This is a genomic window from Legionella moravica DSM 19234, assembly GCF_000423305.1.
Lineage (GTDB): Bacteria > Pseudomonadota > Gammaproteobacteria > Legionellales > Legionellaceae > Legionella > Legionella moravica.
The window spans coordinates 57,672-115,342 of the sequence record NZ_AUHS01000014.1 but is presented as its reverse complement, the minus strand read 5'-3'; the positions used below and the strand labels follow the sequence as shown (position 1 = coordinate 115,342).

Below are 57,671 nucleotides of genomic sequence, written 5' to 3'. Positions count from 1 at the left end.
ATTTTTAGCTGCAATTACGTCACAATTACCTATGGTTATCGATGCTTCAGCATTACGATTGCTCTCAGAGCATCCTCAAGTGGATGATAACTGGGTGTTAACCCCTCACCCGGGTGAGGCGGGAAGCTTGCTTTCCTGTTCATCAAGAGAAATTCAAGAGGACAGATATCAGTCAGCAATGGCAATACAACAGCAATATGGTGGTGTTGTTGTATTAAAGGGAACGGGTACCGTAATCCAGTCTGCTGAAGGACATCGTTTTGTTTGTCCCAAGGGAAATCCTGGCATGGCAACGGCAGGAATGGGAGATGTGTTAAGCGGTATTATTGCTGGTCTGTGTGCTCAAGGATTGTCTCTCATTGATGCCGCAAAGCTGGGGGTGTGGATTCATGCTGACGCAGGAGATCAGTGCACGAAAAGCAGGGGAGAGGCCGGTGTGCTGGCAAGTGATTTGCTCAATGTTCTTCCCAATATTTTGAATTGTATCAAGCCATTATGAATAAAGAAAACGATAAAATGATGATTCTGGATTTGCCAGATGAACAGGCAAGCTTGCGTTTTGCAAATCAGCTGGCTTCATGTTTGGCCCCACCTTTAATCCTTTGTTTCAGTGGGGAAATTGGTACTGGCAAGACAACTATTATTCGCGAAATGCTAAAAAGTATGGGAGTACAGTCAGCAATAAAAAGCCCTACTTTTTCATTGGTCGAAAGTTATCTGTGCGATGATGTACCCGTGCATCATTTTGATCTGTACCGCATTCATCATGAAGATGAATTGGAGTATTTGGGATTTCGCGATTATTTCTCCAGGGACAGTGTGTGTTGCATCGAATGGGCAGAACATGCTGGAAATGCATTGCCTCAAGATGATATTCGTTTTAAATTAAGTATTAAAGGGGCTGGTCGCGAAATGCAAATTAGTGCATCGAGCGTAGCTGGCAAAAGAATTTTAGCTTGCCTGGCAGGTGAATAATGAAAATGCGTGCATGGGTTTTGTGTTGGATATTGTGCATAAGCTCTGGTTCTGTTTGTGCCGCAGAATTGAACCATATTACGCTGTCTCCGCAATCGGGAAAAACATCATTGTTTATCTCATTGAATGGGCCCTTTACCCATCGAGTATTTACCTTAACAAATCCCAATCGGGTTGTGTTGGATCTGAATTCCACCAGCCTGAAGTTTAATCTGAAACAACTTGGATTAAACAATTCATTGATTAAACAGATCCGTAGTGGACTTTCTAACACTCAGACTTTAAGGCTGGTTTTTGATGTGAATCAAGCAGTTCAAGCCCGGTCGGCTCCCTGGGACAATAAAGGGCTTCGTATTGATTTAGTGGCTTCAGGCACTGTTCCTGTTGCAGAACAGTCTATAACCAATAAGCCTCTTCAACCTGTAGCGATACCCACAAACGTGAAAGCGGCGACATCAGGCTCAACCAACCCTCCGGTTGTGAGCTCCAATCAACCGGCCATAATGCATTCGCAACCCATAAAAGTACCGCATAGCCCATCTAATAAATACCTGAGGGATGTTGTGGTGGTTCTTGATGCCGGGCATGGAGGTAAAGATCCTGGAGCACGAGGTCCTGGTCGAAGTAAAGAGAAAGATGTTGTTTTGGCAATTACGCTCAAATTAAAACAATTAATCGATAGACAACAAGGAATGAGGGCAGTATTGACCCGTTCTGGTGATTATTATGTAGGGCTTAGACAGCGCTTGGATATTGCTCGAAAGTATAATGGTGATGTGTTTGTATCCATCCATGCTGATGCATTTAATAATCCCCACTCTAACGGTGCTTCAGTATTTGCATTATCTCAAAGAGGAGCAACCAGTGAGGCCGCTCGATGGTTGGCTGAGAAAGAGAACTATTCTGAGCTGGGTGGGGTTAACCTTGGTGAGTTGGATGATTCAAATGGCGTTGTCCGGTCTGTATTAATTGATTTGTCTCAAACAGCAACAATTAACTCTGGTCTGCAAATGGGGAGCAAGGTATTAAATCAGTTGGATAATTTTACCAATCTGCATAACAATAAAGTAGAACAGGCTGGTTTTGTTGTCTTGAAATCGACCGATATTCCTTCCATTTTGGTAGAAACAGGATTTATTTCAAATCCAAGGGAAGAACGTAATCTGACCAGTTCAGCCTATCAATCTCGCTTGAGTCAGGCGATCTTTCAAGGGATTAAAAGTTATTTTTGGGAAAATCCACCTCACGGCACTCGAATAGAAGCAATGACGTCAACCCATTATCACATTGTCCGATCCGGAGATACTTTACCAGGTATTGCTTCTCGTTATCATGTAACGATTGAGGCACTGCAAGCAATGAACGGTATTTCAGGAAAATCAGCCCTTAGGCCAGGACAAAAATTGGTGATTCCTTCCGCATGGGTATGAGAATACATCAATTACCGACGGTAATTGCCAATCAGATCGCTGCTGGAGAGGTTATTGAACGACCGGCTTCGGTGGTTAAAGAATTGTTGGAGAATTCTTTAGATGCTGGTGCCAACAGCATCACTGTAGAAATTGGCTATGGTGGCTTGAATCAAATTAAAATCAGCGATAATGGCTCGGGTATTGTTGCAGAGGATTTGCCTTTAGCTGTTGCTGCACATGCGACGAGCAAAATCTCAAAGCTTGATGATCTCTACGCCATAAACAGTATGGGGTTCAGAGGAGAGGCTCTGGCCAGTATATCTTCGGTAGCTAAAGTCACTATCAGTTCCAGACCGGCTCATCAGGAGCAGGCCATGATGTTGCGAATTCAAGGTAATGACAGTACTGTTTCTCCGTGCGCGCGAAATGTTGGAACTACAATCGATGTCGTTGATTTGTTTTTTAATGCTCCCGTACGAAAAAAATTTTTGAAAGGGGAAAAACTGGAGTTCCAGGCCATAGAAATGGTGGTTAAGCGGTTTGCATTAAGTGCCCCGGCTATTGCCATTACTTTGAAACATAACAACAAACCAGTGTTATCTTTACCTGCAGCATTAAATGAACAGTCAAAATTAGCTCGTATGACAAAAATATTTGGCTCTGCGTTCATGAAAGATGCTTTTTATCTGAATGTCGAAGTGGCTGGAATGAGCCTTCAGGGCTGGTTAAGCGGCCCCGCATACCAACGCAGCCAGAGTGACAGACAATGGGTTTATATTAATCAACGCATGGTGAAAGATAAATTAATTAACCATGCACTAAAGCAGGCTTATGATGGATTTTTGCATCCAGGCCGATTCCCTGCGTGTTTGTTGTATTTTGCTCTTGATAGTGCTGAAGTCGATGTGAATGTCCATCCAACAAAACATGAGGTTCGATTTCAACAACCTCGTTTGATTCATGATTTCTTTGTTTCCCAGCTGAGTAAAGCGATGGGGGTATCCAGTGTAACCAGTCATGTAGATTATGAGCACAGTACCAATTCGAATTTAGATCTTGTATCCAATCTTCATGAGCCGGCTTCCTATATATCTAATCCGGAAAGAAGCACGAACGTACCTGATTTATCGTCAGTTCGCCAATACCATTCCGAGCCTTATTTCAAGTTGGCTCGAACGAATAAAAGGTCAGGGTCGGAATCTTCACCTGAATGTGATGCCTCCTGGGTGATTTTAAACAAACAATATACCTTGGTCTTATTAAATCAGCAGCCTTATATTGTCGATATCGCCGTGTTGTATCAAAAATGGATCCAAAGTCAGTTAAGGTATGCACCCACACCGCTAGAGTGCAGGCCATTATTAGTGCCGGTTACCTATTTGTTACCGAAACAATTAGGCTTGGATATCGAAAAAATAAAATATAATTTAACTCAATTAGGTATTCAGATGGAACTGCTCAATGATCACAGCATAGTGATCCGGACGGTACCTATTAAATTACCTTATTTAAATCTGAGTCAGTTCATTCAGTCCCTTTTTGAGATGGGTGAGATGGACTTTAATTCACTGCTTGAACTTTTAAGCAAGAGTCAGAGTTTTGATCCAAATTACTTTAGCCAGGAAGAGCGAATGGTGTTAAATAATGAGTTGCTTCATTCTAAAGAGTTGGAAAAAGAGTATCATGGCGCCTTTAAAGCCTTAACTATTGAAGATTGTCGGATGTTGTTGCATGTCTAATTTGATTTTTTGTTTGATGGGACCAACTGCTTCAGGAAAAACGGGTTTAGCCTGTGAACTGGTACAGCATCTCCCATTTGAAATTATTAGTGTTGATTCGGCCATGATTTATAGAGAGATGAATATTGGTACCGCGAAACCTTCACGCCAGGAATTGCAACTTGCGCCTCATCATTTAATCGATATCAAAGATCCTGTTGAATCGTATTCTGCAGCCCAGTTTTGTAGCGATGCAACCCTACTATGCCAGTCAATTATCAAACAAGGAAAAATACCGCTGCTCGTAGGTGGGACCATGATGTATTTCAATGCGCTCCAAAAAGGGTTATCACAACTGCCCGAAGCCGACGAATCTCTGCGAAAGCAATTAGAAGAGGAGGCAGCAACTAAAGGTTGGGGCGCTCTTCATCAAAAATTGCAGGAAATTGATCCTGAAACTGCCGGCCGTATTCATGCTCATGATGCCCAACGAATCCAACGGGCTTTGGAAGTGTATTATGTGTCGGGGATTCCTTTGTCCCGCTTTCTTGCTGAAGAGAAGATGCAGACACCATTTCGTTTTGTTAATTTTGTCCTGTTTCCTGAACAAAGAGCCTGGTTGCATGAGCGAATTGCTGTGCGTTTTAGACAAATGCTGCAAGATGGGTTGGTTCAGGAAGTACAACAACTACAAAGCCGTTGGCAGCTGGATCCCAATTTGCCATCAATGCGTTGTGTTGGTTATCGGCAAGCTCTTGAGTATCTGCAAGGTGACGTTGATTATCCGACTCTGTGTGATAAAGGTATCGCAGCAACCAGACAATTAGCGAAACGACAACTGACCTGGCTTAGACATTGGGATAATGTTCTTCGTTATGATCCTCAAAATAAGACTTTTAATGATGAGATTCTGGCGAAAACAAGTGAAATATTAGATAATGAGCATTCTTAATTTATTCCATGCCGCAAGGGAACAACATGTCAAAATCAACTAAAGAACCGGCAAGTGCTAAAAAAAATTATGTCGTCCATAGAAATGAGTTACCGCTGAGTTGTCCAACGGACGAAATGGAGTTATGGAATGCTCATCCTAAAGTGTATTTGCCGATTGAGAAAACTGGGGTAGAGGTTTGTCCGTATTGCGGATCCCGGTTTGTGTTACAAAATGATTAAATCCATTTGTGTTGTCAGGCTCTCTGCTTTAGGAGATGTACTGATGCTGGTTCCATTAATCAGAACGTTGCAAACCAGTTTTCCTGAAGCTCAGTTAACCTGGATCATTTCCCGGCTAGCCTATGATTTGGTAGAAGGAATGGATGGTATCGAGTTTATTGTGATTAATAAACCGAAATCAATAACGGATTATTGGCAATTTAAAAAACAGTTGAGTGGGCGCCAATTTGACATCTTATTAGCTCCACAGGCTAGTCTGCGAACTAATTTACTTTATCCATTAATCAAAGCAAAGCGTAAAATTGGCTACGATCCTCATCGTGCCAATGATGCACATGGGTTATTTGTGAAAGAACGAATCGCTCCAGGACAGGAACATACTCTGGAGGGGTTTTTAAAGTTCGCCGAACCTTTAGGTGTTAAAGAACCCGTCATTCGTTGGGATTTACCTGTATCTTCCGCCGACTATGAGTGGGCACAAAACCATTTACCACAAAAAGATCCTCTGTTGGTTGTGAACCCAGCAGCCAGTAAACCAGAGCGAAGTTGGCCAGTTGATCGGTATATTGCTGTTTTGCAACAGGCCATGGAGCGATGGGATGCGCAAATCGTTTTGACTGGCGGCCCTGGAGAATACGATCGATTGCTGGCTGATCAGATACTTCAAGTGATTCCTGCGACTGATTTAGTTGGAAAAACCAAACCCAAGCAATTGCTGGCAGTTATCAGTTCGGCAAAGGCAGTACTTTGCCCTGATACCGGGCCTTCACATATGTCTGCCGCTGTAAATACACCTGTTGTTGCCTTGCACGCAGTGACCAATCCCTTAATTTCAGGGCCTTATACATTTCAGCATTTGGTTGTTAATCGATATCCACAGGCAGTGGAAACCGTTTTGGGACGCTCCCTGGCTCAAAACGTCTGGGGAACACAAGTGCATGGGGAAGAGGCCATGAAACTTATTTCAGTAGATGACGTGATGGAGCAATTAGCTCGGATTTTTTAAGCGCTCTACAGGCCAGGGTTACTTGTTTCTTTTATATGATTTTTCAGGAGCTTAGGATGCAGCTTTCTAATGATCAATGTGATTTTTTTTTCACCAATGGTTATTTGGTTATTCAGGATTTTTTTACAAAAGAAGTATGTGATATTTTGCGGGATAGAATAAAGACCCTCATTCAGATTAATCAGGATGACATTCCGAAAACAGTGTTTTCAACTTTAACCAACGAACATGCGAAACAACAGTATTTTTTAGATTCCGGGGATAAAATCCATTATTTTTTTGAAGCCGAGGCTTTTGACGAGCAGGGAGTACAAACCCGCCCATTTGAGCAATCAATAAATAAGATCGGCCATGCCCTGCATGAGTTGGATCCGGTTTTTAGACAGCATTCCCGTGATGATCGGATAAAAAATATCGCTCATCAACTTGGTTTGAAGACAATTGGGTTGGTCCAATCCATGTACATTTTCAAGCAACCAGGTATAGGTGCAGAAGTGCTTTGCCATCAAGACAGCACTTATATTTATGGTCAGGACAGTGATGCTCTTGGATTCTGGTTTGCTCTTGAAGAGGCTACTTTGGAAAACGGATGTCTTGAAATTATTCCAAGTCCTGATAATACTCCCTTAAAGCAGCGAATGTTTCGTCAGGGCAATGAGATCTATTTTGAAGAGTATGATACAACGCCCTGGCCTGAAGATCGCAGTGTACCCTTGCCTGTTGAAAAAGGAACGTTGATTGTATTGCATGGGCGAGTACCTCATAAAAGTAAGGCGAATTTATCGGCTCGTTCAAGGCATGCCTATACTTTGCATCTGGTTGATTTAACATTGCCTTACCCGGATAAAAATTGGTTGCAATGGCCTGATGGAATTCCAACTTTATAGCATTTGCGGGCGACACTTCATGAATCTTGCCTGAAGACTTTGTTATAAGAAGCGTGATTTTGACTGAATCGGTACTTTCATGCTCCTCATAACTCAATACGTTAAGCCGACGTTGTGTTGCTTTAATTGAGGTTCGCTGATTTTTTCAGTAAATCTTTATTTTTTTCACAATACAACATAGTGCTTCCAATAACGGCTGCAGGCATGATCAGGATATTCATTATGGGTATAAAACTGACTAAATTGATGCCTGTCCCAAAGCCTAGCGAACGCATTTTATTGTTTTTTATATTGTGTTTCAGGTCAGTAAAACTCACTAAATTGTTATCCATAGGGAAATCTTGATATTGCACACTGAGCATCCATGCGGTGAACACAAACCATATAAAAGGATAAATTGGTTGAATGAAGGGCACGAAAAATAAAAGACAGACGATTAAAAAGCGCAGTATATAGTATTTTAAAAATTGCCCTTGACGTTTTATGCTGCGAAGTACCATTTCAATAAAAGGCTGGGAGGGGGGCTGGCTGCTATAAAGAACAACTTGGGCTTTTTCCGCTAATAACCCATTAAAGGGAGCCGCGATGACGTTAAATACCACAGAAAACATAGAGAAAAACAGTAAGAAAAAACTGATTATAAAGATGATAAAAAATACCCCGCTGAGAACACTTAACCAGGAGGGTAACTTATCCAGATAGTACGATGTGATAGTGAACACATAATGATAAGTAAAATAAAATAATCCTGTAAACAAAATAAAATTTAATGTCATTGGAAGGATAATAAATCGCTTCAGTCCAGGAGACAGAAGATGTCGAAAACCCTTAAATAAATAAAGCATGCCATGCAAAAAATGATTCATTGTGACTCCTGATCTTTGGGAGCATTCTAAAGGACTCCTCTTTAAAAGAATACCAGGGGGCGCTGATTTAACATACTCCCATGCTTTTCTTGAGTCATACGGCTAAGAGAAGCCTTAGTGCAAAATACTGCTATCTGAACTACACTAAACAATATAATTTTTTCAAGGATGGTTAAAATGGCTTCTACAAAATCTAAAGTTGAAACTAAAAATCAAAATCCCAATAGTTCTCATGTTGCTGCAGCCGCAGAAGAATTACTGAATGAAGGGAAAAAGTTTGCTCATGAAGTCTATCATGAAGGCATCAATAAAGTATCAGATGCTGAAGAGGCCGTTAAAGAATACTCTGATAAACTGGTACAGAAGATTCAAGAAAAGCCTCTTACCTCGGTTCTAGTCGCTGCGGGTGTCGGTATGTTATTGGCAGCATTTTTAAGAAAATGATCAAAGTATTGGAACATTTGGAAGGTTATATTTCTGAATACATCAATTTGGGCAAGACTTTTTTATCGTTAGTAAAGTATGAAGCGCGTCTGGCAGGTCAGAGCATCTTTCCATTAGTCTTGAATATTTGTATGTTGTTCGTCATCCTCCTGTCAGTTTGGCTCACTACCCTGATTGTTTCTGGATATTACTTATATCGATTACTGGAAAGCCTTCCTTTATCCTGTGCGGTACTGTTGATTGTTAATGCCATGTTCCTGGCTGTTTTAATGAGGTACTTAAGTATTAATTTAAAAAATATGAGTTTTGTAAATACACGGGAATTTCTAGCGGATAAAGAGCCAAAAAAACATGAACTCACGGAAAAAAACGAAATTAGAGATAATGTTGATAACAAAGAAATTAAACAATCATCAACATCAACTACACATTCATAACGCTTATTTAAAAAACGTCATTAATCAGTATGGTGTTTATGTTGCCGTTCTTTTGAGCCCCACCGTTTTTTTGGCAATAAAATATCGTAAATCGGGGCGTTTTTTAAGCATGTTTCTTAATGCACTGGCGATAACGGCGCCTCGCGTTCTGGTAAAAAATTCAGGAAAAGAGAACACCGTACCTTTAATTTTATTTCAAACTTTGCTAAGCGCAGGATTTACATTCTTAATGAATAAGATAAAGCGATGATGTGATTCTGGTGTTATTTTTAGAAGCGGTTTAAGACAAGATTGTTTTTCCCTTTATTTAACTCAATAGTCAGATGACCCAATGCCGAGGGTATAAAACACTGTGCCAATCCCTTTGCGGCAGGTTTAGTTAAACACATTCCAAGGCACACGGAAGGCCTATATAATTCAACTCACGGAGCACATTGCAAAGCGGATTGGTTTTGAGCTTGCTCTTGCATTTTATTGCCCTTTGAATCAGAACCAGTGAATAAACCCCATGAATAGCCTGAATTAGAGTCTGTTAATTTGGTCTCACTAGAACCAGGTTTTTTATCATCCACATTAGATGCTGTGGTCTGATGAGTTGGTGCATGCTTGTTTATCACTTGATGAGATGAGCTGAATTGCTCTTTCGGGTGTTCGGTTTCCTGAAGTTGTTTTACCGGTTCCTCTTTAAAGCGATAGACATTGAGCAGAATGAGACTGGCTTGAATTGCCATTAAGGCGACTCCCACGGCAGGGTTCAGAGTGATTCCTATGGCTACCAATAAACCTCCGGCGATCAGTACCGCAGCAATATTATAGCCCAGGCTAAAAAGCAAATTTTCTTTAATATTAGCAACCGTTTGTTGAGAAACAGCAAAGGTACTGATTATTGGCAATAAAGTTCCTTTTTGAATTACCGCGCCGGCATGTTGTTGGGTTAATTCATCACTATCCTGAGACAGTACGGCAATGCCCAAATCACTTGCCGCTATGGCTTGAGCATCATTGGCCGCATCTCCTACCATCGCTACTTTATGTCCTTTGAGCTGTAAGCTTTTAATGTAAGCGGGTTTGGATTTATCCCCCTGTTCCAAAGTGGTGGCCACAGCGTTTGCATGGATATTGGTGACCCCTAAGGCTTTGGCATAGCGTAATGCCGTTTGTTCATCAGCCCCGGTACATAGATGTAGTTCCTTGCCCATGTTGGACAGTGCTTTGATTGTTTTAAAGGCATCCTTACGGAGAGGATCTGTAATAATAATATATCCAATCAGATTGTTTTCTTCAGCAAGAAATACAAGGCTATCTCCCGCCTCCAGATTGAGGTTTGCTTCGATGGTTGCCGTTGCAATACCCATTTCATTCATTAGTGATGGACTGCCTATGGTGTAATCCTTGCCATTGATACAACCAAAGATACCTGAATGATGGGTGTCATTAGGTTTGGTAATTGTCAATTTGCTTGAACTGTTTTTGCTGCAGTAACTGTGTATGGATTTACCTACGGGATGAGTTGAACTGTCTTCCAAAGCAGCGCATAGAGCTAAAAAATGATCGCGGGAGATAGTGGCGTTACTCATCACGGAATATTGTTTTACAACGGGAACTCCTGTAGTCAGAGTACCATTAAGATCAAATACTACGGTATCGATTTGCTCTGCTTCCTGCAGGATTTTGGAGTTTTTAAAGTGTACTCCATGTTCTGCTGCTTTATGAATACCTGTTTTTACTGCCAAAGGGATAATTAAGCCCAAGGTACAAGGGCAGGCTGAAACCAGGACCGATATAGCACATTGTATTGCTATTGCCGCAGGGAAGAAAACTCCGATAATTATTCCGGATGTAATAGCCAGGGCGATGACCGTAGGAATAAAATAGGCAAGAAGTTGCCCTGTTTTTATTTCAAGAGGAGCTTTTTCATTGATGGACTGGTCAATACCCGCATCAAGACGGGCAAGAAAGGACTGGTGGGCAGGTTTCAATACACGAATTTTTAAAGCAGGAGCATTCTCCGCGAGCCGCATCCCTGCATGGACTTTTTCTTCTGAACGAAAATGTCTGGGTAAAATCGCCCCGGTGATGATGGTGGTATAGATACTGCTTTCATTCACACAATGGCCGTCCAGCGGGATAATTTCTCCCGGAAGGATTAAAATGTGGTCATCAGTCTTAACCTGATTTAAATCGATTTCTTGTGTACCGTCAGGCAAAGACAGTCTGACGTGATTTGGAACCCTGTCCTGAAAACGTACCGAACTGATTTTTTCCTTGATTGTTTCTTCTATAGCAATACCGATATGCCTAAAGCCATAAATAAGCAATCCGGCTTCAAACATCATTGGAAGCCAGGGTATGAAAAATGAAACAAGTGACACCACAACCACGGAAATAGTGCTTATCGCAAACAGGGTGTCCATGGTTAAGGTTTGTGTGGTAATTAATTTTTTCCATGCTTCATGGTAGGAGCGCGCCCCGAGTATTAGGGTCAGTACAACACTCAGACTGGCAATAGGGATCATGGCAATAAGGGGTAATGCCCCCATCGTCAAGGTAAGTACCAGTAATCCAATTCCTGAAATGCATCCTAGTGCTCCAAGAAACCAATGAGAGGTTAGAATTTTTTTTCCCATATCCCATATGGTGTTGGAGGTTTGTTTTTGTGAGTTGCTGTTTAGTTCGAGGTTTGAGGTTATCAAGTGTTCTGGCTTTGTATTTTTTTTATGCGGCTCGTAATGATAATCTTCGCAATCGTATCCCATTACCTTAATATAGTTTTTTATTTTATTCCAAATCTCTTCGTGATTTTCTTCAGTAGTTTCAGGCTTGGGGCTGCATATTATGGTGGTTTTTTTGGGATCCTGGGTTGAGAAATCAACATGAAAAGATTCTATTTCCAGGACTCCAGTCCCTTTTAGATAGGTTTCTATTCCGTTACTGCAACTGGAGCAGCTCATCCCGTTGATATAAAAAACATAGGGTTTGGCCATAACTGTTCACTGATATAAAGGTTAACTCATCCTGAGATTAATTATTCCCTTGAAGGTACTTTCAGGGCATATTTATATTTTGATCTGAATAATATCATATCAGCTATTTTTTGCACCTCTGTTTTACCAAAATTAATTAAAACGAGAATAATTTGTTTGATTTGAGAACACTATTGAATTGGAACTAGCTGGAGTTTCTGGATTCAATACAAGGTCCATTTTGGGAGTGAAGGGAAAGGATTGATTGTGAAGTCTGATGGTATCTCTTGAGATATGCACGGCTGTTTTAAAAGCATTATCTTGGGTTTGTATCCATGAGGCATAATCGTGTTGAGGATGAATTTGCTCCTGGCTGGGGCCAGGAGCTTGAATTAAGAGCTTATTCGCTGGTTTCAGCATTAGTGGCTTCAGCATCACTACCTTGATTGCTAAAATCGGCAGAAGGTTCACTGGCTTTTAAATTCTGCATCAACATGATCGTATTGGTTAATAAAATTCGCTCCTGCAATTGGCGATCCAAATACATTTGATAGTTAATTTCAGCCAGTAATACGGCAATTTCTTTTTGAATCGTAGCTGAAGACGCAGTATCCAATTGCTGCATCCACTGGGTTGGAAGACCATCAGCGCCTGTTTTTGCTTTAGGATTTAATATTCGCCATGTTGCCATGTTAAATTCACTTAATGCCTGGCTAGAAACCACGGATGAACTACCGTTGCCAGCAGAGGGTTGCTCCTGAGGCAATCGTTTGGACATGATGTAGTATAAGTTGCTGATTCCAACTGAACTTTGCGCTGCATAAATTCGTAGGTTGTTAAAGTAGCTGCTTAATGTGGCTTGGGCTTGCATTTGCTTCGCGTCGGGAGGATTTGCTCCTATGTTTTTGGTTGCCAAATCATACAGATCGCCATAGTCTTTCATTTTAGGCAATGCAGAGGGCGATACCAGTCCAGAGACATAGCGTATGAAGTTATTTGCAAGCTGAGCCTGATTTTGTGCCGTTAAACCTGGAGTAGAGCCTGGTTTTAACGAGGGTTGCATTGCATCAGAAGGAATTTGATCTTCTGAGTACATTAATGGTGCTATTAATGAATTACTGTTGAGTTGATTGATGAATTTTTGATTGTAGCTGTAACTAAAGTACTCTGTTACTTTAGGTATATAGCCAGCCGTGTTAAAGATTACTTTATCTTCATATTTATATTGGCATTCTCCTTTATTCCAGTTGGTACCATTGTTATCCATACAATAGGTATAATCCGGCGTTCCTAAAATATTAAAAACGGCCTGACTAACCGGATCAGGTAGGTATGAACCTTTATTGGCTGTTGCCTGATCCAGTAAAGAAGAAGCAGTAACCCCCAATGTGCTAGACCCAGAGTCGTCACCGTAATTCTTAAACGTTAAATTGGCAAGATCATTTATACCCTTGGCACCAGCAACAGAAGTCGGTACAAATTGTTTCACGATTTGATTCATTGCGTTGACTGGAATTGCGCCAAAAAAAGTACTGAATACATAGTTTTGAAAGAGACTGGCATCCACTTCGTTGAGTAATGATGTGGTGAAGTCTTTAGGTGGGGTTGGGGGATTGTTGGTCGTCAAATCAAAGCCCAGAAAATTTCCCAGATTTTTTAAATATTTGGTCAGATCGCTGTTGCTGTTGCTTTGAGTTGGATTTGGCGTGTCCATAATATTGTCGGTACCGGTAACAACAACAGAATAACTGCTAAGGCATAACAACGTCATTAGTGAACATTTTGACAGTAACTTCATTATTCATCCCCTTCAAGTGCGCGTAAAACGAGTTTCAGGCGGTACTGACAAAAAACTCGCGACAATAAACGTAAACGTTCAAATACTATATTTCTTTTGAGAAAAAAACCTGCAGGATCATGGCTGCCAATACTGGTTTCCTCGGCATGAATTAGTACTCTGGATGCACTTCCCGGATGAACAGTATCTATTGCCTGCAGCAAGCGTAGTCCTCTACCTGACTTAATATTCCCTACAATCCGGATAAATTTTTCCTCTTCGGCCATGATGCCCAGATCAATTTTCTCAATATCATCCAGCTCTCTCCCCAGCTGAGCCATTGCTTCTTCAAATTCAGGATTTCCATCAAGAGTCCAGTCCTCAACACTTTCCATAAAGGTAATTACCCTGTAAATCATGGGATCTAAATATTCAAACCAATATTTAGCAGATGCTTCGTGGCTGAGATCAGGCATTTTTTACTCTTTTTTTACTGTGATAAGGTGATGGACGAATCCACTACATACTACTATAGTATATTATGAAGGGTAAAAGTCCATTATTAAAAAAGTAAAAAATATGAAAAAGAAATCGGGTAAGCGGATTGGAAGTATTTTCAAGCGAATCATCAACATTCGTGCATGGTCTGACTGGGACAGGATGAAGGCGTTTAGCACTTATCTGGTAAACGGGTTCAAGCGTTTATTCGTCACTCAGAAGAATGTTCAGGTTGAGTCTTTTGATTCGGCTGTAAATAAACTGAAGTTATCTGAGGCTGAATTGTTAATAAAGCAAAATGCATTATTTCGATTAAGTATGGTGATGTTAGCTGCTGCAATAATGATACTTTTTTACACCGGTTATCAGTTATTTTATGGATCGTTTAAAGCGGTTATTGTGAGTCTGGTCGTCATGTTGATCGCACTGGTTTTGGCATTTCGTTACCATTTTTGGTACTTCCAAATTAAACATAGAAAATTGGGTTGTACAATCAAAGAATGGTATAAGCAAGGTATCATGGGGGAGAAAGAATGAATAAACTGGTTTTAACTGTTCTTCTGTTCTTATGTCCTGCTCTATTATTTGCTGCCGATTCCTCAGCATTGAGTTTTGCTCCTCCAGCAAGCGATCTTTCCGTTATTTTTCTAGGGAATTTATTTGGTGTAGTTGACGGCGTGTTGCATGGCACGGGAAGCCAGATTATGGGCACCATGTTTGGCGTTTTCAACTCTGCGGTGCTGGCTTTGGGTGGAATCATCATTATGTACACCCTCCTGGTGTCCACCATGAATACCGCTCATGAAGGCCAGATGCTTGGACAAAAATGGTCTTCAATCTGGATACCTTTGCGTTCCACTATGGGTTTGGCCTTGCTCATACCTAAGGCATCGGGCTATTGTTTAATGCAGATTTTTGTCATGTGGGTCATCGTCCAGGGAATTGGGGCTGCAGATAAAGTATGGGAAGCCGCTTTGGGGTATTTAAATCGAGGAGGGGTTATCATCCAGGCTCAAGCCGACCCGACTAAGGCATTGACCGCATCGGCTACTGGCGGTGTGTCCGATGGGGCAATGACTATTCTTGCAGGCCAGGTGTGTATGCTGGGCTTGCAAAATAAAATAGAAGCACAACGAAAAAGTTATCTGGAATCTCAAGCAAATGATGTGGGACCTTGTGCAGGGAATCCTACACCCGTAATGGATAATTTTTGCAAAACAACGGTTCCTGACTTTTTGGGAACGGTTAATGCCGTGATGACTCAGAATAATAACAAAGGAGCCAGCAGCTATTCTCTGCCAATGCCTAATTTTGATTCAAATTCGCCCTTGTATTTTTTAAATGGAATTTGTGGAACCATTAAATGGAACACGATAAGTGATCTGGTCGATCCGAATAAAACAATGACTACAACGTCAAAAAATGGCAAAAAAACGACCGAAAGACCCAATCTTTATCAACAGCTTACCGATTCCCAGCTTGAGACAGCGCAAATGTCCAGGGCAATCGCAATTCAGCAAATGTATATTACTTTATCTTCCGTCGCGCAGGTCATTGTTAATAACGATCCTGATTTGGCAAGTACGAGCACGGGATCTACAACTACTAACTTCTCAAAAGTCGCCAAGCAGCAATTTGGTGTTCCCTATACTGCCCAAGGACAAATCTGTACTGATTATTCACAAGGGTGCGAGATTTGGGGACCTGTACCGACACCAACAGGCACCAATGCTGGTGTATTATTTAACGGGACAGAGTTCCAAGGCGCAATTACTGATTATAACGCCATCATGATGCCAACGATTAATCTTATCAGGCAAGCAAACGATGTGAAGAATGATAATTCATCCCGTGATTTTATCAATAAAGCAACAAATGAGGGTTGGATTATGGCCGGCTCTTATTTTTTTGATTTGGTGAGATTAAATGGCAATGCAGTAACCAGTGCAAATCAGTTTGATTCGAATACTGGATTGGACACGAGTACTTTCGATCCAACAAATCTGATTTCAAGTTTTGGTTCGAATAAAACCTGTGTTGGCCCTTATGCTTTATTATGCTCCTGGTTTGGTGGCGATAAGGCGCCTCTGGATAAAGTACAATCAGTGATTAATGGTTCTTCGTTAGGTGATATGGTTCAGAAACCCAGTTTGAAGGATGATGCACAACGTAAGGTAGTCAATAACCTGCAATCGTCAACTGTCTATGGGTTTATCAATAATTCAGTAATGGTTCGACTACCAGGGCAGCCAGGGATAGCCCCCCTTCAATTTGCCAATATGATGAAATTTAGTATTTCAACGGAGCAATATTATCTGCCAAAAGGAGATTTTGAATGTGGTCGAGTCAGAATACTATTCTTCTCATTCTGCCTGGGACGAATGTTTGGTAATTTATTTTATAATGCCATATTCAGAAATATCTATAATATGCTCTTGAAAATGTTTTCAGATATCATCAATCAAGTTGTTATGGCCTTTTTGATGGTTCCTTTGGAAGGAATGAAAGAAATATTTAAAGCGGGATTGGTCAAGGTATCGGAGCCGGGGGTCAATCCGATCGTCGCTCTGGCAAACATGGGAGTGATGTACATTAACTTCTCAGCTAATTTATGGCTTATGCTCGTAAATATAGCGGTGAGTAGTGCAATTATCATTCCTTTTGGATTGTTTATCTTTGCATTAATCGGGTTAGCCATGCCCCTGTTACTGGCATGGGTTGGAACCATGGTTTCGGTCGGGTTTGTTACGGCTTATTATATTCCCGTATTACCCTATATGATTTTTACTTTTGGTTCTATTGCCTGGCTTATTGCCGTGATAGAAGCCATGGTCGCGGCTCCTATCGTTGCTCTGGGGGTAACACATCCTGAAGGTCATGATGCTTTTGGTAAAGGCGAAGCAGCCGTTATGATATTGATGAATGTGTTTTTAAGACCCTCCATGATGATCATTGGATATATTGCGGCAATTGCCTTGTCCTATGTTGGCGTTTGGATCTTGAATGCGGGATTTGATCATGCCATATCGTTTATTCAAACGGGTAATTATGAGCTGGATAAATCCGGTACCAAGTTTGGCGGGTTCCAAATGTCAAGTGAAGATAAACCTCAGGAAGGATCTGGTACAGGAGGTTATACTGATTGGGCGGGAGTTTATGCTTATTTCTTCTCGATATTAATTTATACCACGATGTACCTTATTATCGTACAAAAAGCATTTAGTTTGATTGCTTATTTGCCAGATAAGGTTTTAAGATGGATAGGTGGTACACCGGAAAGTCTTGGCCAGGAAGCAGCAGGATGGGGCGATGAGTTAAAAGCAGGGGTAAAAGCTGGTGCTGAACAGACCCAGGGCGCACAATCCCAAATGGGTCAAAAACTGGGCGGTATCGCAGATGAACAACTTGAAAAAGCAGGTATTGGCATTAGGAGTCAATCTCTTTCAGGGGGAGATGCTACAGCTTCCGGTAGCCAAACAGGACCAAGTTCTTCACCTTCATCAGGTGGGGGCGGTGGCGGCGGTGGTGGTGGTCGAAGACCACCTGGTGGTGGAGCCGGCGCAGAGTAATCGGAAATCCATTCAAAAAGCGATCGACTGGTTCGATCGCTATCTTCGTTGTGGTTTGTATATTGAACGGCTAGAGTTTATTGGCAATACTTAGAACTAAATTCTTTTGGCATGTCAGGCAGGGATTCTGGAGTAGCTACTAACGATTCCAATTACAATTTGATTCTGTATGCTGTATTTAATATAGTACTCATTATTTTCTTATAAGATTCAATGTGATAATAACGAAGGAAATTGAATATCAAGAGGATTCAACGCAATGCAGAGGCTACATCGCGTACGACAGCAATGTGTCTCATCCATTGCCAGCTGTTATGGTGGTGCATGATTGGGTTGGCCGAAGTGAAAGTATGTGCAATAAAGCCAGACAACTTGCCGCAATGGGGTATGTGGGTTTTGCTGTAGATATGTATGGGGACGCACGGACAGGAGCGGATAAAACACAGAGAAGAGCGTTAATGGCCCCCTTGATGCAGGATCGGTCTAAATTAGCTTCCCGAATTAATGCGGCATTTCATGTATTAGCTTCATTGCCCTTTGTTGAGCATACTAACATTGCGGCTATAGGGTATTGTTTTGGCGGATTATGTGTCCTTGATTTAGCTCGTTCACAAGCGGCAGTTAAGGGAGTAGTCTGTTTTCATGGCTTGCTTACTTCTCCTGAGCATTCTGCTAATCAACCAATTAAAAGTAAAATTCTCATTTTGCATGGTTATGACGATCCTTTGGTAAAACCAGATCAGATACATCATATTGCCAATGAAATGAACGCAAGAAAAGCCGATTGGCAAATTCATATGTACGGGCATACTCAACACTCGTTTACTAATCCGAAGGCTAATGATGATGAAATGGGATTGCATTACAATGAGCGAGCTGATAATCGCTCATGGATAACTACCCTGGATTTTTTACGAGAGCTTTTTGAATAATCCAGTGAAAGCCCATGAATATAGATTAGTTTAAAATCAATAAGCGGAACAGGTGTTTGAGAACGGTACGAGATTATAACGCTAGAATTTTTATCGCATTGAGAAGAACCAGTTCTTTTGTTCTTTGCTCGGATATTCTTAGCTCAGTAAACAAATGTTCTGAATAATCAATCCATTGATGAATGTCCAATTGGTCGGTTTGTCCCAGATCAGAGCTGTATATCACTCTGGGTAACGAGCTGAGTACCTCACAAAAATCCTCTTTACTTTGGTGGTGTAACAAATAAGTTAACGACGTTTGTTCGATCCAGATAAATTCGTTTTGAGCTAATTTTTTTAGTTGTGTGGCATGTAAGTTGGTGAGTGGGTTTGCTGGTTGGTTCAGTAATAAAGAGGTTACATTATATTGAATACAGGCATCTACCAATTGATAGACTTCTTCGGCTGATGCGTGTCCGGTAGAAAGGACAATCGGATAATCTCTTGCCATCTTTAATACATCAATCACTTCTTTTCGCAGTTGGCTGTTATCATTAAAAAGTGTCTCAGGACACAGACTGAATGGTGATAATTGGGGATGAGTTAATGTTCGAGATAATCGTGATTTGATTGCTCGTCCTGTTATTGTTGGGAAATGTACAATCATCCTGGCCGGTATTAAGGGTTGATATTCATTTAGTGCCTGAATGACAACTCGATAATTGATCCCTCCTGCGAGGTGATTTAACACTAATGAGGGCAATACAGGCAGCCCCATTCTTTGAGCCAGAGTGGCCTGAATGCTGGTTGCTCCCAGATGACTTTTTAAAACGACAATTCCATTGCAGTTCTTATAGATTTTACCTGTTTCAAGGGCATCCCAGCGACGCAGATATAGATCTGGATTGGCATGATAGTGAATATCAATCAAATCATATGCATCAAGATTCTGCACGATAATTCCTTATTTTTTATGATCCAGCCAGGGCTGATCGTAATGAAATCGGGTTCGAGCCTGTTTCAGAGTACTGCCTGAGTTTACTGCATCTTTTATCTTGTTTTCGTTTGATTGAATGCGTTCCACTTTATCGAGAACTTCTGCCAGGCAATGTATTGGAATGACGATCACTCCATTATCATCGCCAACAATTATATCACCCGGATGAATAAGAACATTATTTATGTTCAACGGGCATTGTTCATTTGCTTTGTGAACACGATTTTTACCTGAACGCATAAATACATCCGAACAAAATAAGGGATAGGTGCTTTTTCGAATCGCCTGAGCATCACGAACTGCTCCATGAACGACAGTACCTGCTACATGATTGTGCTGAGCAGTCTGAGTCAGAATATCACCCCAAACAGTACACTCATTGTTACCCTGGTTATCGATTACGATGACGGAATGAGGTGGTACATTATCAATATAATTCGCTGCATTTTTAAACGTTGACGATTTTCTTTTGTTTGTTTTGTATTGGACGGTATATGCCGGTCCAACAAGTTTCAGTCCAGGCATTAACGGTTTAATATTCAGCAAAGCCCCTTCAACACCACAAGCATCAAGCGCATCGGATAGCTCTGAAGTACTGTATTCTTTAAGTTTCTGAATGGAGGAATGTAATCGTTCTGTATTTTTAAGGGTATTGGTTGCAGTATCCATTCGCAAGTAGTGTTCAATAATTGCTTTAGCCATATCCATTGTCGTGCTAAAACCTCCCAAGTCATAAGTGGTATAACGCCCCTCACGGACAATGGTTGCTACCGAATCCCCGATTTTTTTTGCTTGCGTCTTAAAACCAAAATGATTGAGAAGCATTGCAATGGTTAAGAACATCGCACTTGGATTGGCACTCTGTGGTTTCATTCGTGTGCCACTCCCATGAACCGGCTCAAAATAACTGCCTTTTACGCCAATATTGGCACTGGGCGCAAACCCTAATCCTCCCATAACCCCGGCTCCAACATCAGACAATATATCGCCAAACATATTTTCGGCAACAATTACTCCAAATTCTTCCGGTCGCTTAATCAACCATAAAGCCACGGCATCCACGTTTAAGATGTCTGCTTTAATGTGCGGATAGTGAATGGCAATACCCTCAAAAACCTCTCGGGCAAAATCACTGCTTTGTCGTAATACATTGGGTTTATCGGCAAAAGTAACTCGATTCATGCCCTGCGTGGCAGCGTAATCAAAGGCAAACTGAAATAAACGGATTAACCCTGATTTTGATTGTAGCCTTAAAGAGCAACTGATCTCACTTCCCGGAATTGTCCGCCAGCGTTCCTTTTCATGGATTAGTTCGATTAGTGATTCAGGCAATGGATAATAATCAAAACCTGAATATAGACCTTCAGTATTTTCACGTATAATGCAAAAACTGAATTGCTGTTCTTCGTCTTTAATAGAAAAGCACGGCCTGATGTTCGCAAAAAGATCCAGCTTTTGTCTTAATTGAATAATCGGTGAACTGTAACCAAGAGTGTCTTTATGAAATTGAGTCGCTAGTTCTTTTATCGCTTCTCTTTGAGGTTTACTGGTGATTGCTCCTAATAATACGGTATCTGAAGCAGAAATGAGTCGCCAGGTTCTCTCTGGGATTGGGGTGCCCTCTGTTTTCCAATAATGCCATCCAATGTCCCCAAAACTCAGCTGTATGGGGAGTTGTAAGGCCTCAAACAGAGGAATTGTGGCTTGCGTCACTTCAGCCCCGATGCCATCTCCAGGTAAAACGGCTATTTTCAAAACCTCATCTGCTTTAAGCATGTAACGCCTCCCATATAACTGTTTGACAATAATGGGGGTTATCTTTTAATACTCTCATTCCTGCCTCAGGGACCTGAAGGAGAGTTCCTGTTGCAGGTTGAACAACATTGTCTTTATTGACTAAATGAGAGTGTTGCCCGATTAAATGCAGGTGTTTGACGGTACTTGTTCTCACTATTGAAGTGGAATCGGTCTCTAAAACACGATTCAATCCATAGATTACTCGCTCTGCTGCTTCTGAATTATTTAAAAAATTATGAGATTGTAAGGGCACAGCATTGGGATAGTAAACGTGTTGATAAAGGGTTTGGAGCGCTAAATCAAGCTGTCTGTTTTGACACAGTGCAACAACCTCTTGCAGTTTATTTTTAAGAGGGATATCGGCAAAAGTAGGCGTTGAAAACAGTACTATGGGTTTTTCAGTTTTTGTGAATAAAGAAAAGCATTGTTGAATAATGACTCCACCAAAGGAAAATCCAAAAAAAGCATCATACAAAAGAATGTACTCTTTCAGTTTTTGTGCCCATAAATGGTAAAAAGAAGATTTGGGAATGTCCTCCATGATGCATAGCGAGTCCAGGGGGTGAATCGTGTATTCATCTTCAAGAAAGGCTAATGGGCTAACAACAAATTCAATGTATGATGGATCTGGTGTATCGGGAGTCAGAACCAATATTTTCTTTTTTTTCATTATGATCCCATGGGTGAATTTTTAAATATTCAGGATGCGTTGAGTATCCTTCAACTTAGTTCCAATGTTCCGCGGCGAGTCAGCGGGAGTTTTGGTGTTGATTGGTCAATACACACTAATGACCAGGAGTTGTTTTTTGTGTATATGATTTAAGATCTGCAGTTGAAAAATCGGAGATTCCTCTTATAAATTCATCCATTTCAATTGCCTCATGACCGATATTAAGCGCATCCCGTACGTAGTTTGATGCAGTTAATACGGCTTGTAAATCATATTTTTTAACATTATTGGCGTGCAGACAGGCAATGAAAAACTCGGTTTTCAGGTTTCCGGTACCTTTGCCCATTCCGGCTAGAGAGGCATCAATAAATTGAACACCGGCATCCATAGCTGCCAACGCGTTCGATTGAGCCAGGCCAATATTATCATGAGCATGAAACCCAAAGGGAATAGCGTAGTTGCTTGTATACCGATCATAAATGGCCTTGATTCTCTGCGGTAAAATGCTGCCATTGGAATCTGCAAAATAAATTATATCCGGCTTGTAGTGGCTGACCTGTTCAACTACTTCATCTAATTCGTCATCGGTGTAGTAGGTCATATGAATGAAATTCACGGATACCAAGAATTTCAATTTTTGCGCCAGTTGAATTACAGAAAAGGCATCCGCCAATTTATTTTTAGCAATACAGATTCTTAACAGCCCAACACCACACTCTTTTAGCTCCAACAGATCGGTTTCAGAAATATTGTTAGGATGCGCCATTACGGCAATCGTTGATTTTTTAATTAAGGATTGGCAGAAAAGCAGATAGTCCCGGCCTGTTATTCCTGCCCGGCCTATATTGGCTATGGGGTGCAAAGAACCATTGCGGTAACCAATTTCTATGAACTCTACACCAGAATTATCAAGAGGCAGTAAAATACCCCGTAACTCATCATCACTAAAATGGAAATTCGTTCGATGCCCTCCATCTCTTAAGGATGCATCTAAAAGCTGAATTGAGTTCATTTGGTTACCTCTATCACATCATGGAGTTTGTTATTAGTTCCTTTTCTTTTAATTATAGTACTTATGCGTCTAATAAGCTCGGAAACCATGATATAAAACAGAGTTCAATGGGGGACAATGGCCTGGAGCATCGGTATTTAAACTGCTAACCAATAAAGTATCCCAATTAATATGCATGCGGTAGTTGCTCTTATATAAAATGCAGTAGGTTTGCGTGTATAAAGCGCATATAAATAGCTCAGGGGATGACGGTAGATAAATGAACGCATGATCGTTCGGGTTACAAGATGAGGTTTGCCGGTTAACGGCAGTTCATGAATACGAACACTGGGTCTATGATTGACCTCGATGATAACGCCATTCGATTGAGTTATTGGAATATTGAGATCGGCACATTCTACGTCAATCCCGGCAAGTCCTAAATTTAATACTGAAGCAACTTTGCTCATCAATCTTTGGTTTTCCTTGCACATGCGCGTACCAAGAGACTCATAGGTACCTCCACGGGTAGCATTGGAGGTGTAGGCTAAAGTAATTCGCTCTCCAACAGCGGGTACATAATCGGCACTCTTTCCCAGTTCTTTCAGTTTAATTTTACCCTCATCATCCATTACGATGGGTCCTAAAAAATCATTAATTGTTTTTCGCTCTTTATTGGTCAAAGCAATCAGTTGTTCGATAGTATGTGTGCCATCACCGATAACGCATGCAGGATATCGTTGTACTACACCGATAACCCGTCGGTTAAAAACCAGAACTCGATATGAATTTAAATTTCCGTGAAATTCTTCGATTATTAAATAATCGTAGATGGTGAAATAGTGACTTAAAAAATGCATGAGCTGATCTAATGTCTGAATATTGCATAAAACATCTTTGCCTTTAGAGCCATCTAACAAGGGTTTTATGACTAAGGGAAATTTGAGGTCGGCAATCAATTCTCTGGTTTTATTTTGCTGAAAATCTTCGATATGGATAGCAACTGCCTGTGGAACAGGAATTCCCGCTTTTTCCAATAATTTGCTCGTACAGTATTTATTGGCTGCAATGTTGGAACTGCTGATGTTATTAAACGGAGTTTCACATTCCCGAAATAGATAATGACGAGATCCAAGTACAAGCTCAAAACCATTAATTTCTTCTATTGGCTTTACCGGAAGAAATAAAGCCTTAGAGCTTTTATAATAACGTTCAGCGTTCCTGTCTATGGTGATTTCTCAAGATTAATTGTTATTATGTATCAATATCTTATCATAACTATTTGAGTCTGTTGATAGGTCACCTGCCGCGTCACGTAGGCGACAGTTGACCTGTCAACAGATTCTAGACTCTTTGTATTCTGCCTTCTATAGATGAAGTAAAGGGTTGCGGTACTTTTTTAATGTAGTTCATGACAGTATCTTGATCGCTATCGCCGACTTTGATTATTGTTCCTCGCTTCATCACTGAAAATACTCCACCGCCAGTAGCCAGGAAATTATTGGTGGCGATGGTGTACGTTTTATTCTTAATCAGTGGTTTGTTTTGATGGAACAGGGTAATAATTCGATGACCTAATTGTTTTTTCGGGTCATAACTATAAGTTAGACCGGAAATTTGCAGCATGTTGTCATAAGGGCCTATCCATTGTTGCTCCAATAGATCATAAAGATCTTGCCCTGTTAAGGTAACATTGACAATCTTGTTTCCGAAAGGAAGAACAGCGTATATATGCCCCCAATTAACTAGACCCGATTTTATGTCATCACGCATGCTGCTTGGATTGGTCAGTCCTATATCCGCATTCATTTCATTTTTAAAGGCATCGGCTATCAGATTGCCCAGGTTGGATTCACCCTCATCGTTTTGTTTTCTTAATAATGAGTTTTCAGCTGTTCCGATATAACTGTTGATTATGGGTTCTATTGTGTCTTCAGCTAATTTAACCAACTGTAGTGCTTTTTCATCTGGCTGTGTTCCAGGACCGCGGTTGGCATAGGTAGTGATAATTCGAGCCGATTTTTGTTTTACTTTATGACTCGTAGCATCTATTTTCAAGCTGACTTCCGCTATCGCGGCGCTGTAACTGTAAGCCTGGGTAACCAGAATATTAACTCCATTATGATTGGGAATATAGGCATTAAGAAATTGATGGGTATGACCGGCCATCACCACATCCACGTCATCATCTAATTGATCGATCACTTTATTAATTTCACCATCAACTTGAGAATTGCTTCTGGTATCTCCTTCGTAGGGAGCCTGATTGCCTCCTTCATGAATGAGCACAATAATGACTTTAGCTCCTAGGGCTTTCATTTCGGGAATATACCGGTTTATGGTTGGGGCTTCATCCAGAAATTTAACTCCTTTGGCATTATCAGGGAACATTGAACCCGCTGCATTTTTTAATACAGCCCCTATAAAGGCTACCGGAACACCATCAATAAGTTTAATGACATAGGGAGGGAAAAGAGGTTTTTCGGTTTGATCGTCAACAATGTTGGCAGATATATACGGATAGGCTGCACCGGGATAAGTTGGCAAAGAAATCCAGTGGTCTGTTGGCGGATTTTCTGTGCCATAAATAAGGTCGAACATCGCTTTTTGGCCTTTATCGAATTCATGATTACCCACCGTGGCAACTATATTGCATAGGGGGTTCATGCGCGCTTCGGTACTGCAGTGTCTATTGCCCAAACTATTAGTAAACAGAATGGTGGGCTCATCATGAAGTATCCCTGAAGAAGGAGGGGATGCTCCTACCTGATCGCCCATGATGGTGATTATGGTTCGATCTTCCATTCCTGATTGGGCCTGCTTAATGTATGCTGCGAGCACGGCAGCTCCACCAACGGGCTCATTTTTAACCATTCTTCCTGTACTGATTTGGCCATGAAAATCATTAATTCCCAATATTTTTATTTCGATTAAAGGTGAATTAGTGGCGGAGTGGGTATTGGTGGCGTTAAGAGTTGTTAAAAGTACAGTGCAACACAACAAAGTCAGAGCACTGATTAATTGTTTCAGCTTCTTATTATAGTACATGATATATCTTATCCTTGAAAATATAGAGCAGGCAGTTATTGGTCTCAATGCAGGACGTTTAGTATTCCTTTCAGCTTATTGTTACGGTCCTGGACTTCCTCAATAAAACAACGAATAGTACCAGCCTTTTTTAAAATAAACAGCGATTTGGCTGGGAAATCAGCGAGAATAATAGAGCTCCAGGAGGGGGTTATCGATTAGCCAGGTGTGAGGAAATGGATCAGAAGTTATCAAGACGGATAGGGTTTAACGAAATATGATAAGAATGATTGAACGCTTTCTTTTATTGCTGATACTCTTTGGCCCCGGCAATAATCAGCTTGTATACACGTTCACTGATAATACCTTGCTCAAATTTTGCTTTTGCGTCCCAGGTCATTAATTGGCCTTTTTGGCGTACCAATTTTCGAGTAGCAGAAGTGACATCGTTCGGATCGCCCTCAAGCAGAATGTCCCTGACTTCTTCGTCAAAAACCAGATACTCTCTTAATGCAACCCTTTTTTCATCAACTGTAGGAACCAGCTTTTGCCAGATACACAGCCGGATGGTTTCCAGAATATCAATGGTTCTCCCCAAGCGTTCTTCCCCAGAAAATGAGGTAACCAAACGACGCATGGTTTCTGCAACACCTGAGGTATGCAGTGTGGTGTAGACCGGATGCCCTGTAAGTGCAGCTTCCAGAGCGGCGCTTATTGTTTCGGCATCACGACACTCACCCACCATAATCAAACGCGGTTTTCTTCTTAAGGCATTTCGAACTCCATCCGCAAAGCTGGGCAGATGTCGGGGAATTTCAGATTGGCTGACCACAGATGATATGGTTTCAATTTCATCGTAAACGAATTCTATGGGTGACTCATAAGTTAACACTTTTCGGTTGGAGTCGGCTGTTTCAATTAACTCGCGGATGATTGATGCCAGAAGAGTTGATTTTCCAGAACCCGTTGCTCCTGTAATGAATACAATGCCTTCCTGAGGCGCTATGGCTTCCAGTATGTTATCTGGAAGATTCATACTGCTCAGATGAGGAGGAGTGGTTGGAATAGTTCTTAAGGTCAATTGAATGGCATCATGTCCCTCAACCAGACAGGCTGTACCATTGACCCTGTAACGATAACGAACTCCACGATTTGGGCGAAACTCGTAGTGAGTATCAATGTCTTTACCTGATAAAAGTTGTGTGGTGGCATTGGGGCCATAAATGGCATTGATTAAATCGCCTAACTCCGTATTGGATAAGCGCCGATTCGTAATCTTCAGTAATTTTCCGTAGACTTCAGCGTAGATAGGCTCACCAGTCTGTATGGTAATATCCGACGCATTTAAACTTTCTGCATGCTCCAGCATTCTATCCATGAATACTGGAGTAAACCGTGTGGGCTCATCAGGCATTAAGTTAATATTAGTCATAATTCATCGTTAATTTACTGGAGCAATGGTGGGCTGCCAGGATTTATTCGTTATGATAATTTTAGACTGATTCGCAATTTTTTCCATATTTTTAAACTGTTCCAGTGCATTTTCGTCTTTGGCAACGGCCGCTTTCCACTCATTGCTGTTCACATTGAGTGCTGGCAAGGCAGTAATTCTCAGGACTCTGTCATCTATGTGGATTTCAGAACCATCTCCGGTGACGCCCAGATCAGTATGAGAGACGTAGGGTGGAGATACCATATTCATGGCTAATAGTTTCCGGTAGAGAATCATTCCACCAAAATCTTCCTTAATTCGCGCTATGTTTTCTTCAAGAATGGTATTGGCTTGCTCTATGCCATTTTTCCATCCTTTTGCGGTATAAATGCACCATAATTCTTTTTCAGCTTTGGTTTTAGGCAGTAGTGTGGAATTAGGCGCTTCGGGTTTTACATAATCCATCCACAAATACTGACGCCAGGTAGGCGGCGTAGTGATAAAGTGGGCTTGTTTGGCTACTTTATAGGTGCGGTCGGAAACGCGTATGCTCTGAGCATCCGCCAGATTCAGCGTGTTTCTGCCTTCAAGTAATACAGGGGGTAATATATTATGCTCAAGAACAAGAGAGTTAAAATCGTAAATGGTGTCCAGGTTTCTCGCCTGTTTGGTTAAATCCTGGTCAATGATTTTTGCGCGCCATGCTAATCCTGCCTGTGCGCCTAGACTGAGCGCAATATCTTTCAGCGCCATTTCCCGAATCTTGCTCATCTTTTTCTTGGATTGAACGCGGGTGTACTTGGAATTAGCCATGGATTGAATACCTGCCAATGAGCCTGTATCTCCCAGATTTCCTCGGGAAGACGTACAGGCAATCAGCAAGGCTGACAGTACAATGGTTAAACTAGGAATAAATTTTGGCATAGCGCAATTCAACAACCTGACTGTTAGGGTATACATGAATATTGGCTTTTTTACCTGCCTGGTAGTCAATATTACGGAGTAATTCTGCCAAGCTTACGTCTTTTAAGCTTAGACTTATTAAAACGGGCACCGCTGGTACTTGTCCCAGAACACGTAATTTAAAATGAGCTGCCTTGGCTACTCGGGCAGTGAGTTCTTCTATTGGGCCTGACCAGTCAACACTGGCTCTTGCTTGCATGTTATAGGCATTGGGTATTGTCAGCGTATTGTCTTTACTTGGCGGCGTAATCACTTTTTCAATTCGAGCCATTTCAAGCATTGAGTCACTTACGGACACAGCGGCTTCTGCCAATTTAATAGTAGCATCGTCACTGGGATTATTAACGGGTGGTTTTCTCAATGTACCAGCACAGCCGACCAGCATGGCTGAAACAATAAACATCATGACAATCTTATTGCTCATTCAATGTTCTTTTATATCTAGGAGTATTAGTTTGATTGAAACAGGAGCACGGCTCCTTGTCAAGATATTGTTGTTTAGAGTTTTTTAAATAAACCAAACAGGACTTGTCCCGCTTGTTTTAATTTTAATTGTTGCCAGTGTTGTTCATCCAGCTCAATCGCTGTTGGTGATTCAATATAAACAAGACCTCCTTGCGGCAGGAGCTGCTTTTGATTGATGATCTGAATGCATTGCGGTATGTAGTTTTTTGCAAAAGGAGGATCTAAAAAAATAATATCGAATTGTTGAGTACAGTGCTGCAAATAAGACAAGGTATCTGCTTTGACCAGCTTTAAAGCCGGATGTTTAAAGTGAGCAATAATCTGGCGCAGACTGGCATGAGCGATTGGAGACTGCTCAATAAAGACCACTTCTGATGCGCCTCGTGAAAAGGCTTCCAGGCCCAGAGCGCCGCTACCTGCAAATGAATCCAGGCAGCGAGCTTCCTTGATATCCATCATTAACCAGTTGAAAAGCGTTTCCCGAACCCGATCCGGAGTGGGTCTTAAACCCTCTACATCGGGGAACTGGATTTTTTTGCCTCTGAACTGGCCGCCTATAATACGAATGCTGTGTTTCAAGATTGTCCTACTGTTACGAGTAATAATTTGTCAGGATTGACTTGTTCTTTGAATGCTTGCCTGATTTCATCATGAGTAACGGCATTAATTCGTTGAACGTATGTCTCTAAATAATTTTCCGGCAAGTGGTAAAAGGCCATACGCAGTAACAATCCTGCTATATTTCGGTTACTGGATAATGACAGTGGAAAGCTGCCGGTTAAGTATTTTTTTGCGGAATCCAGTTCTTCTTTACTTGGTCCATTGGAGATAAAACGATTCAAGGTGTGATGAGTAATATCCAAAGCATTGGTTGCTTGATCGTTCTTGGTTGATAAACTGATGATAAAGGGGCCTTCACCGGGCATGGGTACAAATTGACTGTCCACGCCATAAGTTAATCCTCGCTTTTCTCTTACTTCAACTCCCAATCGTGACACGAGGGCGCCGCCTCCCAGAATATAATTGCCTACGATAAGAGGGAAATAGTTAGGGTTGTGGTGATCAATTCCAATCTGACCTAATCGGACTACAGTTTGTGAGGAGGGGAAAGGAATATTGATTTGTTCTGCATTATTTAACTGATTGGCTTTTGGAATGGCCGCTGCTGATTTTCCTTTAGGCAGCTCTTTGGTTAAGAGATCTGCTAATTGATGAGCCTGTTTCTTATCCAGTGCCCCGACCATAACAAGAACTGCATTATTGGCTACATAATAGTTTTTGTAGAATTCGACAACCTGTTTTTGGGTAATGCCGCTCAAAGTAGGTATGGTACCATTAACTGGATGAGCGTATGGATGCTCTTGATAGAGCGTTTTAAAGAAGTTAATGCTTGCAACATCATCCGGAGATTCATCAACCTGTTCTATAGCCATTAGCTGTTGCTGTTTTTCATCTTCAAATGCGCGAGCCGGAAAATCAGGATGGTTAATAATTTGGTTAAATACTTGGGTTGATTGTTGCATAGCGTCTTTACTGGTCAGAGTCCGCAAGTTAAAAACTGCCATATCCCTGCTGATTTCAACATCAAACTGTGCGCCTGTATCCGCTAGAGCTTCGGCAATAACTGTCGCATCTTTACCTCCATTGCCTTGATTCATCAGATGTGCAGTTAGTGCGCTGAGTCCATAGTGAGATCCATCATAGGCAGATCCAGCGGCAAAGGCCATGCTGATGTCCAGCATGGGCACTTCCATGGCTTGATAGAATACAACCTGTACCCCATTTGGGGTAAGCCATTTTTCAGTTTTAAAGGTATTCGCAATGACATTTTGTGAACAGAGTACAATCAGAGCTGTAATGAATGCATTGAATTTTCTCATGATTTTACCTCATTTTTGTTCGTGGGCTTTAATTCTGCTTCAGTCATATTCGGCTCCTGGAAATACCGCTGAGCAGTTTTCTGAATTTGTTCTGGTGTAATGTTGTCAATTGCTTCAGCATAATTGTTGGTATTTCTCCAGCCAATACCCACCGTTTCTAACATACCCAACTCCATGGCTTGGCCAAAAATGGAGTCCTTTTCAAATGTTTTTTGAGCAATAATTTGATTTTTAATCCGCTTCAGTTCCTTTTCGCTCACCAGGGTAGTCTTTAACGAATTTAACTCAGCAAGAAGCCCTTTTTTCAGATCCGCCACTTGAGCATTCTGACTGGGAGCGCCATACATAATAAATTGGGTCTGATACCGTGCGTACAGATTATAATAGACGTCTGCACCTGTTGCTACACGGCTTCCTCTTATCAGGTTTTTTGCAAATCTCGCACTTTCTCCTGAGTCCAGGATGCCTGCAATCAGTTCTAATGCATAAGGCTCCCAAGCATTTTGTGCTGTTTTAACGCTAGGAACTGTAAAGCCCATCATGAATAAAGGCAATTTAGCTGGTGCTTCTATGATTATCGATTTCTTACCCAACGCAGGCGGTTCAATCTGAGGTTTTCTTTCGATAACGGGTTTTTTGGCAATGGCTCCAAAATAGTGTTCCGCAAGAGCATGCACTTTCTCGGGGTTTACATCACCAACGACCACCAGGGTGGCATTGTTGGGTGCATAATAAGCTTGATACCATTTTTTCAGATCTTCGACGCTCATCTGCTGCAATATGTTCATCCATCCAATAACAGGGTGGTTGTAGGGGGCTGATAGGTGGGCAGTTGCCAGAAAACGCTCAAAAGCCAAGGCTTGCGGGTTGTCATCGGTACGCAGGCGACGCTCTTCCTGAATCACTTTGATTTCTTTGGCAAATTCATTGGCGTCCAGGAGTAAATTGTTCATTCTGTCCGCTTCCAGTTCAAAGCTGGTGGCTAATCGGGATGCATCGATTTTTTCGAAGTAGGCCGTGAAATCATTGTTGGTGAAGGCATTTTCCTGTCCGCCTTGAGCCGCAATCGTTTTGGAAAACACGCCCTGAGGAAATTTTTTAGTCCCTTTGAACATCATGTGTTCAATTGCATGGGAAACACCAGTCAATTCGCCTGGCTCATCTGCCGAACCAACGTTGTACCAGATCATGGAAACAGCAATCGGTGCGCGATGATCTTCCTTAACCAATACTTTTAATCCATTATTCAAGATATACTCTTGAACTTGGCTAAAGGTCTGGCAAGATAGTACCATTAGCAGGGCGATAAGTATTTTGCGCATAAATTAACCTCGAAGCAAAAAAACTGATAGAATTTCATATTTCTCGGGAATTGTACACTAAAATGATTAAATGGTTTAAACGAAATCAAGACTCAGTGCCTATTGAGGCTTCTGAGCAGCCTAATATTCCAACAGAAGAGCGTTTGGAAACGTCGCCTGACTCCGAAATTGAAGCAGTGGAAACTGAAAAACCGCTGGCCAAAGAGGGATTATTTGCACGCCTGAAACGAGGTTTAAGCAAAACCCGGCATCAGCTGGGAGATGGTATTGGCCGTCTGTTGCTTGGAAAAAAAGAAATCAGCCATGACTTATTGGAAGAATTGGAAACCTTGCTCATCAGCGCGGATTTGGGAATAGATACTACTCAAGCCGTTTTGAAACAAATTACCGATGGTTTGGAGCGAAAACAATTATCGGATGGGGATGCAGTCTATGAGGCCTTGAAACTGCATTTACAGAACATTTTGGGGCAAGAAAAACAACCTCTATCTCTTGAAACTCCCGATCATTCACCTTTTGTTCTCTTAATGGTTGGGGTTAATGGGGCGGGTAAAACAACCACTATTGGCAAACTGGCAAAACAATTTCAAAAACAGGGCAAAAAAGTGATGCTGGCTGCTGGCGATACCTTCAGGGCTGCGGCAGTGGAACAATTACATGTCTGGGGGGAACGAAATGACATTCCTGTAATAGCACAGCATACAGGTGCAGATAGTGCTTCGGTAATTTTTGATGCTCTTCAGGCTGCCAAGGCTCGAAAAATGGACGTGTTAATTGCCGATACAGCCGGTCGTTTACATACGCAAAATAATTTGATGGAAGAATTAAAGAAAGTAAAAAGGGTGTTACAGAAAATAGATCCCCATGCGCCTCATGAAACCATGTTGGTTCTGGACGCGAGTATAGGGCAAAATGCCCTGAATCAGGCACGTCAGTTTCATGAAGCGGTAGAACTAACCGGGATAACCATGACCAAGCTTGATGGAACAGCCAAAGGCGGGATATTATTTGCCATAGCTAATGATTTAGGGATACCATTTCGTTATCTGGGTGTTGGTGAGGGCATAGAAGATTTAAGGCCCTTTGATGCAGCGCAATTTGTCGGTGCAATATTCAATGATGATCACATTTGACCAAGTTACTAAACGATATCCGGGCGGCTTCGAAGCATTAAGTCAGGTGAGTTTTTCCATGCAAAAGGGCGAAATGGCCTTTCTTACGGGGCATTCTGGAGCAGGCAAAAGTACTTTTCTTAAATTGATTGCTTTATTGGAGTGGCCAACATCAGGTCAGTTAATCGTGAACGGCCTGAAGTTAAATCAGCTTAAAAAAAGAGATGTTGCTGCCCATAGAAGTCATTTAGGAATTACTTTTCAATCCCCTCATTTGCTCAATGATCGGACTGTCTTCGATAATGTTGCCCTTCCGTTGCAAATTCAGGGAGAACCTTATCCTATGATTGCCAAGCGCGTGCATGCAGCTCTGGATATGGTCGGTTTGTTAAGTAAAGAAAAAATGCTGCCGGTGCATCTTTCCGGGGGAGAGCAACAACGCGTGGGGATTGCTCGTGCAGTAGTCCATAAACCGGCATTGCTACTGGCTGACGAGCCAACAGGAAATCTGGATCCCAAATTGTCTTCTGAAATCATGTCTATTTTTGAACAATTCAATCAGGTTGGGGTAAGCATTCTGATAGCAACACATGATTTGGCTTTGATAGCCAGAATGAAGCATCGTATCGTGATGCTTAAAGGGGGACGGCTGTGTTAAAAAAGACGCGATCTTTATTCGTATATCATGCTCAGGCTGCCGCGCAAAGCTTGAATTTGTTGTGCCGGAAGCCTTTGGGAACGATGATGACCGTAGTTGTTATTGCCATTGCCTTGGCTTTACCCGCCCTTTTTTGGGTGTTTACCGATAATCTTGGAAATTTGACTATTGGATGGCAACAGGGCGGCCATATTTCATTGTATTTGAAACCCTCACTCACTCAAGCCGAGCAAATGCAATTGCAGGAGAAGGTACGCAGCACCGAGGGAGTTGGCCAGGCCACCTTAAAATCGTCTGAGGAAGGATTGTCTGAATTAACCCAACAGGAGGGGATGCATGATATTATGCGGTACCTTCCTGAAAATCCTTTGCCTTCTGTCATTGAAATCGTACCCGCACTGGTTATTGATTCGCCAGCAAAACTGGATCTGCTCTCAAGGCAATTAAAGGCTTTGCCAGGAGTGGAGCAGGTCAAGCTGGATATGGAATGGATTAGTCGATTGCATGCCATCCTGGGCTTTGTAGCCAATTTGGCTAATGCGCTTATGGCTTTATTAGCATTGGCCGTCGTTTTAATTATTGGTAATACCTTGCGCCTTGCTATCCGGAATCGGCAGGAAGAAATCCAGATATTAAAACTAATCGGTGCTACTGATGCGTTTATCCTCAGGCCCTTTCTATACTCTGGCATTTGGTATGGGATGGCCGGAGCCATTTGTGCTGTGTTTTTAGTCAATATATTTATTTTGAGCTTAGGTATTGTAGTGAACCAATTGGCCATTGCCTATCAAATGCATTATCCGCTTGCAGGGCTGTCAATAAGACAAATCTTGATACTTGTGCTTTTTGCGATTATACTCGGGTGGCTTGGAGCTCGATTGTCGGTGAAAAGGCAACTGGCTTCTATAGAACCTTATAATTAGTGTATAATTTATTTGATAATTACTTTAGTGTTGATGACTGGAGGAAGTAGTATGAGTCAACAGTTGCAACTCGCTGCAATGAATCTACCCGTAGGTAGTCTTGATTCCTATATTCATCGGGTAAATCAAATTCCAATGTTGAGTTTGGAAGAGGAAATTGCTTGTGCGGAGCGTTTTCATGCTGAAGGAGATATTGAAGCGGCAAGACGTCTTGTTCTTGCTCATTTACGTTATGTGGTTCGAGTAGCTCGAGGCTATTTAGGTTATGGTTTGCCCTTGAATGATTTAATTCAGGAAGGCAATGTCGGCTTAATGAAGGCAGTAAAACGTTTTGATCCTAAAATGGGCGTCCGTCTTGTTTCTTTTGCAGTTCACTGGATCAAAGCAGAAATTCATGAGTTTGTTTTGCGTAATTGGCGTATTGTCAAAATCGCAACAACCAAGGCACAGCGCAAATTATTTTTTAATCTTCGCCAAATGAAAAATCGCTTAGGCTGGTTTAGCAATGAAGAAGTGGACGCTGTTGCTAAAGATTTGGGCGTGAGCCGAGAAGATGTATTAGTGATGGAGCAGCGTTTAAACGTCATGGACTCGCCGTATGATGCTCCTGAAGCGGATGAGCATGATGATGCTTATAAAGCGCCTGAGCGGTACTTATTCAATGTTAATGATGATCCTGCGTTAATGCTGGAAAAAGAAGATACTGGTGATCAAGGCCGTGAGCAATTGATGTGCGCTATGGAACAGCTTGATGAACGCAGCCAGGATATTCTTCAGCAACGTTGGTTAGCCGAAGAAAAATTAACCTTACATGATTTGGCTGAAAAATATGGTGTATCCGCAGAACGTGTCAGGCAGCTTGAAAAAAACGCCATGAAGAAAATTCGTCAATTCATGGAAGGCTAAGCTTCTTTTAAAAAACGATTTAACTTAAAAAATCGCTGACCAGTTGTTCTACCCGTTCATCCATTAATACGCTTACATGGTCTGCATCAGGTAGTAATGACAGGTTGGCGTTTTTGTATTCTCTGCAAAAAATAATGGACTCCCTCGGCCGTACGGTGCTGTCGTTCTTTCCGTGAATGCATAAAAAAGGAGTATCGGGAGTCTGGGAAGTAAAATATCGTAACCGAATTAATTTAGGATCAATTTCTGCCTGCTGACGGATTAACTGGCGCAGTTGCAAATAACCATGTCCACTGAGTTTCAAGCGTCGTGCAATCGTATTAACAGGAGTGCGCATTTGAGTTGGTGATGCAATTAATACAACACGATCCGGCCTGGAGTTTAACTGCCATTCAGGAAGTTGACCTGCTAAATTTAAAGTACTTAACAACATCGAACCACCAAAAGAATGCCCGATTACGGCATGAAACGGGCCATATTGATTAATCGTTTCTTTTAAAACTGCAACGGCGTCAGTCCAGGGTAGTTGTAAACCTCGTGCCTCACCATGCGCTGGGAAATCAAGGGCATAAACCTCATAACCTTGCAGATGCAGGGTTCTGATCAAGCGGACCATATAAGCAGCGCGCGACATCCAGCCATGTGAAATCAGAATCTTCTTGCCATTAGGTGTTTTTGCTGGAGCAAAGCGATGAATGACATGATGGCGAGGTTGTTCTTTGTGGATCACTTCGCTGCGTTTTACTTCGATATACTCACATGCCATTTTGGCAAAATCCCGATATTTTTTTTCCAAGGGAAAATGAAGGGGAGTAATGAACAGTTGATAGCAAAGCTGTGCATGTAAAAAATCTCTTATGTATGTGAGTGAATTGGTCATCATGATGATATTCCCCTCAGGTTTTATTTTAAGTTTAGACCAAAATTACAAGGAGAGAGGACTGGATGTTGGTGAAATTTATCAGGACGATTGGAACTCTTGTTTTGCAAGAGTCAACCTAGTTTAAAGGGTTACAATGATAATTAATTCAGTTAAAGTAAAAAAGTAGCTTATTTATATCTCACTCATAAATGGATTTAGGAGCGTCTATGTATACTGAACTCGTTAAAACGGCACATTTTGTAGCTTTAGAACCAGTTTTTGGTGAAAGTGAACCAACCGATAATATTGAACAGCCTGATCATGATGTACTTTACGATACTATTCGTCAGGGCGATCTGGAACGGACTCTACAATTGATGGCTGATGGAGTAGTACTGAAAAGTAATGATTATACTCCCTTTATGTTGGCATGCTTCTATGGTCATTTGGATTTAGTACAAGCACTCTATTCGGATAATGCTTTGAATGAGCGAGACGTATATGGCAATACCCCTTTAATTCATGCGGCATGGAATGGTCATACGGAGGTAGTTCAATGGTTAGTTCGTGAAGGAGCAGATGCAAACGCTGTAAACATCAGCGCTGACTCTGCCTTGTTCGTCGCATTGCGATTTAAACATCCTGATACAGCCAGATACCTGCTGACTTTGAAGAATATTAAAACAGATAAGCCTAACTCCCTGAGTTATACACCATTGGTCATAGCGCTGGTTTATGGATACCTCGATATAGTCGATATCTTATATAACCAAAATGTGGTCTTAAATACTCAGTACACAGAAAATAATACACTACTGCATATGTGCGCGATGATTAACAATTTATCCTCAATGCAGTGGCTGCTGGAACATGACGCCAATCCGTGGGTTAGTAACAGTCATCATATGACTCCGGTACGAATTGCTGCGTCGCGAGGATATACCGAGATGGTCGGCATCTTGATTGCAAAAATGAAACATCACCATCTATTTTCCGAGGAACTGGAGCACGTACTGTTAGCGGCTGTTAGCCAAGGTCATGAAGACATATTGGATTTAGTACTTACTCATAAGAAACAGTTCTCAAGCATCATGATTCAGGTTGCGTTGCTTCACTCCACAATAACCAATAATTGGAATATGGTGTCCAGAGTACTGGATATCAATCCAGAAAAAGCGTTAAAACGAATTAACAAGCATTATGATTATGGTGATTTTGAGTACAACTTCGGTAATACCTTACTGCATTCAGCAGCAGTGAACGGACATTTGCTCATGGTGCAAAATTTGATAGCACGAGGCGCTAAGACGAATGCAAGGAATGACAACAATGACTCGATTTTGCATTGCGCTGTTCGCAGTGGAAACATTGATTTGGTTCGATGGTTGTGTCATCAGTATGTGCCTGTCAATCAGCAAAATGAACAAGGCAATACCCCATTGCACTTGGCCGTTAAAATGAAAAATACCTCAATGGTGCGTTGCCTGTTGCTTTATGGGGCACGATTTAATAGTGAAAACAAACACAAGAACACAGCTGAGTTTTTAGCGAAAGGAACACCCGAATTAGAGCAATTATTTCAAGAAATGAGAACTAAAGATCTGAACAGTTTTGGTTTAACCGATCTGCATCTTGCTGCTACCATTCATGAAGAAAAAGCATTGTTACAGATTTTGCCTTTGCATCATGATTTCAGTTTGACATCAGAGGACGGACTTACACCAATTGAAATTGCCGCGCATATGGGAAACTCTGGGACATTGGCGATTATGTTGCTTTGGGAAGCAAAAGGAGATAGAAACGCTGCCAAAATATTAGCCAAAGAAATGAAAGGGCATTATGAAGCGAAATCATCCATGTACTTAGGTATAACGAATGCAATAAAATCAATTGACAGCTTTCCTGCTCACCGTCTGGACGCATTAATCACGTTGTATAACTCCTGCCAAAAGGTGAATGTTGATACTAAGTCCGAACCCGTCCAGGATGAACGAAAAGTTAATCATTCTTCATCACGTTGGAGAGGCTTTTTCTGTATTGATGCAGCCTCCGCCAGTAGCATTAGCAAGGAATTAGTGGAGGAAACTGTGAATGATTTTACTACGAAACATTAAATGCGTTTAGTGCTGCGTGTCCCACGTTGATTAAGAAATTGCATCATCAACTATGAGTAATCGGCTACCCCTTCAATAATCAGTCAGCAAATCCACTTCTGAATTTGAGAACTCTCTTGAGTTCAGAGGGTGGTTATAAACGTGTATAGAGTGATAAATAATTCTGTTGTTCATCCATTATAAGCCAGGATAAAGGATTTTCTCCTGGGTTTATTGGGCAATGTATATGAAATTGGCTACAGAATGATACTATTGTCACTCCGCGTCAAAATAAAACAAACATTCCTGGTTTACTGATGATATTAACCAAAATACTGAAAAAAATCATTCTTATCAAAAAAGGCAGCCAAAATACTGATACTCAGAACATGAGTGCAGAGATTAGAATTCACGTCCAGCTTAGGGACAAACTACATCAGGAAAAAGCAAAACGTCGGTTAGAGCGATTATTGACAAGAGTTCAGCAAGAAAATGGTTCTAACGCTGCGGATTATATCGCTCGAATCTTTTCTAAAGATCAATCAGGCGAGAGAGATCATGCATATGCGGCATCAAGCAGCCAGGTAGATACTACGATTTATTCCCACTTAAAACCCCGCATGTCTCATGAGAACAAAGCCCTTTATCAAAAGATACTTCCGCTGTGTCAATTGGCGTATCTTGAAGAGCGAAAGGGAATAGCAAAAGAGCATGCTTGGAAATTATCCTGCATTTTTGATAATGAAAAAGCGGTTTATCAGTACCTCATCAATTTTCCTAAAGGAAATAAAGTCAAACATTTAGTTTATGATGCCTGCCGGTTTGATATACCTCCCATGGAGCAGAGTCATTTCGCCATGTGGAAAAAAATGGCTCAGATGAATGCAAACATGCTGAATCCACGCTTTAGAACACTGCTGGCTCATGCAGTGGCCATAAAGCGAATTAGCTCATTAGGTTCGCCTGCTCGTATAGAGAGGCAACACATTAAAGACAAGGAAAAAGAGCTGGCAAAGGTAAGCCGCATGTATCGATCACTTGTGCAAACTCCTGTCCAAAACCCAACCTTGGCCGATAAAGTAACACGTACAGGTCGGGTAAACAGTTTAAGGCAAGAACAATCTCGCTTGTATTTGCAATTGGCAGCACTTGCCAGAGGCATATCCCTGGATCAGGCATCTTTGCTTGTTTTACAGGCTTTTTATGAAGAGCATGAATTACAGAACCAATCCGCACAACAATTCATGATTGATCATGGGATTAATGTAAAAAGTATCGCCCTGTTTAATTCGTTGGACCGAAATAATGATGATAAGGCTATTCCTGCTATTACTCTGAAAGGCTCAGATGTGGGTTATCCCGGCAAATATTTGACCAAACTAAATACCTCAAACGTTCGAGAAGCGGCTCTTGCGGTATGTCTTGGCAAAATGACCTACTGCTGTCAATCTTTGGATAGTAAAGCAATTGACTGTGTGATACATGGAATTAAGTCACCAAATGGTGCTTTTTATGTGCTGTTTGAAGGCGATGAAAATCATCCTGATTTGAGTGATCCTGTTCTTGCGCAGGCCTGGGTTTGGAGAAGTACTCAGGGTGATCTGTGTCTTGATTCGATAGAAGCGATACCCAGAGTCTCTTCGAGTTTGGTTGCCACCATGTATCGTTACCTGGGTTTACTCCTTTGCGAAGATAAGGGGATCAACCGAGTCAACACAGGAGAATCCAGTGGTATTACAGATCGTGTGTCACTTTCCACTTATCCTGCCGTCACCTTAAAACCAGTTGATTATCAGGGGTACAGGAGTTCAGAAAGACAACGTTTTTTGTATGAAAAATCAATGCCATATCTCTATTACAATCACAATAAAACCGATAAGTTTCAGCACATTGTTGAGCATAGAATCCGAGCCCTTTTTTCTCATCAGTTTAGTCTTACTGAACCCTTGATGAATAACGAGCTCTTGAAAAAAACAATTGCTTTCTTTATTTACTCAGGACAAGACAAGCCCTGGCATTTTCCCTTCGATTTATTGCAGGATTTAGCTGGAAAACGATCCGGGGAATTTGAGCAGTTGCTCGCTGTTAATCGGGCTTATTATAATTTTTTGAATGAAAATCTATGGGCGGTTTCTTTAAATGAGGTGTTGGAGTGGGATAAAAAGGGGGCCTATATTGGCTCTTTGAATGAGAAAGGATTAAGTCCTTTGCATTTGGTAAAAATGATGCGTGAATTAAAACAAGTCATTTATAATTTTTTAAATGAAAATCAACAATCTGCACCTTATTCGTCTGCTCGTCCAAGAGATGCCTCATTGTTCTTGACCAAAGAGAATGATTCTTTTTTTAAAAAACTGATTCAATTTGTTCTGGAGAATCAACCCTGGGATGAATCAGTGGCTCTTATTCGTATGGTTTCGGGGATTTTATCGGTGGATGAAAACATTACTGAACGGCATCTGGCAATTTTTAATCTTTTTTCTAAACGCAGTACGTTTCATCTTGTTCGTCCAATGCTAGGTTCCGGTGTAACACCATTACACCTGGTTGCACCTAAGCCGGACCTGTTGAGCGCTTTTCTTAAGAGGATTCCCAAGAGTCAAAGGCTTGAGGCCATTTCATTTCGGAATCATTATGGCTTTAGTGTATTGCATTTAGCGATAGCCTACCCTGAATCATTAAAGGTAATTCTAAAATCATTAGCGGCAAACCAAATACTGGACGTCATTCGAATGTCTGATTTTTCTGGCAGAATGACATTGCATTTGGCGACCGCTCATCGAGAATCACTGAGAATTCTTCTTGAATCGATCCAGCATAATGAGACGTTAGATGCCATTAGACTTCCAGATCGTCATGGCAATACTCTTTTGCATGATGCTGCCGCTTATCCTGACACGCTGAATGATCTTCTTGAGCTCTATCCACAAGCTCAAAAGCGAAACGCAGTTCGATACGCTAATCATGAAGGCAATACAGTCCTGCATCAGGCGACCGTTCATTCTGAATCGTTGAGAATTCTTCTCAACCTTTATCCAGAACAAGAAAGGCTTGAGGCTCTTAGTGTGAAGAATAGTTCAGGTGCTTCTGTATTAAATTTAGCGGGAAAAAAAAGGGGATTAATTAGAACCATCATTGAATTACTGCCCGAAGACCAAAGGCTTGATGCGATCATATTAGCGGGGATATCGAACAATATTCAGGCATCTGAGACGCCATTCTGTCTCGAATCACCAGAAAGAACTACGGGTTCTGAAGACGAGCGTCAATATGATGATGAAGACGAAAATAGCACATTTGATTCGGTTAAAGAGGAAGAAACTCTGTTGCATCAGTGTACCACCCCTGATGCACTCAGTGCTTTTTTGAATGGTCTTACTGAAACGCAAAAGATTGATGCAATATGCCAGTTTGATGAAAGTGGGTATACGATACTACATCGATTTGCGATGAAACCTGATTTGTTGAGAATTCTCCTGGCAGTTTTGCCTGAATCTCAAAGGCTTAAAGCGGTCAATACAGTGAATCACTATGGCACTACGGTGCTGCATTTGGCTACAGAAGATAGGGAATCGTTGAACATGGTTCTGGAGCTTTATTCCGAAGACCAAAAACGCGATGCTGTCCTTAAGGTTAATGAGTATGGGCGCAGTGTGTTGGATTATTCTGTTCAAACTTACGAATCACTGCGAATTATTTTGGAGCTTTTCCCGCAAGCTCAACGGCTTGAGATCGCACGACAGGTTGATCCCCATGGTCAGACCTTGCTGCACCAGGTTGCAACCCATTCCAAATCGTTACGATATGTTCTTGATCTTTATCCCCATGAGCAAAGGGTTGAGGCAGTGTGTCAGGTCAATGATTGGGGTAAGAGGGTGTTGGATTATGCTGCATCAAGTAGAAAATCATTGCGAATTGTTTTAGAACTTGTTCCTCAAGAGCAACGAGTTGAAGTTGTTTGTCAGGAAAATAGTGATGGCCATAGTTTGCTAGACGACCTATTGTATAACACTAAGTCCATGGCTGCCATTTTCGATCTTTTATCTGAAGCTCAATGGCTTGATGCCATTTTTCAGAAAGACAATGGTGGTTCTATGCTGTCAAAATTCACACAGCGCAATCCAAAATTGCTGAGAACCCTTTGGGAAAAGATACCTGAGGATCAAAGGTTTGGCATAATGAGAACATCTAGTCCTTTTGGCTGTAGCTTGTTGCATGAAGCAGCTTCAAACCCTGAACTGGCGTTTATCTTGTTCGAACTGATTTCAGTAGAGCAAAGGTTAGAGGCTATTCGTGAAGTTTATGATAGAAGGGTGACGCTGTTTATGCAAGAATTAAACCCTGAGTCATTGAACATCATTTTAGAACTGATACCGGAATCTGAACGTCTTGATGCGCTTCTCTCGGTAAGTGTATCCGATACCGGTCTTTTGTTTTTGTCCAAGAGCCATCAAGATATACTGGCTTCTGTTCGGGATTTGATACCAGAGCTGAGGTTATCCAGGCAAGCATTGTCATCAACATCAACAAATCCCTATGCATTCTTTTCAGCAGAGGTTGCTTCAACATCTGACGAAAGCAACAGGCACATGCCTTGCTTAGTTTAACCCTTTGAGTTTTCTGGATTGAATCAACCAGTTCTGTACATGACAAAAAACCTGTCTTGCCCGCCTGTGTGGGCATGATGGTTTTTTTATCTACGGAGGCCCAATAATTTGTTTTATTGACAGATAAGCAATCAAAATGATTAAATCGGCTCTATTTTAATTTAATTACGGGATTATGGTGTTTACAACTTATTCAAGTAAAATAAAGGCATTTCGAGTTATTGCAGAGTATTTGAATTTTGGTGATGAAGTAATAAAACTAAATCAGCTACGCAAACAGTCCGATATAATGGAACTTGTTGGACACCCTAAAAATCCTCGTCTTCTTAAGGTCAAGGATCCTGCCAAGACTCTGTTTTTAACGTTCAGCAGTCAATTGCACGAAGTGGAGTTAGCCCTTTTGGAAGAAGTTCAATCGCGTTCCAATTTAGGTACTGCCAGAAAAGTAGCAGAAATTTGCCTGAGTGATCAAAGTGATGAAGCGAAATTGGCTGAATTATCATCCTGTCTTGAAACGAATGTACAAAAAACCGAAAGTGGCTTTAAACTGGGCTTTTGAGTTTGGGGTCCGGTAACACATCATTCACTTTCAAGGTTTTCAAAGCGAAGTCCATTAGGGCGTGTTGACAATTGTCAACACGCCCTAAAATGAATTATCGTTCTTGAATGACTGGACTTTTATTCTATTTGTCCTAGACTATTTTAATCATTATTTATAAGGACAGAATATGTATGAAGCAAATTGTATCTATCATCATGGGGCTGAGGAATTGCATGGATTTTTAGCCTTCGATGACCAGATCACCACTCCACGCCCGGCAGTGATTGTTGCTCATGACTGGACTGGCCGTAATGATTTTGCGTGCCAAAAAGCAAAAATGCTTGCTGAAATGGGGTATATTGGATTCGCTTTGGATATGTATGGTCAGGGTCGCCTGGGTGTAACCAATGAGGAAAAAATGGCTTTAATGCAGCCTTTGGTTGGTGATCGCGCCTTGTTAAGGGAGCGCTTGCTTGCTGCATATCATGCCGTGGCAGCACGACCTGAAGTGGATAAATCCAGAATTGCGGTAATTGGTTTTTGCTTTGGTGGGTTATGCGCTCTTGATTTGGCACGCAGTGGCGCTGACCTTCGCGGTGTTGTGACTTTTCATGGTATTTTAAATAAACCCGAGCATCTTGAATCAGAACACATTAAAGCGAAAATTTTGGTTTTACATGGTTATGATGATCCTATGGTCAAACCCGAGCAAGTGCATGCTTTTTGTCAGGAAATGACAGAAGCTAAAGTCGATTGGCAAGTTCATATGTATGGACATGTTCAGCATGCATTTACCAATCCTCAGGCCCATGATGCGTCATTGGGATTGGTGTTTGATTCATTGGCGGAACAACGTTCATTATTGGCCATGCGTCACTTTCTGCATGAGATTTTTTAATGAATAGCTTTAAGGGACTTCATGTTTAAAAAAATCCTCATAGCCAATCGTGGCGAGATCGCATTGCGTATTGTGCGAGCCTGTAAGGAACTCGGTATATCCACTGTGACAATTCATAGTGAGGCGGATCGATTTGCGCTGCATGTAAAACGATCGTCTCATTCTCATTGCTTAAGTAAAAAACCACTTGAAGCCTATCTGAATGGTCGACGGATTATTGAATGTGCGAAGGCTTCCAGATGTGAAGCCATCCATCCGGGGTATGGTTTTTTATCTGAAAATGCGGAATTTGCCAAAGACTGTGAAGAGGCAGGAATTGTATTCATTGGTCCAATTTCTTCTGTAATAGCAACGATGGGTTCCAAGATTGCTGCCCGTGATGCTATGAAAGAAGCAGGCATACCTACTATTCCGGGCAGTGAGGGTAATCTTGATTCAATTGATGATGCCCTTGCCTGCGCAAAAAAACTGGGATATCCAGTGATGCTCAAAGCTACGTTCGGTGGTGGTGGTCGAGGGATCCGATTATGCCATGATGCAAGTCAGGTCACACAACAATTTGAACGGGTGCAATCTGAAGCAGAGAAGTCGTTTGGTGATGCGCACATTTATATGGAGAAATTTATTAAAAATCCTCGCCATATAGAAGTTCAAATTCTGGCGGATCATTATGGAAAGGTGCTGCATCTATTTGAGCGAGATTGCTCCGTGCAACGCCGCCATCAGAAGCTGGTAGAAATAGCTCCCTCGCCCAATCTGGATCCACAAACTCGGGAGCTTCTTTTTAGTTATGCCCTTAAAGGCGCTAGAGAAGTGGGATACACCAACGCAGGTACTGTCGAATTCATTTTGGATGATGAAAATAACGTGTATTTTCTGGAAATGAATACTCGTTTACAGGTTGAGCATCCCGTTACCGAACAAATTACTGGGGTTGATATTGTACAAGAACAAATTCGGATCGCTGCAGGCGAACCATTATCAATGAATCAGGAACAGATTATTTCCAGAGGGTATGCCATAGAATTTCGTATCAATGCAGAAGACCCACAGAATGATTTTTTACCCAGTTTTGGTCGCGTAACTCGTTACTATGCTCCGGGTGGGCCAGGTGTGCGTACTGACAGTGCCATTTATACCGGATATACCATTCCCCCAGATTATGATTCCTTATGTGCCAAACTCACTGTTTGGGCTCTTGACTGGCCTTCAGTATTGCATCGATCGCGCCGTGCCTTGGAAGAAATGCGCCTGTTTGGGGTTAAGACGACTATTTCGTACTATCTTGAAATGATTCAATCCATAGAGTTTCAGGAGGGGCGATTGACGACCCATCTGATTGATTCTCATCCTGAATGGTTAAAATATTCAAACAAATCATTACCTAATCATAAAGCGGCAGTAATTGCAGCAGCTATTGCAATGTACAGCCAAAATTCATAACCCAGAGCTTGTGCTTATCTATTTTCCGGGTAGATGAGACAAAATAATGGACATACGCTGCTCGACCGATACCGCGGGAAGCTCAATCAGTTCATAGCCTAAATGATCATAGGCTTCGTAGATTAATTCCCCTATCTTTAGGGCACTCGAATCATCTTCCACCCGGACTGCATCATGTTCCAAAGGCAACTGATGGCAGTAGAACAGCTTTTTATAGCGAATACGCTGGCACGAGTGAGTCACTTGATCTGCGTTGATATTATAGTAGCGAAAATAACCCAGGCTATCGGGTGTTCCTCTATCAAAAAAAATGAGTTGATTGGTTTGTAATCGCCGCTCTCTTTTTAGCGCGATAGCCAGTATTCCCCTTTGAAGTCGCAAGTTATCCTGTTTTATATTATCCAGAGTGAGGTTTGATTCTAATAATCCTTCAATGTAGTCCCTCGCGACTTCAGGAGCAATGGTATAGCCAGAAGTTGCTAATTGGTTAATTAAGGTCGTTTTACCCGACGAAGGTGCGCCTGTAATGACATACCAATTAGTCTGGATCATCAGATTTGATAATTATCAATTAAACGTATTTCATCAATAAACACTGCAGCAAATTTCCTGCCAAGGTATTCTTCAACGTATTCCACAGTGATTCCTTGTTCTTCTAATTCTTTTATTATCATTACACAAGGTTTGTTCTGATGGAATATCTGTGCAAACTTCTCGGCACGTTTTTTTTGCTCACTTGATAAACGGTTATTTCGTGAACTGTAGGCCAAACCACTGTCTTCTCGCACTGTTGGACACGCTTTAATATCAACATTCATGAACAGGGCTTTGACCATGCCTTGAATGAGCAAATACTGTTGATAATCCTTTTCACCAAAATACGCCCGGGTGGGGCGTGTTATGTGCAGTAATTTCATGACCACAGTTAGAACACCATTAAAATGGCCTGGCCGGTGTTTGCCTTCCATTAATTGGCACAGCTTATTTTCTTGGATCTGATAAGTATAACCATCAGCATACATCTCTTTGTCAGTGGGTAAAATACAAAAATCCACTCCGGATTGAGCCATTAATTCGAGATCAGCATCCAACGTTTTTGGATAATGATTAAAATCATCAGGATTGTTAAATTGAGTGGGGTTTATAAACAGACTGGAGATGGTACGATCATTTTCTTCCCTGCTTTTGGACAATAAGGAGGCATGTCCGGCATGCAGGTTGCCCATGGTTGGGACAAATCCCAAGCTAAGTTCGGTGGATAAACTGTTGCGACAATTTATCCACTCATCAATGTTATGAAAAATGTGCATGAGCGATTCTCTTAAAAGGCATATTCAGGGGTTGGAAAATTAACGTGCTGTACCTGTTGAACATAAGCATTGATTGCATCAAGAAAGATGTCTTTGCCTTGAGTGTATTTTTTTGCAAACTTGGGGGTGAATGTGGATTGCAACCCCAGCATGTCATGCCATACCAGCACTTGCCCATCGGTATCAGATCCTGCGCCAATTCCTATAGTCGGAATATCGAGTGAATTGGTGATGGTTTTAGCAAGGTTTTGGGGAACACATTCAATGACCAAGGCAAAACAGCCGCTTTGTTCCAAAGCGATTGCCTGTTGTACCAAGCGATCGGCTTGTTCCTGATTTTTTCCCTGGATTTTGTAGCCACCCAGTTGGTGAATAGATTGAGGGGTTAAGCCAATATGACCCATCACAGGAATACCTGCTTTGACCAGATAGGATATGGTTTTGCAGGTATCTTCATCGGCTCCTTCAATCTTTATGGCGTGGGCTCCGGCCTGTAAAAGGCGTTTTACCTGATCAATCGTTTCAGATAGAGCGAGTTTATGACTTAAAAAGGGAAGATCGGTTACTAAAAATTGCTGTTTCAAGCCACGGGCAACTGCTTTCGTGTGCAGCTCCATCATCTCGATGGTCGCCATGATGGTCGTGTCATGCCCATGAACGGTCATTGCTACGGAATCGCCAACTAAAACGCAATCGATATTCGATTCAGCGATGATGCAGGCAGAGGGATAATCGTAACAGGTCAGCATGGAAATTTTTTTACCTGCCTGTTTGTTCATTTTAAAATCATGAATTTTCATAGACTTCTCCCTGTATGGGTGAAGAATGTGATTTGAATCGAGTTTAAAGACTTTGTATCAGGTACCTGTCTCATGGATCAAGTCCTCCAAAATAATGAATAAAGTCACTGCCCGAGGGGTCAGTGCATCTCGGTAATCTTATAGTGTATTGATATAAATTTGAATATCCAGGCTGTAATTCTTTCACCAGACACGGCTGAAGCATGGTCTAACTCATGCTGGACAGCTGATTTTTTTCGAGGCTGTTATGATAAAATTATCAATCCGACCCAAGCATTCAAGTCATGATAGGGAGAAAAGCCATTAAAAAAATAAATAACCGTTATTAATTATTTACTGCCAACTTTCATTATTTCTTAATGTGTGACCTGTATTATTTTAGAACAGATACCGTTTGATAATTTGAGTCAGAGGATTTTGTGGCGCATCTTTTTTCCAGTGGAACGGTTAGGACTATTAAAGTTCCATCTGCTGAGATAATAAGGTGGCATGACTTGATAAATGACACATTGTGAGATTAAAAATGAGCATCCCCGTTGAGTTTTATTACACGCTGTCGCAGACAAAACCTGCTTATAGCCACATGCCAACCGATGTTTTGGACGTCAATAAACTCATCCAGTCTAAAGCCCCATGGATAGTACCATCCAGTTTTGTGCGGCAACCTAAAAAGCTTATTCTGAGTGATTGGACTGCGGAACAATGGCCCTATTATAAAATTACAGTCGTTGAGGAAGCATTACTGCAGTTAATGGAACAGGGTTTTTCCATATACATTCAACAACTTGGTCAAATTTATCCCTTATCAAGAGATGAAATAATGAACCTCGAACGAAAGGATGTTCGATCATTTATCCGAATGACACATCCGGAAGATCTTACCATTAAAGCCGCGACGCAACATCGAATGTCTAAGGATGAAACCTTCATTCTCGATGATTATTGGGTTGATCGCTTGATCGGCAGCAAAGAGCCTAATGCCCCTCGTACGCTTAATTTAAGCGATTATATGAGGCTCAATGAAGAAGACAGATTAATCCTTAAAGAGTCTCTTGAGCAATTAAATCCACCATTAAATGTGTTGATTGAGGACATATTGCCAGAAGAATCCACTATTAAATTTGACTGCTTTAAGAATGCATTTCCTGGTATTAATGACATAAAGTGCCTGAAAATTATTAATCCTACTCCAGCGGCTTATACTCAGGAACGGTGGTTGGAACTATTATCCAATGCATCATCTTTAGAACAACTTCATTTTCATTCGCCTGAAAGTACTATTAATCTGGCCGAATTTGATTTGAAGAATCTGATTTATCTAAGTGTAGAAAAAAACATCAAACAGGCCGATGGCTTTATAAGAGCCGCTCCCAATCTTAAAGAGCTTACAATTCGGTGGATGGAAACAAAATCGGCTCTGAATACCCAAGGGGTTCAATTAGAATCTTTGAAAATACTCCTGGGGAGAATCTCATTAAAACAAGTATTTCAATTATTGAAGGATCAAGCACAATCGATTCGACAATTTTCTTTTGTTAACTGCACAATAAGAGATGCTGGTGCCATTGATGGGGTCAATTTATTAGATATTCCTCAATGTTTCAACATGAGAGAAATGGACTTCATGGACACAGCTTTAACTACTGATGAACTAAATTCCTTTCTGTCGATAACTCCCAATTTAAAAAAACTTACCCTGGGAGACATGACATATAAGAAAATGGACGGTTCTTTTGAATTGGATAAAATCAACAAAGATGCATTGAGCCGGCTTGAATATCTTTGTTTATCTGGCCTGATTTGGGATGAGAGTGTCTCTGTCTTTTTGAGTGATAAATTAACGAACCTTAAGTGTCTTCATCTTAATGATTTTAATTTTGTCAATCTTCCAGAACAGAATGCTTTGTGTTTGGAACAGATTGAAGAACTCATTATCACAGAGTCTCATTTTCCAAAAGAAGAGAGTTTAAAAAGGTTGCTTCAGTATTTCCCTAACCTCAAAAGGCTTGGATTTATCAAGAATACCTCCACGGGTAGATTTGAACTGGACTTTGATGTTGCATCGTGCAAGAAGCTTGAGGCGGTTGATTTGAGTGATGTTAATGGAACCATCAGTCGAGAATCCGTTTTGAAAATCGTAGAGACTGCGACAAACCTCAAAGCACTCAGTTTAATTTTATGCATTAATATTAGTACCACGTTTAGTGAAACAGTAGCCAGCGAGTACCCCGATCTTGATGTGTATTATCGATGGGATGATGAAGATGAAGATGAAGACGATTATGATAGTGATTATCAGCAGTGTAGTGATGATGATCGGGGTTCGGAACATAATCTTGCAGACTACAAAGACTTTGAACCGACACCGGAAGATTTTAAATTTCAATTCAAAGGCAAGAGTTCATCAATAGATCAAAACATGATTATTGAAAAGCTCTCACAATACTTCAGTTTAAAGCAAATCAACACACAGTACATACCCAAAATTCAGGATGGAATTTGTACTGCTTTAAGTCATTTGTTTCAAAGAAGTACTCTTGAGGAGTGGAATGAGCTTATCATTCGATTGCAGATTTGGGATGGCCAGCTATCCACAATTAGTGACGAATTAAAGAATGATTTTAAATGTCTTTGGGGGGCCATCCAGCAATATCAGTTTAATAAGCAATCGAATAAACAATACATTGGAGACAGTCTGGAGCACTTTCTTGTCAGCAATTCAATAAATGACAGCACTTTTGGTTCTCGCCTTCAGTTGAACGATGATGATGTCGATGATTGGATATCCTCAATACTCTTTTCTGGCTTAGAGGACGACCTGTTTCAAAATCCTCTCAAAATCAAGTTGCACCAAGGATGCATCCTATCCAATTTCTGGCATGCGCTCTGCATCCGTTTAATCGAGGATGGTCGGTGGCTGATTTATAACCCTAACAACAAAGAGGGGGTTAAGTCCGTTTCCACAACGGAACTCATGCACCATATTCATACCGATTTAGGTAGGTTGATTCGTATTGAAATGGACCGTGATGTCATAGTTCCCGAAATTCGTGATCCCAATCAGTTCATTCAACATGGTGGATTGTTTCATTTAATTTGCAATCAAAATTCCAAGCAGTTGTTAGACCTCATCCCCGTGGATTTTCAATTTAGTGCTGATGCACTTCATGGTCTGTTGCTCAACGATTTACAGGGCATTCCTGCATGGTTCAGAGGGCTTAATACTCCTCACACTCTGGAGTTGACCTGTAGTTTATTAGCTCAATTGCGAAGTGTGTGTCCAGATGATTATTCCGCCATGTTGGACCAAAGCATGAAACGGCTGACTCCGGAACAAAAACAGCAGGGCATTAGCATATTGCTCAGATCAGGCCCTAAAAATCATTCTTCTTTTTTTGAAATAATGGGTTGTCCGGCGCCGTCGCAACCTTCGGAACAGACTAATACACTCATTGACGTTCTTAGAAGCAGTTCGGATAGTAATTATTTTGAGCAGGTATTGAAAACCTGGCATAAACCTTCAAAATCAGTCAATTCGCTGGAGGGATATTGTCAGCAGGTGTTACACCCTGCCGATTCTAAAAAGCATTTGATTGAACTTGGCTCTACGACATCGGTGCACGCACTGCGGCTTGCGTTACAAAGACAATGTCATTTAAACAATAGACCCGTGTATTACATCCATTCCCCGGATGATTTAATCTGCTCTGCCTCTTTTATTCAACGAGATCTCAATAATCGTGGTATTTTACGTAAAGGACCGGGTGGTCCGCTTCATGATTTTTTATCCGAGGATTATCGGCTGGAATCACCGGTACTCCTGGTGAATTACGAGCAATTTTCTGCTGAGGATATCGTCCGCTTTAACGCGCTGCTTGATGAACAGGGCTATGCCGATGGAACACCAGTGCCTGAACACATCCAGATAATTGGTTTGTACAATACCAGTAAACCGGATTGCTATCAGGGGGATGATTTTTATTCGCGATTTAACACCAAAGAGCGCTGTCCCATCCCTGCAAAACAATTAGAACAATCGGTCCCGCCGTTAGCTACCGCCATCGATGAGGAAGCTGCTGCGGGGTTGGTGATTAATTTATTCAATGCCAGTGATTGGAAAGAGCGCTTGTTAGGTCGTTGGGATCTGGATGGTTCTCATTTGACGTTTCAGGAAGGAGCTTTGTCCAATCTGCAAGGACGACTCATCACCATTCAAAATGGCCCTTGGGATGATGAGGATTTTAATCTGTTTTGGATGGAAGCCTGTTATCCTGGAACACGCTATTTTCCCGGCAGTTCCATTCCTGTCCCAGCTCTTCTCCAACTGAATAAACAAGAGGGATATGCCCTGAATGAATTAAAAAAATGGCTTCAGGTCGATTATTTATCCGATGAGGACACCAGCGGAAATGAGGTTCCTCATGTTCTTAATCCTCACCGTCTGGCTAATTATTTTCATTTTTACCGCCCTGAAGCCAGTGATTGCAGTTTAAGAAAAGAGCCGGGGTTGATCGAGCAGGCACAGCGCAGTACTCTGGATGTGATGCTCACTCGCTCCATTTCATTAGATGACTGGGCCAGGATTTTGACTGAATGCCAAAAGCATCAAGTCAGATTAAGAGTGCAGTGTGCTCAGGGAGCATCACTTCCTGATTCATTGGAACTCAATACTGTAGTGAATCCTGTGGAACGGACGAATTGGCATCCGGCTCTTCCTTCCCCAACTGAAGTCATACACAGTACGGATAGTGATGTAACGCTTTCCCTGTTGGCAGCATCGCAACAGAATTGGCATATTATTGATGTATCGGAATTAATGGTTTCTGATTTACTGACTCGTGTTGACGGACGATTGAATGAAGCCGTGCTTCAGTTTGAATTTCATCAACGTTCATCCTGGTTGCTTGATGCTTTATCTGAAGGCAAGAATGTTGTTCTGAAAGGGCATTTTTCTAAAGAGCTGGAAGACCAATTAGCGTCTTTAATCGTGCAACGGAAGAAAACAGGGATAGAACCCGGACGATTACTTTTGATTACCGAAGATTCAAAGAGTTTTCAATGGGTTGAAACTCAGGTTCATGAAGTCAGTGAACAGGATAAAAGAGTCTGTCTTGGTGAGTTTCCTCATGAGCTGGAGCCGTTTATCGCTACCGAACCGTTGTGCAAACTAAAAGCCAGAACCACGTATTGGCAGGCCTTTCCTGACTGTCGTAAACGTAATGCGGCCTGGTCAGGGCTGTCTCAGCACACGGCACAAATCAAACCCCTCGCGGCGCTAAATCCAATGACGGCCATGCAGGAGGCAGAAGAATCTACCCAGACACGAATCGCTTTAGTGCACCAAATGCTTGACGTAGCGCCCTATGTGTTTCTTTCGGGACTGTCTGGGGTCGGAAAAACGACTTTTGTAACCCAGGAGCTCGTGTACGAGGGAGAACAACTGCATCAAGGCATCGATGCGATAAAAGCCTGGGCGCAGGATGCCCGAACCGGTCGGAAGTACCTGTTTTTGGATGAGGCGACTTTAAACTCGGGGAATTGGTCTTTATTTGAAGGACTGTTCCATACTCCTCCGGGTATTTTTTATGAAGGTGCCTATTACCCTTTGAGTGACGAGCATAAAGTGATTTTTGCTGGAAATCCGGTGAGTTATGGTGATGAGCGACGGCTTGCAACACTTTTTGAGCGTCACGGAAATGCGGTGGAGTTTGAACCCTTACCTGTTGCTGTTTTGTATGAAAAGATTTTAAAACCGGCATTGGAACACCAATTCCTCGATGATACCGAAGTCGTTCAACTGTCTGGAGTTATTCTTGATGTGTATCGATTTATGGTGGATTGCTCAACCACCGACGTGTTAATCACGCCTCGAGAATTACAAATGATGGCTCTGTTGACCCAAAGTTATTGTCAAAAAAATCCCCAGGCCAATCGCCTGGACGTTGCCGCTCATTATGCCTTTAAAATAGCGATTAACCTGGTGCCAAAATCAAAAAGAGCGCTGTTTATTAAGGAGTTTGAGCCGAAGAATCCACTGCCACTCACAACATCCAGTGAACCGATGGACTTTGTTCTCACTCAATCTCGGTTGAGCAGTCAGCAACTGTTGGACGATGTGCTGGATTTAAGACAATGGCGCCAACAGTCGGCTGCAAATGACGTGCAACGCTACGGTGGTTTGGGTGGTTTAACCTTTGAGGGAGAACCCGGTATTGGTAAGTCCGAGCAAATAAAGCAAACGTTAATCGCTCGCGGGTTTAAACTCATGTCCAGAAACTCGGTGCCGGCTCCTGGTGAGCACCCCATGTACGTTCTCCCCGTCAGTATGTCTGCTACGGATAAGGAAGCGCTGTTACTTAAGGCTTTTCATGAGGGAGCGGTTGTGGTCATTGACGAGATTAACAGTTCTCCGATGATGGAACATTTATTGAATAGTCTTCTTATGGGTAAAACCCAGCAAGGGGATACACCTGATGTTCCAGGATTTTTTATTATTGGAACGCAAAATCCTATCGCCCTGTCCGGTCGCCGCGCACCAAGTACTGCCTTATCCCGGCGGATTATTACGGAAGAACTGCCGCTTTATTCCAAAAAGGAAATGCTGAATATTTTAATCAATGAAGGCGTGAAAGAGAATGTTGCTGGCGACATGATTAAGGCCTTTTTGAATAATAGACAAAGAGCTGAACAAGAACGGCTTCTTCCTGGCCCAACATTCAGGGATTTGCTCCGTCTTGCTCAAAGCACTGTTAACACTAATGCCAAAAAGCGTGAACGAGTTGATGAGCGCACCAAACATGCTGCAGCGGAAACTAAATGTGCACGACAAACACAGGGAAAACAACACGTTTCAAGTACGAGTTCAAGTAGTGCTTCCACTTCGAGCCTTGCTTCCGCCGCAGGTTCTGTGTTCAGTTCAAGCAGCAGTTTCTTTAACTCATCGAAGCGTATGGAAAGAGGGTATGAATCAGATCAAGCCATGACCAAGATGATGAGACGCTGATTTGTTGTGTTGCCGTTCCCTGTGCCCAATGCGTGTTACATTTCAAGTTCTGGCATGGCACCGGGGAGGTGCTTTTTCGTTTTAGTCACATTGGACTTTAATAAAAAAAGCAAAGGCAGCGCACAGAGTACCAGCCACATCATAAAGCGAAAATCCTGTAAATAAGCTAAAGTAGCGGCTTGACGCGTTACTTCGGCATTTAGTGACGCTAAGCCCTGGGCAGTCTTTACATTCATGACTCCTAATTCGCCAGCGTGTCTTAAATTTTGGTTGAATGGGGTGATGAAATTGGCAAAAGCCGCATGATTGGCTTGAATATTTTGAGCTAACTTGGTCATAACGATGGAAATTCCAATGCTGCTCCCTATGTTTCTAAGTAAGCTGAATAAAGGCGTCCCGTCGTTGCGGTATTGTTCAGGTAAAGTTGCAAAGGCCAGTGTAGATAAAGGAACAAAAATAAATCCCAACCCAAATCCTTGAATTATACCGGTATAAACAATTGTGCTGGCGGTGATATCTGTAGTGAATAAAGTCATAAGCCATAATGAATAGCTGGTTAGCACCAATCCAAAAAAAATTTGATAGCGAGAATCCACTTTGCCGGACAATTTACCGACTATCATCATGGCGACCATGGTTCCTATTCCCCTTGGTGCCATAACCAGGCCTATATCGATGATGGGATAACCCATAAGGCTTTGTAAATAAGGCGGAAGTAATGCCATGGTTGCAAGTAAAATAATGCCTATGATAAAAATGAACATGAGCCCGACACTGAAATTACGATCTCGAAACATCCCGGGATCAAGAAAAGGATTTTTAGCCGTTATAATGTGCGCAATGAATAAATAGAGGCACATCAGGGATAAAATACCTTCAATTACGATTTCATTACTGTTTAACCAGTCTAATGATTGCCCCCTGTCCAGAAACAATTGTAATGAACCAATGGCAACAGCCAGGAAAGTAAAGCCCAGCAGGTCAAAATGAGTACCTCGAGTTAATTTATTTTCCTCAAGAAAGGTCGCTAATCCCAGCCATGCCAGCAATCCTATAGGCAAATTAATATAGAACACCCATCGCCAGTTATAATATTCAGTCAACCATCCGCCCAGGGATGGACCGAGTATGGGCCCTATCATGACGCCCATGCCCCAGATGGCCATGGCTGCACCGTGCTGCTTTGGAGGATAGGTATCTAATAATACTGATTGTGACATGGGAACCAGGCTGGCTCCAAAAGCACCCTGGAGCAACCGAAACAGGACAATTTGGTTCAAGCTTTGCGCTGCTCCGCAAAGCATGGAGGCTACTGTAAATCCGACTACAGCCCAGGTAAACATGCGTTTACGGCCAAATTTATTGCTTAAAAATCCAGTCAGAGGCATAAAAATAGCTGCTGCTACAATATAGGAAGTAAGAACCCAGGAAATTTGCTCTTGAGTAGCGCCCATGCCTCCTTGCATATGTGGTAACGCCACATTCGCTATGGTGGTGTCCAATGCTTGCATAATGGTTGCAAGCATTACGAACAGGGTAATAAACACCCTTCGTGACGGGGCATGCGAATGATAGGTCTTTAAAAGATTGGGCATAATGAGTGACTCAGGCTGATTTGTTCTTTGAAGAAGAATGTTCCTGTGTATCGATTTTCACCCATGAACTTAATCCGGAGCGAAGTTGGGGGCTGTCTGGCGTTGTGATTAACTTAATACGGACAGCAACTCTTTGCGCCACTTTAACCCAGTTTCCTGTAGCATTCTGAGCTGGGATAATTGAAAACTCGGAACCTGTAGCAGGACTGATGCTCTCAACGATGCCTTTCCATTTCAGCTTGGGATAGATGTCTATGGTTGCGGTAACGGATTGACCGGGATGAATGTTCGTGAGTTCTTTTTCTGTGAAGTTTGCTTCGATCCAGGGGCGGTCATTAGTGACCAGCGTCATGGTAATGGCCCCGGCCGAAATGAATTGTCCCGGTTTGGGTGGCGAGTTGATGGTACCAGAAATTGGCGCTCGAACCTCTGTATGCTGGAGATCCAGTTTGGCTTGATCCAGTTCTGCTTTCGCTATTAAGTAGGTAGGATGTTTTTCAATCGGTTCATCCACACTGCCCGCCAGAGATTCGGCCAAGCGTTCCAAATCATGTTCTACAGCCATAACTTGTTGTGCTGCAAGTTCAGATCCTTCTTTGGCTTCATCGAGAGTTGACGTGGAAGTGAAATGTTTTGCTGCAAGATCGGATTGACGTTTTTTATTGCGTAAAGAGAAATTATATTTGGTTTGTGCCAAAGCAATTTCTGCCTGTTTGGCATGGTATGCTGCCTTAAGCGCG

At 41.8% G+C, this 57,671-nt stretch carries 46 protein-coding genes (2 of these 46 cut by a window edge); 23 read left to right on the top strand and 23 right to left on the bottom strand.

Features of this window, described 5'->3' with window-relative positions:
* The 8 genes in view from G543_RS0103760 to G543_RS0103725 are tightly spaced (at most 56 nt apart) and all read left to right on the top strand, a layout consistent with a single transcriptional unit that may run on beyond the window.
* Window positions 1–499, top strand: partial view of a bifunctional ADP-dependent NAD(P)H-hydrate dehydratase/NAD(P)H-hydrate epimerase gene (locus G543_RS0103760; protein ID WP_028383349.1) — the 3' portion only. The gene continues 992 nt to the left of window position 1, outside the view; only the last 499 of its 1,491 coding nucleotides appear in the window; its start codon lies beyond the left edge, outside the window; it ends in the stop codon at window positions 497–499.
* Window positions 496–975: a tRNA (adenosine(37)-N6)-threonylcarbamoyltransferase complex ATPase subunit type 1 TsaE gene (gene tsaE / locus G543_RS0103755; protein ID WP_028383348.1), complete on the top strand. Its 480-nt coding sequence runs from the start codon at window positions 496–498 to the stop codon at window positions 973–975. Before G543_RS0103760 ends, tsaE begins: the two co-directional genes overlap by 4 nt.
* Window positions 975–2,405 carry an N-acetylmuramoyl-L-alanine amidase gene (locus G543_RS0103750; RefSeq protein WP_028383347.1) on the top strand — a complete coding sequence of 477 codons (1,431 nt, stop codon included), beginning with the start codon at window positions 975–977 and terminating at the stop codon, window positions 2,403–2,405. The genes tsaE and G543_RS0103750 overlap by 1 nt, the downstream gene beginning before the upstream one ends.
* Window positions 2,396–4,126, top strand: a complete 1,731-nt coding sequence (gene mutL / locus G543_RS0103745; RefSeq protein WP_028383346.1) for a DNA mismatch repair endonuclease MutL — start codon at window positions 2,396–2,398, stop codon at window positions 4,124–4,126. Before G543_RS0103750 ends, mutL begins: the two co-directional genes overlap by 10 nt.
* Complete coding sequence (miaA, locus tag G543_RS0103740; protein ID WP_028383345.1) at window positions 4,119–5,057, top strand: tRNA (adenosine(37)-N6)-dimethylallyltransferase MiaA; 939 nt, start codon at window positions 4,119–4,121, stop codon at window positions 5,055–5,057. The genes mutL and miaA overlap by 8 nt, the downstream gene beginning before the upstream one ends.
* Window positions 5,058–5,083: 26 nt before the next feature.
* Complete coding sequence (locus tag G543_RS0103735; protein ID WP_028383344.1) at window positions 5,084–5,278, top strand: zinc-finger domain-containing protein; 195 nt, start codon at window positions 5,084–5,086, stop codon at window positions 5,276–5,278.
* Window positions 5,271–6,284, top strand: coding sequence for a glycosyltransferase family 9 protein (locus G543_RS0103730; protein ID WP_028383343.1), 1,014 nt, complete (start codon window positions 5,271–5,273; stop codon window positions 6,282–6,284). The genes G543_RS0103735 and G543_RS0103730 overlap by 8 nt, the downstream gene beginning before the upstream one ends.
* A 56-nt stretch (window positions 6,285–6,340) precedes the next feature.
* On the top strand, window positions 6,341–7,171 hold the full coding sequence (locus tag G543_RS0103725; RefSeq protein ID WP_028383342.1) for a phytanoyl-CoA dioxygenase family protein: 831 nt from the start codon (window positions 6,341–6,343) through the stop codon (window positions 7,169–7,171).
* 122 nt (window positions 7,172–7,293) lie between these two features.
* Here G543_RS0103725 and cysZ read toward each other — a convergent pair whose 3' ends face one another.
* On the bottom strand, window positions 7,294–8,037 hold the full coding sequence (gene cysZ / locus G543_RS0103720; RefSeq protein ID WP_028383341.1) for a sulfate transporter CysZ: 744 nt from the start codon (window positions 8,035–8,037) through the stop codon (window positions 7,294–7,296).
* 177 nt (window positions 8,038–8,214) lie between these two features.
* On the opposite strand from cysZ, the gene G543_RS0103715 reads away from it, so the two are divergent.
* Both G543_RS0103715 and G543_RS0103710 read left to right on the top strand, forming a co-directional pair.
* Window positions 8,215–8,481: a DUF883 C-terminal domain-containing protein gene (locus tag G543_RS0103715; RefSeq protein WP_035921344.1), complete on the top strand. Its 267-nt coding sequence runs from the start codon at window positions 8,215–8,217 to the stop codon at window positions 8,479–8,481.
* Complete coding sequence (locus G543_RS0103710) at window positions 8,478–8,918, top strand: hypothetical protein (RefSeq protein WP_051190567.1); 441 nt, start codon at window positions 8,478–8,480, stop codon at window positions 8,916–8,918. Before G543_RS0103715 ends, G543_RS0103710 begins: the two co-directional genes overlap by 4 nt.
* Window positions 8,919–9,340: 422 nt before the next feature.
* Here G543_RS0103710 and G543_RS16990 read toward each other — a convergent pair whose 3' ends face one another.
* The 4 genes from G543_RS16990 to icmW form a co-directional block, all read right to left on the bottom strand.
* The gene (locus G543_RS16990) at window positions 9,341–11,902 is read right to left on the bottom strand and encodes a heavy metal translocating P-type ATPase (protein ID WP_051190566.1); all 2,562 of its coding nucleotides are present in this window, start codon (window positions 11,900–11,902) and stop codon (window positions 9,341–9,343) included.
* Between the two features lie 132 nt (window positions 11,903–12,034).
* Window positions 12,035–12,301: a hypothetical protein gene (locus G543_RS0103695; protein WP_028383337.1), complete on the bottom strand. Its 267-nt coding sequence runs from the start codon at window positions 12,299–12,301 to the stop codon at window positions 12,035–12,037.
* Window positions 12,282–13,679 (bottom strand): type IVB secretion system protein IcmX, encoded by a 1,398-nt coding sequence (gene icmX / locus G543_RS0103690; RefSeq protein WP_028383336.1) that lies wholly within the window; start codon window positions 13,677–13,679, stop codon window positions 12,282–12,284. Before icmX ends, G543_RS0103695 begins: the two co-directional genes overlap by 20 nt.
* Window positions 13,679–14,134, bottom strand: coding sequence for a type IVB secretion system protein IcmW (gene icmW, locus G543_RS0103685; RefSeq protein WP_028383335.1), 456 nt, complete (start codon window positions 14,132–14,134; stop codon window positions 13,679–13,681). The genes icmX and icmW overlap by 1 nt, the downstream gene beginning before the upstream one ends.
* A 103-nt stretch (window positions 14,135–14,237) precedes the next feature.
* Between icmW and icmV the strand changes: the two genes are divergently transcribed.
* From icmV to G543_RS0103670, 3 genes are all read left to right on the top strand, one after another.
* Entirely contained in the window at window positions 14,238–14,693 is a 456-nt protein-coding gene (icmV, locus tag G543_RS0103680) for a type IVB secretion system protein IcmV (RefSeq protein WP_028383334.1), read from the top strand.
* Window positions 14,690–17,725, top strand: a complete 3,036-nt coding sequence (gene dotA, locus G543_RS0103675) for a type IVB secretion system protein DotA (RefSeq protein WP_028383333.1) — start codon at window positions 14,690–14,692, stop codon at window positions 17,723–17,725. Before icmV ends, dotA begins: the two co-directional genes overlap by 4 nt.
* A 215-nt stretch (window positions 17,726–17,940) precedes the next feature.
* Window positions 17,941–18,657 carry a dienelactone hydrolase family protein gene (locus tag G543_RS0103670; protein ID WP_028383332.1) on the top strand — a complete coding sequence of 239 codons (717 nt, stop codon included), beginning with the start codon at window positions 17,941–17,943 and terminating at the stop codon, window positions 18,655–18,657.
* Between the two features lie 73 nt (window positions 18,658–18,730).
* Here the strand turns inward: G543_RS0103670 and G543_RS0103665 are convergent, their stop codons facing one another.
* From G543_RS0103665 to G543_RS0103610, 12 genes are all read right to left on the bottom strand, one after another.
* Window positions 18,731–19,591 (bottom strand): DUF6282 family protein, encoded by an 861-nt coding sequence (locus G543_RS0103665; protein ID WP_035921340.1) that lies wholly within the window; start codon window positions 19,589–19,591, stop codon window positions 18,731–18,733.
* A 9-nt stretch (window positions 19,592–19,600) separates the two neighbouring features.
* Window positions 19,601–21,409, bottom strand: a complete 1,809-nt coding sequence (locus G543_RS0103660; protein ID WP_028383330.1) for an isocitrate/isopropylmalate family dehydrogenase — start codon at window positions 21,407–21,409, stop codon at window positions 19,601–19,603.
* Entirely contained in the window at window positions 21,402–22,100 is a 699-nt protein-coding gene (locus tag G543_RS0103655) for a hypothetical protein (protein ID WP_028383329.1), read from the bottom strand. Before G543_RS0103655 ends, G543_RS0103660 begins: the two co-directional genes overlap by 8 nt.
* Before the next feature lie 115 nt (window positions 22,101–22,215).
* Entirely contained in the window at window positions 22,216–23,112 is an 897-nt protein-coding gene (locus G543_RS0103650) for a beta/alpha barrel domain-containing protein (protein ID WP_028383328.1), read from the bottom strand.
* A 137-nt stretch (window positions 23,113–23,249) separates the two neighbouring features.
* A complete protein-coding gene (locus tag G543_RS0103645) occupies window positions 23,250–24,248 on the bottom strand; it encodes a UDP-N-acetylmuramyl peptide synthase (RefSeq protein WP_280524082.1) in 999 nt (332 codons plus the stop codon).
* Window positions 24,249–24,435: 187 nt separating this feature from the next.
* Window positions 24,436–26,139, bottom strand: coding sequence for a bifunctional metallophosphatase/5'-nucleotidase (locus tag G543_RS0103640; protein ID WP_115343564.1), 1,704 nt, complete (start codon window positions 26,137–26,139; stop codon window positions 24,436–24,438).
* Window positions 26,140–26,422: 283 nt separating this feature from the next.
* The gene (gene dotB, locus G543_RS0103635) at window positions 26,423–27,532 is read right to left on the bottom strand and encodes a Dot/Icm type IV secretion system ATPase DotB (protein ID WP_028383325.1); all 1,110 of its coding nucleotides are present in this window, start codon (window positions 27,530–27,532) and stop codon (window positions 26,423–26,425) included.
* Between the two features lie 27 nt (window positions 27,533–27,559).
* On the bottom strand, window positions 27,560–28,474 hold the full coding sequence (locus G543_RS0103630) for a type IV secretion system DotC family protein (protein ID WP_028383324.1): 915 nt from the start codon (window positions 28,472–28,474) through the stop codon (window positions 27,560–27,562).
* Window positions 28,455–28,937 (bottom strand): type IVB secretion system lipoprotein DotD, encoded by a 483-nt coding sequence (gene dotD, locus G543_RS0103625; protein WP_028383323.1) that lies wholly within the window; start codon window positions 28,935–28,937, stop codon window positions 28,455–28,457. The genes G543_RS0103630 and dotD overlap by 20 nt, the downstream gene beginning before the upstream one ends.
* A 74-nt stretch (window positions 28,938–29,011) precedes the next feature.
* Window positions 29,012–29,557, bottom strand: a complete 546-nt coding sequence (gene rsmD / locus G543_RS0103620; RefSeq protein WP_028383322.1) for a 16S rRNA (guanine(966)-N(2))-methyltransferase RsmD — start codon at window positions 29,555–29,557, stop codon at window positions 29,012–29,014.
* The gene (locus G543_RS0103615; protein ID WP_028383321.1) at window positions 29,554–30,858 is read right to left on the bottom strand and encodes a M16 family metallopeptidase; all 1,305 of its coding nucleotides are present in this window, start codon (window positions 30,856–30,858) and stop codon (window positions 29,554–29,556) included. The genes rsmD and G543_RS0103615 overlap by 4 nt, the downstream gene beginning before the upstream one ends.
* Window positions 30,855–32,180, bottom strand: a complete 1,326-nt coding sequence (locus G543_RS0103610) for a M16 family metallopeptidase (RefSeq protein WP_028383320.1) — start codon at window positions 32,178–32,180, stop codon at window positions 30,855–30,857. The genes G543_RS0103615 and G543_RS0103610 overlap by 4 nt, the downstream gene beginning before the upstream one ends.
* A 62-nt stretch (window positions 32,181–32,242) precedes the next feature.
* On the opposite strand from G543_RS0103610, the gene ftsY reads away from it, so the two are divergent.
* Genes ftsY through rpoH form a run of 4 tightly spaced genes read left to right on the top strand, consistent with a single transcriptional unit; the run spans window position 32,243 to window position 35,779 of the window.
* Window positions 32,243–33,313 (top strand): signal recognition particle-docking protein FtsY, encoded by a 1,071-nt coding sequence (ftsY, locus tag G543_RS0103605; protein WP_028383319.1) that lies wholly within the window; start codon window positions 32,243–32,245, stop codon window positions 33,311–33,313.
* Window positions 33,300–33,950 (top strand): cell division ATP-binding protein FtsE, encoded by a 651-nt coding sequence (gene ftsE, locus G543_RS0103600; protein ID WP_028383318.1) that lies wholly within the window; start codon window positions 33,300–33,302, stop codon window positions 33,948–33,950. Before ftsY ends, ftsE begins: the two co-directional genes overlap by 14 nt.
* Entirely contained in the window at window positions 33,944–34,873 is a 930-nt protein-coding gene (ftsX, locus tag G543_RS0103595) for a permease-like cell division protein FtsX (RefSeq protein ID WP_028383317.1), read from the top strand. Before ftsE ends, ftsX begins: the two co-directional genes overlap by 7 nt.
* A gap of 51 nt (window positions 34,874–34,924) precedes the next feature.
* The gene (gene rpoH / locus G543_RS0103590; RefSeq protein WP_028383316.1) at window positions 34,925–35,779 is read left to right on the top strand and encodes an RNA polymerase sigma factor RpoH; all 855 of its coding nucleotides are present in this window, start codon (window positions 34,925–34,927) and stop codon (window positions 35,777–35,779) included.
* Window positions 35,780–35,798: 19 nt separating this feature from the next.
* Here rpoH and G543_RS0103585 read toward each other — a convergent pair whose 3' ends face one another.
* Complete coding sequence (locus tag G543_RS0103585; RefSeq protein ID WP_028383315.1) at window positions 35,799–36,662, bottom strand: alpha/beta hydrolase; 864 nt, start codon at window positions 36,660–36,662, stop codon at window positions 35,799–35,801.
* A 206-nt stretch (window positions 36,663–36,868) separates the two neighbouring features.
* On the opposite strand from G543_RS0103585, the gene G543_RS0103580 reads away from it, so the two are divergent.
* From G543_RS0103580 to G543_RS0103560, 5 genes are all read left to right on the top strand, one after another.
* Window positions 36,869–38,755 carry an ankyrin repeat domain-containing protein gene (locus G543_RS0103580; protein WP_028383314.1) on the top strand — a complete coding sequence of 629 codons (1,887 nt, stop codon included), beginning with the start codon at window positions 36,869–36,871 and terminating at the stop codon, window positions 38,753–38,755.
* A 296-nt stretch (window positions 38,756–39,051) separates the two neighbouring features.
* A complete protein-coding gene (locus G543_RS0103575; RefSeq protein WP_028383313.1) occupies window positions 39,052–43,341 on the top strand; it encodes an ankyrin repeat domain-containing protein in 4,290 nt (1,429 codons plus the stop codon).
* Between the two features lie 175 nt (window positions 43,342–43,516).
* On the top strand, window positions 43,517–43,900 hold the full coding sequence (locus G543_RS0103570) for a hypothetical protein (RefSeq protein WP_028383312.1): 384 nt from the start codon (window positions 43,517–43,519) through the stop codon (window positions 43,898–43,900).
* Window positions 43,901–44,069: 169 nt separating this feature from the next.
* Complete coding sequence (locus tag G543_RS0103565; RefSeq protein ID WP_028383311.1) at window positions 44,070–44,780, top strand: dienelactone hydrolase family protein; 711 nt, start codon at window positions 44,070–44,072, stop codon at window positions 44,778–44,780.
* A gap of 21 nt (window positions 44,781–44,801) precedes the next feature.
* The gene (locus G543_RS0103560) at window positions 44,802–46,223 is read left to right on the top strand and encodes an acetyl-CoA carboxylase biotin carboxylase subunit (protein WP_028383310.1); all 1,422 of its coding nucleotides are present in this window, start codon (window positions 44,802–44,804) and stop codon (window positions 46,221–46,223) included.
* Between the two features lie 18 nt (window positions 46,224–46,241).
* Here the strand turns inward: G543_RS0103560 and G543_RS0103555 are convergent, their stop codons facing one another.
* The 3 genes from G543_RS0103555 to panB are packed head-to-tail and all read right to left on the bottom strand — an operon-like array spanning window position 46,242 to window position 48,333.
* Window positions 46,242–46,775 (bottom strand): AAA family ATPase, encoded by a 534-nt coding sequence (locus G543_RS0103555; RefSeq protein ID WP_028383309.1) that lies wholly within the window; start codon window positions 46,773–46,775, stop codon window positions 46,242–46,244.
* Window positions 46,775–47,533 carry a pantoate--beta-alanine ligase gene (gene panC / locus G543_RS0103550; RefSeq protein WP_028383308.1) on the bottom strand — a complete coding sequence of 253 codons (759 nt, stop codon included), beginning with the start codon at window positions 47,531–47,533 and terminating at the stop codon, window positions 46,775–46,777. Before panC ends, G543_RS0103555 begins: the two co-directional genes overlap by 1 nt.
* An 11-nt stretch (window positions 47,534–47,544) precedes the next feature.
* On the bottom strand, window positions 47,545–48,333 hold the full coding sequence (gene panB, locus G543_RS0103545; RefSeq protein ID WP_028383307.1) for a 3-methyl-2-oxobutanoate hydroxymethyltransferase: 789 nt from the start codon (window positions 48,331–48,333) through the stop codon (window positions 47,545–47,547).
* Between the two features lie 523 nt (window positions 48,334–48,856).
* Here panB and G543_RS0103540 point away from each other — a divergent pair.
* Window positions 48,857–55,336, top strand: a complete 6,480-nt coding sequence (locus G543_RS0103540; RefSeq protein ID WP_028383306.1) for a P-loop NTPase family protein — start codon at window positions 48,857–48,859, stop codon at window positions 55,334–55,336.
* 35 nt (window positions 55,337–55,371) lie between these two features.
* On the opposite strand, the gene G543_RS0103535 is transcribed toward G543_RS0103540, so the two are convergent.
* Entirely contained in the window at window positions 55,372–56,931 is a 1,560-nt protein-coding gene (locus G543_RS0103535) for a DHA2 family efflux MFS transporter permease subunit (RefSeq protein ID WP_028383305.1), read from the bottom strand.
* Window positions 56,932–56,941: 10 nt separating this feature from the next.
* A protein-coding gene (locus G543_RS0103530) for an HlyD family secretion protein (RefSeq protein ID WP_028383304.1) crosses the window boundary here: on the bottom strand, window positions 56,942–57,671 show its 3' portion. It continues 359 nt past the right edge of the window; 730 of the gene's 1,089 nt are visible here — the last part of the coding sequence; the start codon falls outside the window, past its right edge — the gene reads right to left on this strand; the stop codon is at window positions 56,942–56,944.

Excerpts from the sequence above, each read along its gene's own strand:
- G543_RS0103630 (WP_028383324.1), bottom strand. The coding sequence starts at position 28,474 with ATGCCAAAATTTATTCCTAGTTTAACCATTGTACTGTCAGCCTTGCTG.
- G543_RS0103585 (WP_028383315.1), bottom strand. The coding sequence starts at position 36,662 with ATGATGACCAATTCACTCACATACATAAGAGATTTTTTACATGCACAG.
- G543_RS16990 (WP_051190566.1), bottom strand. The coding sequence starts at position 11,902 with ATGGCCAAACCCTATGTTTTTTATATCAACGGGATGAGCTGCTCCAGT.
- G543_RS0103560 (WP_028383310.1), top strand. The coding sequence starts at position 44,802 with ATGTTTAAAAAAATCCTCATAGCCAATCGTGGCGAGATCGCATTGCGT.
- mutL (WP_028383346.1), top strand. The coding sequence starts at position 2,396 with ATGGGTATGAGAATACATCAATTACCGACGGTAATTGCCAATCAGATC.
- G543_RS0103725 (WP_028383342.1), top strand. The coding sequence starts at position 6,341 with ATGCAGCTTTCTAATGATCAATGTGATTTTTTTTTCACCAATGGTTAT.
- G543_RS0103565 (WP_028383311.1), top strand. The coding sequence starts at position 44,070 with ATGTATGAAGCAAATTGTATCTATCATCATGGGGCTGAGGAATTGCAT.
- panC (WP_028383308.1), bottom strand. The coding sequence starts at position 47,533 with ATGCACATTTTTCATAACATTGATGAGTGGATAAATTGTCGCAACAGT.
- G543_RS0103710 (WP_051190567.1), top strand. The coding sequence starts at position 8,478 with ATGATCAAAGTATTGGAACATTTGGAAGGTTATATTTCTGAATACATC.
- icmW (WP_028383335.1), bottom strand. The coding sequence starts at position 14,134 with ATGCCTGATCTCAGCCACGAAGCATCTGCTAAATATTGGTTTGAATAT.
- dotA (WP_028383333.1), top strand. The coding sequence starts at position 14,690 with ATGAATAAACTGGTTTTAACTGTTCTTCTGTTCTTATGTCCTGCTCTA.
- G543_RS0103730 (WP_028383343.1), top strand. The coding sequence starts at position 5,271 with ATGATTAAATCCATTTGTGTTGTCAGGCTCTCTGCTTTAGGAGATGTA.
- G543_RS0103555 (WP_028383309.1), bottom strand. The coding sequence starts at position 46,775 with ATGATCCAGACTAATTGGTATGTCATTACAGGCGCACCTTCGTCGGGT.
- G543_RS0103655 (WP_028383329.1), bottom strand. The coding sequence starts at position 22,100 with ATGAAAAAAAAGAAAATATTGGTTCTGACTCCCGATACACCAGATCCA.
- G543_RS0103650 (WP_028383328.1), bottom strand. The coding sequence starts at position 23,112 with ATGAACTCAATTCAGCTTTTAGATGCATCCTTAAGAGATGGAGGGCAT.
- G543_RS0103735 (WP_028383344.1), top strand. The coding sequence starts at position 5,084 with ATGTCAAAATCAACTAAAGAACCGGCAAGTGCTAAAAAAAATTATGTC.
- G543_RS0103575 (WP_028383313.1), top strand. The coding sequence starts at position 39,052 with ATGATATTAACCAAAATACTGAAAAAAATCATTCTTATCAAAAAAGGC.
- G543_RS0103640 (WP_115343564.1), bottom strand. The coding sequence starts at position 26,139 with ATGTACTATAATAAGAAGCTGAAACAATTAATCAGTGCTCTGACTTTG.
- tsaE (WP_028383348.1), top strand. The coding sequence starts at position 496 with ATGAATAAAGAAAACGATAAAATGATGATTCTGGATTTGCCAGATGAA.
- panB (WP_028383307.1), bottom strand. The coding sequence starts at position 48,333 with ATGAAAATTCATGATTTTAAAATGAACAAACAGGCAGGTAAAAAAATT.
- rpoH (WP_028383316.1), top strand. The coding sequence starts at position 34,925 with ATGAGTCAACAGTTGCAACTCGCTGCAATGAATCTACCCGTAGGTAGT.
- G543_RS0103535 (WP_028383305.1), bottom strand. The coding sequence starts at position 56,931 with ATGCCCAATCTTTTAAAGACCTATCATTCGCATGCCCCGTCACGAAGG.
- G543_RS0103715 (WP_035921344.1), top strand. The coding sequence starts at position 8,215 with ATGGCTTCTACAAAATCTAAAGTTGAAACTAAAAATCAAAATCCCAAT.
- G543_RS0103580 (WP_028383314.1), top strand. The coding sequence starts at position 36,869 with ATGTATACTGAACTCGTTAAAACGGCACATTTTGTAGCTTTAGAACCA.
- G543_RS0103660 (WP_028383330.1), bottom strand. The coding sequence starts at position 21,409 with ATGCTTAAAGCAGATGAGGTTTTGAAAATAGCCGTTTTACCTGGAGAT.
- icmX (WP_028383336.1), bottom strand. The coding sequence starts at position 13,679 with ATGAAGTTACTGTCAAAATGTTCACTAATGACGTTGTTATGCCTTAGC.
- G543_RS0103695 (WP_028383337.1), bottom strand. The coding sequence starts at position 12,301 with ATGCTGAAACCAGCGAATAAGCTCTTAATTCAAGCTCCTGGCCCCAGC.
- G543_RS0103570 (WP_028383312.1), top strand. The coding sequence starts at position 43,517 with ATGGTGTTTACAACTTATTCAAGTAAAATAAAGGCATTTCGAGTTATT.
- G543_RS0103615 (WP_028383321.1), bottom strand. The coding sequence starts at position 30,858 with ATGAGAAAATTCAATGCATTCATTACAGCTCTGATTGTACTCTGTTCA.
- miaA (WP_028383345.1), top strand. The coding sequence starts at position 4,119 with ATGTCTAATTTGATTTTTTGTTTGATGGGACCAACTGCTTCAGGAAAA.
- cysZ (WP_028383341.1), bottom strand. The coding sequence starts at position 8,037 with ATGAATCATTTTTTGCATGGCATGCTTTATTTATTTAAGGGTTTTCGA.
- icmV (WP_028383334.1), top strand. The coding sequence starts at position 14,238 with ATGAAAAAGAAATCGGGTAAGCGGATTGGAAGTATTTTCAAGCGAATC.
- G543_RS0103610 (WP_028383320.1), bottom strand. The coding sequence starts at position 32,180 with ATGCGCAAAATACTTATCGCCCTGCTAATGGTACTATCTTGCCAGACC.
- dotD (WP_028383323.1), bottom strand. The coding sequence starts at position 28,937 with ATGAGCAATAAGATTGTCATGATGTTTATTGTTTCAGCCATGCTGGTC.
- dotB (WP_028383325.1), bottom strand. The coding sequence starts at position 27,532 with ATGCCTGATGAGCCCACACGGTTTACTCCAGTATTCATGGATAGAATG.
- ftsE (WP_028383318.1), top strand. The coding sequence starts at position 33,300 with ATGATCACATTTGACCAAGTTACTAAACGATATCCGGGCGGCTTCGAA.
- ftsY (WP_028383319.1), top strand. The coding sequence starts at position 32,243 with ATGATTAAATGGTTTAAACGAAATCAAGACTCAGTGCCTATTGAGGCT.
- G543_RS0103540 (WP_028383306.1), top strand. The coding sequence starts at position 48,857 with ATGAGCATCCCCGTTGAGTTTTATTACACGCTGTCGCAGACAAAACCT.
- G543_RS0103750 (WP_028383347.1), top strand. The coding sequence starts at position 975 with ATGAAAATGCGTGCATGGGTTTTGTGTTGGATATTGTGCATAAGCTCT.